The 54,887-nt window shown below is 73.1% G+C and carries 53 protein-coding genes and 5 tRNA genes (2 of these 58 only partly in view); 22 read left to right on the forward strand and 36 right to left on the reverse strand.

What is annotated here, in order from left to right; translation table 11 throughout:
• A protein-coding gene (locus AB0L33_RS22835) for a hypothetical protein (protein WP_365684195.1) crosses the window boundary here: on the reverse strand, window positions 1-246 show its 5' portion. 216 nt of this gene lie to the left of the window's left edge; only the first 246 of its 462 coding nucleotides appear in the window; its start codon is at window positions 244-246; its stop codon lies beyond the left edge, outside the window.
• A gap of 157 nt (window positions 247-403) precedes the next feature.
• Here AB0L33_RS22835 and AB0L33_RS22840 point away from each other — a divergent pair, with 157 nt between their 5' ends.
• Entirely contained in the window at window positions 404-919 is a 516-nt protein-coding gene (locus AB0L33_RS22840; protein ID WP_365684197.1) for a DsbA family protein, read from the forward strand.
• 14 nt (window positions 920-933) lie between these two features.
• Here the strand turns inward: AB0L33_RS22840 and AB0L33_RS22845 are convergent, their stop codons facing one another.
• The 3 genes from AB0L33_RS22845 to AB0L33_RS22855 form a co-directional block, all read right to left on the reverse strand.
• A complete protein-coding gene (locus AB0L33_RS22845) occupies window positions 934-1,770 on the reverse strand; it encodes a GNAT family N-acetyltransferase (protein WP_365684199.1) in 837 nt (278 codons plus the stop codon).
• Window positions 1,771-1,836: 66 nt separating this feature from the next.
• Window positions 1,837-2,658: an aminodeoxychorismate lyase gene (locus tag AB0L33_RS22850; protein WP_365684201.1), complete on the reverse strand. Its 822-nt coding sequence runs from the start codon at window positions 2,656-2,658 to the stop codon at window positions 1,837-1,839.
• Window positions 2,655-3,692 carry a chorismate-binding protein gene (locus AB0L33_RS22855; RefSeq protein ID WP_365684328.1) on the reverse strand — a complete coding sequence of 346 codons (1,038 nt, stop codon included), beginning with the start codon at window positions 3,690-3,692 and terminating at the stop codon, window positions 2,655-2,657. Before AB0L33_RS22855 ends, AB0L33_RS22850 begins: the two co-directional genes overlap by 4 nt.
• 163 nt (window positions 3,693-3,855) lie before the next feature.
• On the opposite strand from AB0L33_RS22855, the gene AB0L33_RS22860 reads away from it, so the two are divergent.
• The 5 genes from AB0L33_RS22860 to AB0L33_RS22880 all read left to right on the forward strand — a co-directional run bounded on the left by AB0L33_RS22860 (window position 3,856) and on the right by AB0L33_RS22880 (window position 4,316).
• Window positions 3,856-3,928: transfer RNA gene (locus tag AB0L33_RS22860), tRNA-Gly, on the forward strand.
• Between the two features lie 38 nt (window positions 3,929-3,966).
• Window positions 3,967-4,040, forward strand: a tRNA-Cys gene (locus AB0L33_RS22865).
• A 1-nt stretch (window position 4,041) separates the two neighbouring features.
• Window positions 4,042-4,113 (forward strand) — tRNA-Val (locus tag AB0L33_RS22870).
• A 37-nt stretch (window positions 4,114-4,150) separates the two neighbouring features.
• A tRNA-Val gene (locus AB0L33_RS22875) sits at window positions 4,151-4,222 on the forward strand.
• Window positions 4,223-4,244: 22 nt separating this feature from the next.
• Window positions 4,245-4,316 (forward strand) — tRNA-Val (locus AB0L33_RS22880).
• Between the two features lie 50 nt (window positions 4,317-4,366).
• On the opposite strand, the gene AB0L33_RS22885 is transcribed toward AB0L33_RS22880, so the two are convergent.
• The 4 genes from AB0L33_RS22885 to AB0L33_RS22900 all read right to left on the reverse strand — a co-directional run bounded on the left by AB0L33_RS22885 (window position 4,367) and on the right by AB0L33_RS22900 (window position 6,595).
• On the reverse strand, window positions 4,367-4,645 hold the full coding sequence (locus AB0L33_RS22885; protein ID WP_365684203.1) for a zf-TFIIB domain-containing protein: 279 nt from the start codon (window positions 4,643-4,645) through the stop codon (window positions 4,367-4,369).
• A gap of 68 nt (window positions 4,646-4,713) precedes the next feature.
• Window positions 4,714-5,673: an aminoglycoside phosphotransferase family protein gene (locus AB0L33_RS22890; RefSeq protein ID WP_365684205.1), complete on the reverse strand. Its 960-nt coding sequence runs from the start codon at window positions 5,671-5,673 to the stop codon at window positions 4,714-4,716.
• A gap of 283 nt (window positions 5,674-5,956) precedes the next feature.
• A complete protein-coding gene (locus AB0L33_RS22895) occupies window positions 5,957-6,148 on the reverse strand; it encodes a hypothetical protein (RefSeq protein ID WP_365684207.1) in 192 nt (63 codons plus the stop codon).
• 186 nt (window positions 6,149-6,334) lie between these two features.
• Entirely contained in the window at window positions 6,335-6,595 is a 261-nt protein-coding gene (locus tag AB0L33_RS22900) for a hypothetical protein (RefSeq protein WP_365684209.1), read from the reverse strand.
• Window positions 6,596-6,800: 205 nt separating this feature from the next.
• Between AB0L33_RS22900 and AB0L33_RS22905 the strand changes: the two genes are divergently transcribed.
• Complete coding sequence (locus AB0L33_RS22905) at window positions 6,801-8,099, forward strand: protein kinase (protein ID WP_365684211.1); 1,299 nt, start codon at window positions 6,801-6,803, stop codon at window positions 8,097-8,099.
• Here AB0L33_RS22905 and AB0L33_RS22910 read toward each other — a convergent pair whose 3' ends face one another.
• From AB0L33_RS22910 to AB0L33_RS22945, 8 genes are all read right to left on the reverse strand, one after another.
• Window positions 8,100-8,918 carry an RNA methyltransferase gene (locus AB0L33_RS22910; RefSeq protein WP_365684213.1) on the reverse strand — a complete coding sequence of 273 codons (819 nt, stop codon included), beginning with the start codon at window positions 8,916-8,918 and terminating at the stop codon, window positions 8,100-8,102. It lies immediately after the preceding gene.
• Window positions 8,911-10,146 (reverse strand): uroporphyrinogen-III C-methyltransferase, encoded by a 1,236-nt coding sequence (gene cobA / locus AB0L33_RS22915; protein WP_365684215.1) that lies wholly within the window; start codon window positions 10,144-10,146, stop codon window positions 8,911-8,913. The genes AB0L33_RS22910 and cobA overlap by 8 nt, the downstream gene beginning before the upstream one ends.
• Before the next feature lie 270 nt (window positions 10,147-10,416).
• On the reverse strand, window positions 10,417-13,821 hold the full coding sequence (gene cobT, locus AB0L33_RS22920; protein WP_365684217.1) for a nicotinate-nucleotide--dimethylbenzimidazole phosphoribosyltransferase: 3,405 nt from the start codon (window positions 13,819-13,821) through the stop codon (window positions 10,417-10,419).
• A gap of 331 nt (window positions 13,822-14,152) precedes the next feature.
• Window positions 14,153-15,391, reverse strand: a complete 1,239-nt coding sequence (gene cbiE, locus AB0L33_RS22925; protein ID WP_365684219.1) for a precorrin-6y C5,15-methyltransferase (decarboxylating) subunit CbiE — start codon at window positions 15,389-15,391, stop codon at window positions 14,153-14,155.
• 109 nt (window positions 15,392-15,500) lie between these two features.
• On the reverse strand, window positions 15,501-16,178 hold the full coding sequence (locus tag AB0L33_RS22930; RefSeq protein WP_073967835.1) for a GNAT family N-acetyltransferase: 678 nt from the start codon (window positions 16,176-16,178) through the stop codon (window positions 15,501-15,503).
• 101 nt (window positions 16,179-16,279) lie between these two features.
• The gene (locus tag AB0L33_RS22935; RefSeq protein ID WP_365684221.1) at window positions 16,280-17,134 is read right to left on the reverse strand and encodes a MetQ/NlpA family ABC transporter substrate-binding protein; all 855 of its coding nucleotides are present in this window, start codon (window positions 17,132-17,134) and stop codon (window positions 16,280-16,282) included.
• Between the two features lie 74 nt (window positions 17,135-17,208).
• On the reverse strand, window positions 17,209-17,877 hold the full coding sequence (locus AB0L33_RS22940; protein ID WP_360862422.1) for a methionine ABC transporter permease: 669 nt from the start codon (window positions 17,875-17,877) through the stop codon (window positions 17,209-17,211).
• Window positions 17,874-18,932: an ATP-binding cassette domain-containing protein gene (locus AB0L33_RS22945; protein WP_365684223.1), complete on the reverse strand. Its 1,059-nt coding sequence runs from the start codon at window positions 18,930-18,932 to the stop codon at window positions 17,874-17,876. The genes AB0L33_RS22940 and AB0L33_RS22945 overlap by 4 nt, the downstream gene beginning before the upstream one ends.
• A gap of 572 nt (window positions 18,933-19,504) precedes the next feature.
• Between AB0L33_RS22945 and AB0L33_RS22950 the strand changes: the two genes are divergently transcribed.
• The gene (locus AB0L33_RS22950) at window positions 19,505-19,864 is read left to right on the forward strand and encodes a hypothetical protein (RefSeq protein ID WP_018103833.1); all 360 of its coding nucleotides are present in this window, start codon (window positions 19,505-19,507) and stop codon (window positions 19,862-19,864) included.
• A 2-nt stretch (window positions 19,865-19,866) separates the two neighbouring features.
• Window positions 19,867-20,301: a hypothetical protein gene (locus AB0L33_RS22955; protein WP_018103832.1), complete on the forward strand. Its 435-nt coding sequence runs from the start codon at window positions 19,867-19,869 to the stop codon at window positions 20,299-20,301.
• A 30-nt stretch (window positions 20,302-20,331) separates the two neighbouring features.
• Here the strand turns inward: AB0L33_RS22955 and AB0L33_RS22960 are convergent, their stop codons facing one another.
• On the reverse strand, window positions 20,332-20,838 hold the full coding sequence (locus tag AB0L33_RS22960; protein ID WP_365684226.1) for a GNAT family N-acetyltransferase: 507 nt from the start codon (window positions 20,836-20,838) through the stop codon (window positions 20,332-20,334).
• A gap of 204 nt (window positions 20,839-21,042) precedes the next feature.
• Entirely contained in the window at window positions 21,043-22,209 is a 1,167-nt protein-coding gene (locus AB0L33_RS22965) for a glycerophosphodiester phosphodiesterase (RefSeq protein ID WP_365684228.1), read from the reverse strand.
• 234 nt (window positions 22,210-22,443) lie between these two features.
• On the opposite strand from AB0L33_RS22965, the gene AB0L33_RS22970 reads away from it, so the two are divergent.
• On the forward strand, window positions 22,444-23,115 hold the full coding sequence (locus tag AB0L33_RS22970) for a lysophospholipid acyltransferase family protein (RefSeq protein WP_365684230.1): 672 nt from the start codon (window positions 22,444-22,446) through the stop codon (window positions 23,113-23,115).
• 67 nt (window positions 23,116-23,182) lie between these two features.
• Here AB0L33_RS22970 and AB0L33_RS22975 read toward each other — a convergent pair whose 3' ends face one another.
• The 4 genes from AB0L33_RS22975 to argH all read right to left on the reverse strand — a co-directional run bounded on the left by AB0L33_RS22975 (window position 23,183) and on the right by argH (window position 27,808).
• Window positions 23,183-24,727: an MFS transporter gene (locus AB0L33_RS22975; RefSeq protein WP_365684232.1), complete on the reverse strand. Its 1,545-nt coding sequence runs from the start codon at window positions 24,725-24,727 to the stop codon at window positions 23,183-23,185.
• The gene (locus AB0L33_RS22980) at window positions 24,724-25,275 is read right to left on the reverse strand and encodes a helix-turn-helix domain-containing protein (protein ID WP_365684234.1); all 552 of its coding nucleotides are present in this window, start codon (window positions 25,273-25,275) and stop codon (window positions 24,724-24,726) included. The genes AB0L33_RS22975 and AB0L33_RS22980 overlap by 4 nt, the downstream gene beginning before the upstream one ends.
• 63 nt (window positions 25,276-25,338) lie before the next feature.
• On the reverse strand, window positions 25,339-26,310 hold the full coding sequence (locus AB0L33_RS22985) for an aldo/keto reductase (protein WP_365684236.1): 972 nt from the start codon (window positions 26,308-26,310) through the stop codon (window positions 25,339-25,341).
• A 64-nt stretch (window positions 26,311-26,374) separates the two neighbouring features.
• A complete protein-coding gene (argH, locus tag AB0L33_RS22990) occupies window positions 26,375-27,808 on the reverse strand; it encodes an argininosuccinate lyase (protein WP_365684237.1) in 1,434 nt (477 codons plus the stop codon).
• Between the two features lie 130 nt (window positions 27,809-27,938).
• Here argH and AB0L33_RS22995 point away from each other — a divergent pair, with 130 nt between their 5' ends.
• Both AB0L33_RS22995 and AB0L33_RS23000 read left to right on the forward strand, forming a co-directional pair.
• The gene (locus AB0L33_RS22995) at window positions 27,939-29,189 is read left to right on the forward strand and encodes a HEAT repeat domain-containing protein (RefSeq protein WP_365684239.1); all 1,251 of its coding nucleotides are present in this window, start codon (window positions 27,939-27,941) and stop codon (window positions 29,187-29,189) included.
• Between the two features lie 49 nt (window positions 29,190-29,238).
• A complete protein-coding gene (locus tag AB0L33_RS23000) occupies window positions 29,239-29,946 on the forward strand; it encodes a L,D-transpeptidase family protein (RefSeq protein ID WP_365684241.1) in 708 nt (235 codons plus the stop codon).
• On the opposite strand, the gene AB0L33_RS23005 is transcribed toward AB0L33_RS23000, so the two are convergent.
• Genes AB0L33_RS23005 through argC form a run of 5 tightly spaced genes read right to left on the reverse strand, consistent with a single transcriptional unit; the run spans window position 29,943 to window position 34,776 of the window.
• A complete protein-coding gene (locus AB0L33_RS23005) occupies window positions 29,943-30,479 on the reverse strand; it encodes an arginine repressor (protein WP_018103822.1) in 537 nt (178 codons plus the stop codon). The two genes, AB0L33_RS23000 and AB0L33_RS23005, sit on opposite strands and share 4 nt — an antisense overlap.
• Window positions 30,480-30,489: 10 nt before the next feature.
• Window positions 30,490-31,701, reverse strand: a complete 1,212-nt coding sequence (locus AB0L33_RS23010; RefSeq protein ID WP_365684243.1) for an acetylornithine transaminase — start codon at window positions 31,699-31,701, stop codon at window positions 30,490-30,492.
• A complete protein-coding gene (gene argB / locus AB0L33_RS23015) occupies window positions 31,698-32,600 on the reverse strand; it encodes an acetylglutamate kinase (protein WP_365684245.1) in 903 nt (300 codons plus the stop codon). The genes AB0L33_RS23010 and argB overlap by 4 nt, the downstream gene beginning before the upstream one ends.
• Entirely contained in the window at window positions 32,597-33,751 is a 1,155-nt protein-coding gene (gene argJ / locus AB0L33_RS23020; RefSeq protein ID WP_365684247.1) for a bifunctional glutamate N-acetyltransferase/amino-acid acetyltransferase ArgJ, read from the reverse strand. Before argJ ends, argB begins: the two co-directional genes overlap by 4 nt.
• Complete coding sequence (gene argC, locus AB0L33_RS23025) at window positions 33,748-34,776, reverse strand: N-acetyl-gamma-glutamyl-phosphate reductase (protein WP_365684249.1); 1,029 nt, start codon at window positions 34,774-34,776, stop codon at window positions 33,748-33,750. Before argC ends, argJ begins: the two co-directional genes overlap by 4 nt.
• Window positions 34,777-34,884: 108 nt before the next feature.
• Between argC and AB0L33_RS23030 the strand changes: the two genes are divergently transcribed.
• The 3 genes from AB0L33_RS23030 to AB0L33_RS23040 all read left to right on the forward strand — a co-directional run bounded on the left by AB0L33_RS23030 (window position 34,885) and on the right by AB0L33_RS23040 (window position 38,645).
• A complete protein-coding gene (locus AB0L33_RS23030) occupies window positions 34,885-35,856 on the forward strand; it encodes a helix-turn-helix domain-containing protein (protein WP_365684251.1) in 972 nt (323 codons plus the stop codon).
• A 139-nt stretch (window positions 35,857-35,995) separates the two neighbouring features.
• Complete coding sequence (gap, locus tag AB0L33_RS23035; RefSeq protein WP_365684253.1) at window positions 35,996-36,994, forward strand: type I glyceraldehyde-3-phosphate dehydrogenase; 999 nt, start codon at window positions 35,996-35,998, stop codon at window positions 36,992-36,994.
• A gap of 163 nt (window positions 36,995-37,157) precedes the next feature.
• Window positions 37,158-38,645, forward strand: coding sequence for an FG-GAP and VCBS repeat-containing protein (locus AB0L33_RS23040; protein ID WP_365684255.1), 1,488 nt, complete (start codon window positions 37,158-37,160; stop codon window positions 38,643-38,645).
• A 58-nt stretch (window positions 38,646-38,703) separates the two neighbouring features.
• Here the strand turns inward: AB0L33_RS23040 and AB0L33_RS23045 are convergent, their stop codons facing one another.
• Window positions 38,704-39,108, reverse strand: a complete 405-nt coding sequence (locus tag AB0L33_RS23045) for a DUF5997 family protein (protein ID WP_365684257.1) — start codon at window positions 39,106-39,108, stop codon at window positions 38,704-38,706.
• A gap of 58 nt (window positions 39,109-39,166) precedes the next feature.
• On the opposite strand from AB0L33_RS23045, the gene AB0L33_RS23050 reads away from it, so the two are divergent.
• From AB0L33_RS23050 to AB0L33_RS23065, 4 genes are all read left to right on the forward strand, one after another.
• Window positions 39,167-39,955, forward strand: a complete 789-nt coding sequence (locus AB0L33_RS23050) for a LysR family substrate-binding domain-containing protein (protein ID WP_365684259.1) — start codon at window positions 39,167-39,169, stop codon at window positions 39,953-39,955.
• Window positions 39,956-39,994: 39 nt separating this feature from the next.
• Entirely contained in the window at window positions 39,995-40,507 is a 513-nt protein-coding gene (locus tag AB0L33_RS23055) for a DinB family protein (protein ID WP_365684261.1), read from the forward strand.
• A 45-nt stretch (window positions 40,508-40,552) separates the two neighbouring features.
• A complete protein-coding gene (locus AB0L33_RS23060) occupies window positions 40,553-41,050 on the forward strand; it encodes a peptidylprolyl isomerase (RefSeq protein WP_365684262.1) in 498 nt (165 codons plus the stop codon).
• A 129-nt stretch (window positions 41,051-41,179) separates the two neighbouring features.
• Window positions 41,180-41,932 carry a Clp protease N-terminal domain-containing protein gene (locus AB0L33_RS23065; RefSeq protein ID WP_365684264.1) on the forward strand — a complete coding sequence of 251 codons (753 nt, stop codon included), beginning with the start codon at window positions 41,180-41,182 and terminating at the stop codon, window positions 41,930-41,932.
• 23 nt (window positions 41,933-41,955) lie between these two features.
• Here AB0L33_RS23065 and AB0L33_RS23070 read toward each other — a convergent pair whose 3' ends face one another.
• Window positions 41,956-42,519, reverse strand: coding sequence for a histidine phosphatase family protein (locus AB0L33_RS23070; RefSeq protein ID WP_365684266.1), 564 nt, complete (start codon window positions 42,517-42,519; stop codon window positions 41,956-41,958).
• Between the two features lie 54 nt (window positions 42,520-42,573).
• The gene (locus tag AB0L33_RS23075; protein ID WP_365684268.1) at window positions 42,574-44,055 is read right to left on the reverse strand and encodes a PLP-dependent aminotransferase family protein; all 1,482 of its coding nucleotides are present in this window, start codon (window positions 44,053-44,055) and stop codon (window positions 42,574-42,576) included.
• On the opposite strand from AB0L33_RS23075, the gene AB0L33_RS23080 reads away from it, so the two are divergent.
• Complete coding sequence (locus tag AB0L33_RS23080; RefSeq protein WP_365684270.1) at window positions 44,054-45,010, forward strand: DMT family transporter; 957 nt, start codon at window positions 44,054-44,056, stop codon at window positions 45,008-45,010. The genes AB0L33_RS23075 and AB0L33_RS23080 overlap by 2 nt on opposite strands.
• A gap of 227 nt (window positions 45,011-45,237) precedes the next feature.
• Window positions 45,238-45,453: a DUF1918 domain-containing protein gene (locus AB0L33_RS23085; RefSeq protein WP_365684272.1), complete on the forward strand. Its 216-nt coding sequence runs from the start codon at window positions 45,238-45,240 to the stop codon at window positions 45,451-45,453.
• Between the two features lie 22 nt (window positions 45,454-45,475).
• Here the strand turns inward: AB0L33_RS23085 and AB0L33_RS23090 are convergent, their stop codons facing one another.
• The gene (locus tag AB0L33_RS23090; protein ID WP_365684274.1) at window positions 45,476-46,726 is read right to left on the reverse strand and encodes a family 10 glycosylhydrolase; all 1,251 of its coding nucleotides are present in this window, start codon (window positions 46,724-46,726) and stop codon (window positions 45,476-45,478) included.
• A gap of 234 nt (window positions 46,727-46,960) precedes the next feature.
• Between AB0L33_RS23090 and AB0L33_RS23095 the strand changes: the two genes are divergently transcribed.
• Entirely contained in the window at window positions 46,961-47,821 is an 861-nt protein-coding gene (locus AB0L33_RS23095) for a 3-hydroxybutyryl-CoA dehydrogenase (protein WP_365684276.1), read from the forward strand.
• Window positions 47,822-47,877: 56 nt separating this feature from the next.
• On the opposite strand, the gene AB0L33_RS23100 is transcribed toward AB0L33_RS23095, so the two are convergent.
• The 5 genes from AB0L33_RS23100 to AB0L33_RS23120 all read right to left on the reverse strand — a co-directional run.
• Window positions 47,878-48,408, reverse strand: a complete 531-nt coding sequence (locus tag AB0L33_RS23100; protein ID WP_365684278.1) for an NUDIX hydrolase — start codon at window positions 48,406-48,408, stop codon at window positions 47,878-47,880.
• A 50-nt stretch (window positions 48,409-48,458) separates the two neighbouring features.
• Window positions 48,459-49,811 carry a transcriptional regulator gene (locus AB0L33_RS23105; protein WP_365684280.1) on the reverse strand — a complete coding sequence of 451 codons (1,353 nt, stop codon included), beginning with the start codon at window positions 49,809-49,811 and terminating at the stop codon, window positions 48,459-48,461.
• Between the two features lie 309 nt (window positions 49,812-50,120).
• On the reverse strand, window positions 50,121-52,631 hold the full coding sequence (pheT, locus tag AB0L33_RS23110; RefSeq protein ID WP_365684282.1) for a phenylalanine--tRNA ligase subunit beta: 2,511 nt from the start codon (window positions 52,629-52,631) through the stop codon (window positions 50,121-50,123).
• Window positions 52,631-53,758: a phenylalanine--tRNA ligase subunit alpha gene (pheS, locus tag AB0L33_RS23115; protein ID WP_143625555.1), complete on the reverse strand. Its 1,128-nt coding sequence runs from the start codon at window positions 53,756-53,758 to the stop codon at window positions 52,631-52,633. Before pheS ends, pheT begins: the two co-directional genes overlap by 1 nt.
• A 156-nt stretch (window positions 53,759-53,914) precedes the next feature.
• A protein-coding gene (locus tag AB0L33_RS23120; protein ID WP_365684284.1) for a PAS domain-containing sensor histidine kinase crosses the window boundary here: on the reverse strand, window positions 53,915-54,887 show its 3' portion. The gene runs 179 nt beyond the window's last position; 973 of the gene's 1,152 nt are visible here — the last part of the coding sequence; its start codon lies beyond the right edge, outside the window; it ends in the stop codon at window positions 53,915-53,917.

A 54,887-nucleotide genomic window follows, 5' to 3' on the forward strand; every position in this document is an offset into this window, starting at 1 on the left:
TTCGACCGCGCGCGTGACCATGAACAGCAGCCAGGCCACGCCCAGCAGGCCGAAGCCCAGCCAGACGCTCGGCTTGAAGGGGACGTCCGCCACCCACTTCACGACCCCCGTCAGCACCAGGCCGACCGGCACCAGCGAGTAGGCGGCGATCCTCGTCGCAGTGAGGAACCGCTTGCGGTACGCGGTGACGGCCGCGATGCCCAGGCCCGCCGCGGACACCGCGGAACAAATGGTCTCGGCAAGCATCGGTGCCTCCTGGCGCAGGGGGATACGTCCCTTCCATCCTGCACCGGCCACCGCACGGGCGGCCATGCCCCGGGTCCGTATCAGGGAGATCTCAGGGCCGGGCTCCTCCCCAGGTGCCGGGCGGCCGCCCTGCCGTGCACCCTGCGAGACTGGCCCCATGAGCGATTCCACCCCCGCCGCACCGGTCGTCCTCGACGTCTGGTGCGAGCTCCAGTGCCCCGACTGCCACCACGCCCTCGCCGATGTGCACGCCCTGCGGGCCCGGTACGGCGACCGGCTGGAGATCCGGCTGCGGCACTTCCCCCTGGAGAAGCACAAGCACGCCTACGCCGCCGCGCAGGCCGCCGAGGAGGCCGTGGCCCAGGGCAGCGGCTGGCCGTACGTCGAGGCGGTGCTCGCGCGCACCGGAGACCTCGGGGACCGGGGCGAGAAGCTGCTGGTCGAGGTCGCCGGGGAGCTGGGCCTGGACGCGGAGGAGTTCGACACCGCGCTCATCGACGGCCGGCACATGCTGATCGTGGACGCGGACCAGGCCGAGGGCAAGGCCATCGGCGTGACCGGCACGCCGACGTACGTGATCGCCGGGGAGCGCCTGGACGGGGGCAGGAGCCAGGACGGGTTGCGCGAGCGGATCGAGGAGATCGCCGACCGGCTCCTGGCCGGGCAGAGCTGAACGGTCGGGCGCCCCTACAGCGTTTTGACCAGGTTGTACTGGGTGGGCACGTAACCGAGCGATTCGTAGAGCCGCAGGGCCGGGGTGTTGGCCGTGACGACGTGCAGCCCGATCCGTGTCTCGCCCGCCGCCAGCGCGATCCGCTCGGCCTGGAGCATCAGGGCCCGCCCGTAACCGCGGCCACGGTACGCCTGTGCCACCTCCACGTCGAACACGTAGCCGATGCGCATGCCGGGGTGCATCTCGAACGGCGCCTCCCAGACGTGGCCGACCACCTCGCCCCCGTGGCGCAGGTGGTCCAGCCGCGCCCCCTCGGTGGCGAGGCCGTCCGGGAGGTGGCGGGCGTGGGAGGCGCGGGCCGCGGCCGGCGCCGCCTCGCGCGGGACGCCCCGGCTGACCAGGCTCTCCGTGTACGCGGCGATGGCCTCGCGCTCCCAGGCGGCGAACTCCTCGGGCGTCATCGGGTCCGCGGTGAGCCCGTCGGGAAGGGCCGGGGGCTCGTCGGGCAGCGTCTTGACCATGTTGCGGCTGCGCTCCGTGTAGCCGAGCGCGGCGGCCAGTCGCTGCCCCGCGGTGTCCCCGGCGGCCACCTCCGTACACACCTGGGAGCAGCCCCAGCCGCGCAGGATCTCCTCGGAGGCCAGCGCGGCGATGGTGCCCCGGCCGCGCCTGCGGACGGCCTCGTCGATCCGCAGGGCCCTGATCAGGCCCGTCGCGCCGCCCGCGCCCGGTTCCACGGCGAGCGCGACGGAGCCGACGGGGCGCCCGTTGTCGCACACGTCGTACGCGCGCCGCTGTGCGCCGTCGGCGCCTGACTGGATCGGCCCGGCCGGCCGCAGTGTCGTCGTCATCAGGTGGTTTCTATCCCCTGCGCGGCTGTCCGTCACCCGCATTTACGCGGCCGGGCCGGTGACCGGTCACGGGTCGAGGTCGTCGGCCGCGCGCTCCTCGAAGATCCGCATCGCCTTGGCGGTCACCGGTCCCGGTGTGCCCGGCAGCTCCCGGCCGTCGACCCGGTGGACGGCCTGCACGTCACGGAGGGTGGAGGTCAGGAAGACCTCGTCGGCCCGGTCCAGGACGTCGAACGGCAGGTCGGTCTCCTGCGCGCCGGTCCACTCCACGGTGAGCGCCCGGGTGATGCCGGCCAGGCAGCCGGAGGCGACGGGCGGGGTGTGGAGCTGCCCGTCCAGGACGACGAAGACATTGGACCCGGTGCCCTCGCAGAGCCGCCCGGCGGTGTTGGCGAACAGCGCCTCGGACGCGCCCCGCTCGTGGGCGCGGGCCAGGGCGACGACGTTCTCCGCGTACGAGGTGGTCTTGAGGCCGGTGAGCGCGCCCCGCTCGTTGCGGGTCCAGGGCACGGTGACGACGGCCGTGGTGTCGGGGCGGCGGCTCACCTCGCCGAGGGCGACGACGAGGCCGGGGCCCGCGTCACCCCGGTCGGAGCCGAGGGGCGAGATGCCGCCGGTGTACGTGATCCGCAGGCGGCCCAGTCCGACCGGGTTGGCCTCCACGACGGCGGCGCAGGCGCGGCGCACCTCGTCCAGGTCGGGGGCGGGGAGGCCGAGGCCCCGGGCGGAGCGGGTCAGGCGGTCGAGGTGGCGGGTGAGGGCGAAGGGGCGGCCGTGGGTGACCCGGAGCGTCTCGAAGACGCCGTCGCCGACGGTGAGCCCGTGGTCGAGCACGGACACCCGGGCGTCGTCGGCGGGGCGCAGCTCGCCGTTGACCCAGATCCTCATGGTGCGGTCCTTCCGGTTGCGTCGTATGCGCCCGACGCTACAGCGAGCAGCCTGGACGCCTTGAGTTCGGTCTCGTCCCATTCGCGTTCCGGATCGGAGCCCCAGGTGATGCCGGCCCCGGTGCCGAAGCGCAGCAGGGGTGCGGGCCCGGTGCGGTCGGTCCAGAAGGTCCTGATGCCGACGGCGAGCGAGGCGGTCCTCCGGTCGGCGTCCACCCAGCCGATGCCACCGCAGTACGGGCCGCGCGGGGCGGTCTCCAGTTCGCCGATGATCCGCAGCGCGCTGGACTTGGGGGCGCCGGTGACCGAGCCGGGCGGGAAGGCTGCGGCGAGGATCTCGGGCCAGCCGACGCCCTCGGCGAGGCGGCCGCGCACGGTGGAGACGAGGTGGACGAGGCCGGGGTGCTTCTCGACGGCGCAGAGGTCGGGGACGGTGACCGATCCGGTGGCGCAGACCCGGCCCAGGTCGTTGCGGACCAGATCCACGATCATCACGTTCTCGGCGTGGTCCTTCTCCAGCAGGTCGGCCTCGGTGCGGCCGGTGCCCTTGATGGGTCCGGACTCGATCGTGCGGCCGTCCCTGCGCAGGAAGAGCTCGGGCGACGCGGTGGCGATCTCGACGCCGTACGCGGGGAGCCGAATCGTTCCTGCGTACGGGGCGGGGTTGCCGCGCGCCAGCAGCGCCGTGAGGGCGTCCACGTCGGCCGGGCCCGGGCCGGGCAGGGGCGCGGTCAGCACGCGGCAGAGGTTGGCCTGGTAGACCTCGCCGGTCGCGATGTACGCCCGGATGCGCCGTACGCCTTCGGTGTACGCGGCCCGGTCGAGCGAGGAGGTCCAGTCCCCGGCGCCCGGGCCGCGCCAGGCGCCGGGGACCGGGGCGGGCACGGGCGCGGGGCGCACGGTGTCGAAGCGGGCGCAGGTCAGGGAGGATTCGAAGCCCGCGCAGACGGCCCAGAAGCCGGACGAGTCGAGGGCTGCGGGATCGCTGGTCACATCCCGCAGACCGGAGGCGACGAGGCCGCCGAAGCGGGCCATGGGAGCGAGGTCGTGCACGTTCGCGAGTGTAGGACGGCGCAGGTCGGCCCGCGCCGGGGCGAGTGCACCTCAGCACGCTGCACAAACGCGTTTTTGTACTGGCCCGGGAATCCGCTAGAGTTCAACACGTCGCCGGGACGCGCAAGCGGACCGGGAAAGACAAGCGGACGTAGCTCAGTTGGTAGAGCGCAACCTTGCCAAGGTTGAGGTCGCCAGTTCGAACCTGGTCGTCCGCTCGCAGAAGGCGGGGGATTCTTCCCGGACTCCCGCCCCTGGTGGAGTGGCCGAGAGGCGAGGCAACGGCCTGCAAAGCCGTCTACACGGGTTCAAATCCCGTCTCCACCTCCAAGGACGATTAGCTCAGCGGGAGAGCGCTTCCCTGACACGGAAGAGGTCACTGGTTCAATCCCAGTATCGTCCACTGGTCCGCAAGGATCACCGGTCCGCAAGGATCACCCGCGCGATTAGCTCAGCGGGAGAGCGCTTCCCTGACACGGAAGAGGTCACTGGTTCAATCCCAGTATCGCGCACGCAGTACACGCAGGTTCACCTGCGCGATTAGCTCAGCGGGAGAGCGCTTCCCTGACACGGAAGAGGTCACTGGTTCAATCCCAGTATCGCGCACTGTCACGAAGCCCCGGTCGTCTCGGCGACCGGGGCTTCGTCGTGCCCGGTCAGGAGGAGAAGAGCATCCGGCCGAAGCTCTTCTGCCGGTAGTGACCGTGGTGGCCGCCGTGGTGCGGGGCACCCCAGGCGGGCGCGGGGGCGGAGGGGTACGCCTGCGGCGGGGCGGCCGGCGGCGGGGCCTGCTGGGCCCACTGGGACTCGATGCGGGTCAGCGTCTCCAGCTCGCCGTAGTCCAGGAATATCCCCCGGCAGCCGCTGCACTGCTCGATCTGGATGCCGTTGCGGTTGTACGTGTGCATCTGCGCGTGGCACTTGGGACACTGCATGTTCGGGCTCACTCCTCGCCGTCGGTTCGCCGTCGCCGGAATGCGTGCCCGCCGACGGTCGGTCCACCCTACGACGTGGCTGCGGCCGCCAACTCGGGCGGGAGCGAGGCAATTCGGGCACAGGCGTCGATCATCACCTGTTCCACCTCATCCGGAGTCCTGCCCTCCGCAGCCGACTTGGCCCAGGCGAGGGCGGCGGTCTGTACGGTCAGCGCGCGGGCCGGCACGTCCAGGGCGGGCCAGGGGTCGCCGTCGGCGGGCACGGCGGGGCCGCCGCCCGCCCGGTAGGCGTCCAGGAAGCGGAGCCAGACGTCCGGCGGGAGCAGCCCGGCCGCGTACCAGGCGGCGGGGCGCGCGAGGTCCCAGGCGGGGTCGCCGAGGCCGGCGTCGTCCACGTCGATGAGCAGCCAGGCGCCGTGCGGGGCGGGGTGGCGTACGAGCTGGCCCAGGTGGAGGTCGCCGTGGCAGAGGTACGCCCCCCGGCCCGCCGGAGGCGGTGCCTCGCCCCGCGCCCAGCCGGGCAGCCCGGCCCAGGCGGCGAGCACGGGCCCGGTGGCCGGGTCGCCGGGGCGGGCGGTGCGCATCCGGGCGACGGCGAGCGCGGCTTTCACGGGCCCGCGCATGGCGGGGAGCGGCCGCCGGGCCCCGGTCCGGTGCAGCCGGGCCAGGAGCGCGCCGGCCTCCTCCCAGGGCGCCGCGTCCGGGTCGCCGGGGTCGACGGGCTCGCCGTGCGGCCAGAGGGTGACGGGGCGGCCGTGCAGCTCGGTGAGCCGGCCGCCGTGCGCCATGGGCAGGGGCGCCAGCAGGATGCCTTCCCGCCCCGCCTCGGCCGCCAGGCGCAGCCGCGCGGCCAGGGCCGCCGTGTCCGTGTCGGCGGCGTGCGCCTTGGCGACGACGGGGCCGCTGCGGACGACGATCCCGTCGTCGCGTTCGGCGAGCACGGACGGGCGCGGGCAGGAACAGTCACCGGGGGCGTGGACGGCCCCGTGGGCGAGGTCCCCCAGCGCGCGGACGAGTGCGGTGGTCACGGTCTCCCCCGGTGGCGCGGAACGGCTGGGGCGGTCGTGCCCCCGGCAGAGCGTACGCGGAGGGAGGGCGCCGGTGCCCGGTCGTGGCGGGCGACGGCTCCGTGGGTCGGGCGCACCCGTCGCGGGGCGTACGCGGGCGAAGGCAACCGGTCCCGGACAGCGCGATGTCCGGTCAGCTCCCCAGCTGACCGGACAAACGCTGCCGTCCGCCGCACCCCCGTCCCCACGGGGTTGTTGGCCGGATGTCCCGGTCCGGACCGCTCTTCCGGACCCGGGGCGCCGCTCAGCGCCCCAGCATCACGCCCACGGACGACGCCTGTGTGACCACTGCTTCCCAGCCGCCGAAGACGACGACGAGCAGGGCCGCCAGGGGAAGGACCATGGCCGTCGCCACCAGCGGGTGGCGTCGGCCGGACTCGGCGTACGAGCCGCGTGTCCGCGTGCGGACCACCGTCCGTGCCGCCGTGTCAGCCATGGTTCCTCTCCTGACCTGATGTGGGGCGGCGGGCGTTTGACCTCGGGGGACGAGTGCGACGCCCGCCGCTTGGACTCAACATTAGGGATCCGGGGGACGGGCGGCGTCATGCCCGCGTACCGAATCCCGGGCCTCCCGGAGGATGAGCCGTGCTCGCCCGGCGTACTCCCCTGGGTGGAGACCGGGCTACGCGGCGTTGGGGTCTTCCCGGAGGGGGTGTTCGGAGGTGTCCTCCCTGGGCACCGGCTGTTCGACCAGGGCGAGGACCCTGGTCGCCATGAAGCGGGCCGTGCGCACCACGGACCCGTTCCTGGTGACTTCACTCACTTCGACCACGCCCCGGCGGACGGCGGTCTCCACCCGGCGGCCTGCCCGGGAGGCCACCACCTCGTAGGTCCGGGTGCTGTCCCCGGCGTCCACCACTATCTCGACTCGATCGCCCTTCACTGACCCAATCCCCCTTCTGCGACGGACCTTTGAGATCTCGCACGGGCCGGGGAGCCTGGATCCGCGGCTCCCTGACCACTCCTCAAGTCTCCCACCCACCACTGACAATCGAATCTCCGTCGAGGGCGCGGCCTCTGAGCACCCCGGGCGGCGGGTACGTAAGCTGTGCCTCGTCAGGCGTACCAGGCAGCGGGGATGGGCAGACATGGCGATGATGCGGCTCCGGCGCGAGGACCCGCGTGTCGTCGGCTCGTTCAGGCTGCACCGGCGGCTCGGGGCCGGCGGCATGGGGGTCGTCTATCTGGGTTCGGACCGGCGGGGCCAGCGCGTCGCACTGAAGGTGATCCGCCCGGACCTGGCGGAGGATCAGGAGTTCCGTTCGCGGTTCGCGCGCGAGGTGTCCGCCGCCCGGCGGATCCGCGGCGGCTGCACGGCCCGGCTGGTCGCCGCCGACCTGGAGGCGGACCGCCCGTGGTTCGCCACGCAGTACGTTCCGGGGCCCTCGCTGCACGACAAGGTCGCCGAGGAGGGCCCGCTGTCGGCCGCCGAGGTGGCCTCGATCGGGGCGGCGCTCTCCGAGGGCCTGGTCGCGGTGCACGAGGCCGGGGTGGTGCACCGGGACCTGAAGCCGTCGAACATCCTCCTCTCCCCCAAGGGCCCCCGGATCATCGACTTCGGGATCGCCTGGGCCACCGGCGCTTCCACGCTGACGCACGTCGGTACGGCGGTGGGCTCGCCCGGTTTCCTCGCACCCGAGCAGGTGCGCGGCGCTGCGGTGACCCCGGCGACGGACGTGTTCTCGCTCGGGGCGACGCTGGCGTACGCGGCGATGGCCGACTCCCCCTTCGGGCACGGCAGTTCCGAGGTGATGCTGTATCGCGTGGTGCACGAGGAGCCCCAGCTCTTCGACGTGCACGACGCGCTGGCGCCTCTGGTGAGCGCCTGTCTGGCGAAAGACCCGGAGGAGCGGCCGAGCACGCTCCAGCTGTCGATGCGGCTCAAGGAGATCGCGGCGCGCGAGGCGCAGGGGCTGCACGAGAGCCGGCCGCCGGTCCAGCGTTCGGCCCAGGAGGCGGACCGCCCGACCGGCCGCCTGGACGGCCCGTACACCGAACAGCAGACGCGCCGGGCGGCCGGTCCGGCGCCGGGGTCGCGCCCGCAGAACCGGCCGTCGGCGGCGCGTTCCGCTCCCGCCCGCACGGGTGGCGGCGGCCGGCCGGTGCAGCAGCCGCCGCGCGGGACGGCGCGGCCGGCCCGGCGTCCGCAGGGCACCAACGGGACGAACGGCAGGCCGGGGACCCGTCCGGGGACCAGGACGACGTCCACGGGGCGGCGTCCGGCCAATCCGAAGCTGCTGCGGCAGCGGCTCGTCGTCTTCGTGGTGGTGACGCTGCTGGTGGCGCTGGGGATCGCGGCGGCGCAGGGCTGCCAGGGTCCGGCCCGGGGGCTGGGCGTGGACCTCGGACACGGCCGGAGCCAGGTCCAGGACCAGAGCCGGCCGTAGTCAGCTCTCGGGGCGGCCCGTGGCCACCGCGTAGAAGGCGACCGCGGCCGCCGCGCCGACGTTCAGCGAGTCCACGCCGTGGGCCATCGGGATGCGCACCCACCGGTCGGCGGCGGCCAGCGCCCGGGCGGAGAGGCCGTCGCCCTCGGCGCCGAGCATCAGGGCGACGCGGTCCATGCGGTGGGGTGCCGCCTCCTCGATGCTGACGGCCTGCTCGGCGGGCGTCAGCGCGAGCACCGTGAACCCGGCCCCGCGTACGGCCTCCAGGCCCTGCGGCCAGGTGTCGAGGCGCGCGTACGGCACGGAGAACACCGCGCCCATCGAGACCTTGACGGACCGCCGGTAGAGCGGGTCGGCGCAGTCCGGGGAGAGCAGGACGGCGTCCATCCCGAGGGCCGCGGCGCTGCGGAAGATCGCGCCGATGTTCGTATGGTCGTTGACGGCCTCCATGACGGCCACGCGGCGGGCCGTACGGAGGAGGTCACCGGCGGCCGGGAGGGGCTTGCGCCGCATGGAGGCGAGGGCGCCCCGGTGCACGTGGTAGCCGGTGACTCGCTCGGCGAGGTCCGGCGCGACCGTGTAGACGGGGGCGGTGCTCTCCTCGATGACGTCCCGCATCTGGTCGACCCACTTCGCCGAGAGCAGCATGGAGCGCATCTCGTACCCGGCCTCCAGGGCGCGCCGGATCACCTTCTCGCCCTCGGCGATGAACAGGCCCTCCGCGGGCTCCTTCCTGCGCCGGAGCTCGACGTCGGTGAGGCCGACGTAGTCGCCGAGGCGGGGGTCGTCGGGGGTGTCGATGGTGAGGGGTTCAGCCACGGTTGCCCACCTCGACCACGGCACCGATCACGATGACGGCGGGCGGGCGGACGTCCTCGGCGGCCACCCGCTCGGCCACCGTGGCGAGGGTCGCGTCGACGCGGCGCTGGGCGGCCGTGGTGCCTTCCTGGACGAGGGCGACCGGGGTCTCGGGCGAGCGGCCGTGCTCGACGAGCGTGCGGGCGATGGCGCCGATCTTGTCGACGGCCATCAGGAGCACCAGGGTGCCGCGCAGCCGGGCGAGGGCGGCCCAGTCGACCAGGGAGCGTTCGTCGTCGGGGGCGACGTGCCCGCTGACCACGGTGAACTCGTGGGCAACGCCCCGGTGGGTGACGGGGATGCCGGCCGCGCCGGGGACCGAGATGGAGCTGGAGATGCCGGGCACGACGGTGCACGGGATGCCCTCGGCGGCGAGCGCCTGGGCCTCCTCCATGCCCCGGCCGAAGACGAACGGGTCGCCGCCCTTGAGCCGGACGACGGCCTTGCCGGCCTTGGCGTGCTCGATCAGCGCGTTGTTGATGGCCTCCTGGGCCATGTAGCGGCCGTACGGGATCTTCGCGGCGTCAATCACCTCGACGTGCGGCGGGAGCTCGTCGAGCAGGTCGCGGGGGCCGAGGCGGTCGGCGATGACGACGTCCGCCTCGGCGAGCAGGCGGCGGCCCCGGACGGTGATGAGGTCCGGGTCGCCGGGGCCGCCGCCGACCAGCGCGACGCCCGCGGTGCGGGTGCGGTGGTGCGGTGCGGCGATGCTGCCGTCGCGCAGGCCCTCCACGATCGCGTCGCGGACCGCGGCGGAGTGGCGCGGGTCGCGGCCGTGGGCGCCGGCGGTGAGCACGGCGACGGTGACGCCCTCGCTGCGGCCGGTGGCGGGCGTCCAGGCGGTGGCCGCTTCGGCGTCGTCGCTGCGGACGCACCAGGTGCGGGTGCGTTCCGCCTCGGCGGACGCGGCCTCGTTGGCGGCGTCGTCGTCGGTCGCGATGAGCGCGTACCAGGTGTCGGTGAGGTCGCCTTCGGCGTACGTGCGGCGCTCCCAGCGGATCTCGCCGGCGTCCGCCATCGCCTCGACGGAGGGGGTGGCGGACGGCGACACGAGGACGATGTCGGCCCCGGCCGCGATGAGGGCGGGGAGGCGGCGCTGCGCCACCTGGCCGCCGCCGACGACGACTACGCGGCGCCCGTTGAGGCGCAGTCCGACGGGGTAGGCGGGGCGATCGGCGTGCTCGGCCATGGTGGTGCGGGCTCCTCGGGGCGGTGCGGAAGCGCGGGCCGCTGCGGCGATGGAGCGGCGTGGTGTGGTGGGTGGGGATCACGATACGGGGTGGGCGGGGGCGCCTGCGGCGGGCCTTGTCCCCTCCCCGCCCCTCCCCGAAACCGGAGCGCTGCCCCGGACCCCGCGCCTCAAACGCCGGCGAGGCTGGAAGTGGCCGCGCGGCCAGATCAAGCCCTCCGGCGATTGAGGAGCGGGGGTTCGGGGGCAGCGCCCCCGACAACGGTGCCGCTACTTCTCCGTCACGCCCGCCGAGTCGAACGTCGCCACCTCGTGCATCGCACGGGCCGCGCTCTGCACGATCGGCAGCGCCAGCAGCGCCCCCGTGCCCTCGCCGAGGCGGAGGTCCAGGTCGACCAGCGGGCGCAGGCCCAGCTTGTTGAGCGCGGCCACATGGCCCGGCTCCGCGCTGCGGTGGCCGGCGATGCACGCGGCCAGCGCCTCCGGGGCGATCGCGCGGGCCACCAGGGCCGCCGCGCCCGCGCTGACGCCGTCCAGGATCACCGGCGTACGCAGCGACGCGCCGCCCAGCAGGAAGCCGGCCATCGCCGCGTGCTCCAGGCCGCCGACGGCCGCCAGGACGCCGATCGGGTCCGCCGGGTCCGGCTGGTGGAGTTCGAGGGCGCGCCGCACCACGTCGATCTTGCGGGCGTGCATCTCGTCGTTGATGCCCGTGCCCCGGCCCGTGACCTCGGCCGGGTCCATCCCGGTGTACACGCAGATCAGCGCGGCCGACGCGGTCGTGTTCGCGATGCCCATCTCACCGGTCAGCAGGCCCTTGTTGCCCGCCGCCACCAGGTCCCGGGCGGTCTCGATGCCGACCTCGATCGCCGCGTGGACCTCCTCGCGGGTGAGCGCCGGTCCCGTGGTGAAGTCCGCCGTGCCGGCCCGTACCTTCCGGGGCAGCAAGCCCGGCATCGCGGGCAGTTCCGCGACCGCGCCCACGTCGACCACGCAGACCTCGGCGCCCACCTGCGACGCGAACGCGTTGCACACCGCGCCGCCGCCGAGCATGTTGGCGATCATCTGGCCGGTGACCTCCTGGGGCCACGCCGTGACGCCCTGGGCGTGCACGCCGTGGTCGCCCGCGAACACCGCGACGGCCGCCGGCTCCGGGATCGGCGGGGGGCACATCCGGGAGAGCCCGGCCAGCTGCGCGGAGATGATCTCCAGCATGCCGAGCGCACCGGCCGGCTTCGTCATCCGCTTCTGGCGCTCCCACGCCTCGCCGAGCGCCTTGGCGTCCAGCGGACGGATGTTGGAGATCGTCTCCTGGAGCAGGTCGTGCGGTGCCTCGCCGGGCAGGGCGCGGCGGCCGTAGGTCTCCTCGTGGACGACCCAGGACAGCGGGCGCCGCTTCGACCAGCCCGCCTGCATCAGCTCCGGGTCCTCGGGGAACTCGTCCACGTACCCCACGCAGAGGTACGCCACGATCTCCAGGTGCTCCGGAAGTCCCAGCGCGCGCACCATCTCGCGCTCGTCGAAGAAGCTCACCCAGCCGACGCCCAGACCCTCGGCGCGTGCTGCCAGCCACAGGTTCTCCACGGCGAGCGCCGACGAGTACGGGGCCATCTGCGGCTGTGTGTGCCGGCCGAGCGTGTGGCGGCCGCCCCGCGTCGGGTCGGCGGTCACGACGATGTTGACCGGGGTGTCGAGGATCGCCTCGATCTTCAGTTCCTTGAACTGCTTCGCCCGCGCCTTCGGCAGCGACTTCGCGTACGCCTCACGCTGCTGCTGCGCCAGCTCGTGCATCGAACGGCGCGTCTCGGCGGACCGGATGACGACGAAGTCCCACGGCTGCGAGTGGCCCACGCTGGGCGCCGTGTGCGCGGCCTCCAGGACGCGCAGCAGCACCTCGTGCGGGATGGGGTCGCTGCGGAAGCCGTTGCGGATGTCGCGGCGCTCGCGCATCACCCGGAGGACGGCCTCGCGCTCGGCGTCGTCATAGCCCGGCGCGGGCGGCGCGGTGGGCGCCGCGGGCGCCTGCTCCTGCTGTACGGACTCCGCCTCGTCGCTCAGGTCCGGGGTCTCGATGACCTCGGGGCCGGCCTCCGGCTCGGGGGCGGGTGCGGGGGCAGGGGCCTCGGGCTGTATCGACTGCCCGGCGACCGGAGCGGCCGCCTCCGGCTCGGGGGCCGGCACGGGCTCGGCCGCGGCCTCGGGCTGCGGCTCGGGGGCCGGTGCGGGTTCGGCCACCGCGACCGGCTCCGCTTCCGGGGCCGGTGCGGGCTGCGGCTCCGAGGCCGGGGCGGGCTCAGCCTCGGCGACAGGCTGGGGCTCGGCAGCCGGTGCGGGCTGGGGCTCGACGGCCGCCACGGGTTCAGTGACCGCGACGGGCTCAGGTCCGGGCTGCGGCTCCGGGGTCTGTGCGGGCTCCGCCACGGCGCCGGGTTCGGGCTCGGCGGGCGCCACGGGTTCGGCCACGGTCACCGGCTCGGGCTCGGCGGCCGCCACGGGTTCGGCCACGGCCCCGGTCACCGGCTCCGGCTCGGCAGGCGGTACGGGCTGCGGCTCTGCGGCCGGTACCGGCTCCGCCACGGCGGCAGGCTCCGGCTCGGCAGCCGCCACGGGCTCGGCCACGACGACAGGCTCGGGCTCGGCGACGGGCTCCGGCTCCGCCACGACGACAGGCTCGGGCTCGGCAGCCGGTACGGGCACCGCCACGGCGACGGGCTCCGGCTCGGCAACGGGTGCGGGCTCCGCCGCGGCCACCGGCTCCGCGGTCGGCGCGGCCTCCGCGACCGCTACCGGTGCGGCCTCCGCGACCGGCACCGGCTCGGGCTCAGCCACCGGCTGCTCGGCAACCGGCGCCGGGGCCTCCGGAGCGACCGCCTCCGCGACCTGCGGCTCGGGCGCCGGGGTCTCGGCCACCGGGGCCACGGGGGCGGCCTCCTCCGGTGCCGCCGCCTGGGCGGGCTCCGCGACGGGCTCGGGCTGCTCCGGGGCGACCGGGGTCACCGGGGCCCACTGCTGGGCCGTCTGCGGCGGGATCTCGCCGAGCTGGGGGCCCGGGAGGGGCTGGTCCGCCGGCTGCGGGTCGAAGTACTCGGGTTCGGCCGTGGCCGGGCCCGCGTGGCGGGCGGGAGGCGCACCGGCCGGGCCGCGGTCGGCGAGGGAGCGGACGACCCCGGCCCCCGACGTACCGCCGTAGGACGGCTCGGGCGAGGCCGGGCCCCGGTGCAGCGGGCGGCGCACGGGCGGCTGCGCGGCCGGGGCGGGGATGCGGACGGCGCCGAGGTCGACGGAGCCGGAGTCGCGGCCTCCGGACTCGTGCGCGCCGGGGCCTGTCTCGGGCAGCGGCGCGGCGGCGGTCTGGTGCATCGCGTACGCCGGGGCCTGCTCCTGGAGCTGGACGGGGCCCTGGGCGTGCGCGGGGTCGGCCGGCTGGGGGTGGAAGTGCGGCTGGTACGCGCCCTGCGCGGCGGGGTCCGCGTAGTGCTCCGCCGGCTGGGGCGCCGGCTGCGGTTCGCCCCAGGCGCCCTGGGCGCTCGGCATCAGGAGGAGGTCGTCGTCCTCGGGCGTGTGCGCGGAGGGTTCGAGGTAGGTGTAGGAGTCAGCCGCGGGAACGCCCGGCTGCTCCACCGTGCCCGCGTTCTCCGGCAGTCCCTCGCCCGGGATCCGGCCGGTGTCACTCATGCGTTCCCCTCGCCCATCGTCAGTGCTCCTTCGGCCCTTCGCCCGGGACGCCCGGACACGGCACGCGGTGCTCGTCCGGTGGAACGAGCGGGCGCGCCGCGCGGCACGAATCGGTCGCGGACATCCTGCATTCTCGCGGTCGTTCGCCGCCGCGGCAGCTCATTTCGCCACGGCCCGCTGTGGACTGCGCCACGTTGCGCGTCCCAGGGTGCTGCCGTACCACAGCGGGGACCAAAACGGCCCCCTTTTCCGGACATTGACGAACGAAGCGACGAACATCCGGGAGCGGTGCGACGATCGGCCAGCCTACCTCGCACCGCTTGCCGACGGGTCAGGGGGCAAGGTCCGAACGAAGTGCGGAAAGCAGAAAGACGACCGTGCGTTCGCGCTCCGACCAGGCGGTCGTGTCGAGTTCGACGGACTGGAGGAGCGAGCAGTCGACCGTGTAGCCGTTCCCGGCCAGGGCGGCACCCAGTGCCTCGGCCTCGTCGCGGGTGGAGGCGTGCGTGACGATGCGCTCCGGGCGGCGGGCCGCGACGGCGGTGGCGACGGGGACACCGCCGCCTCCGATGCGTACGACGTCGGGCTCGGGCAGCCGTTCCAGTACGTGCGGGGCGCGGCCCTCGACGACCTGGAGCTGGACGCCGAAGGCGCGGGCGGCGGCCGTGGTGCGGGCGCAGGCTTCGGGGTCGCTGTCCACGGCGAGAACCGCCGCGCCGAAGCGGGCCGCCTCGACGGCCAGCGCGCCGCCCCCGGAGCCGATGTCCCAGACGAGGTCGCCGGTGCGGGGGCCGAGGTGGGCGAGCTGGGCGGCGCGCAGGACGGGGCCCTCGCCCTCGCCGCTCTCTCCCGCCGGCCGGTCGCCGGGGTCCGGGTAGGCGCCGGCGGGCAGGGCCCATCCGCGTATGCCCTGCGGGTAGGCGGGGTGGCGGCCGGCGATCCAGGCGCCGTCGGCCCGCTGCTCGGGGCCGCCGCCGATGACGATGACGACGTTGGGGTCGCGCCAGACGTGGTCGGCGGCGGTCTCCGAGGTGACGACGGTGACCTGTTCGCGGTCGGTGCCCAGCTCCTCGCAGATGACGAACGTGCGGTGGACGCCTTCGAGGAGCAGGGCCAGTTCGGCGGGTCCGGCGCCGGGCGAGGTGAGGACGGCGACCTTGTGGTGGGCGCGGCAGACGTTCACGGCGCGGCGCAGGGTGCGCGGGTGGGCGACGACGGTCTGGGCGTCCTCCCAGGGCATCCCGGCGCGGGCGAAGGCGGTGGCGACGGACGAGACGGCCGGGACGACCTCGACCTCCAGGCCATGCTGCGGGGCGCGCAGGGTGCGGACGACGCCGAAGAAGCCGGGATCTCCGTCTGCGAGGACGACGGCGCTGCCCCGGTGGCCGGCGATGCGGCGGGCGGCGAGGTCGACGGAGCCGAGGCGGATGCGTTCGGCGCCGCCGGGGATCTCCGGCAGCGCGAGGTGGTGGGCGGCTCCGGCGACCAGGGTCGCGGCCGAGAGCGCTGCGGTGGCCGCTCTGGTCAGCGGCGAGCCGTCCCAGCCGATCACTGTGACCCGGTCGGCCATCTTGGTGTCATTCTCCTGGAGTCGTCGCAGGCGGGGCGGGGGTGCCCGGGGGCGGGCAGGGTGAGGTTACCCGGTCCCCGCCGAGCGGGCTCCGGGGCCCCGGCGCCGGTCAGTTCCAGTCGTTGTAGGTGCCGTAGCCGCCGGCGTCGGCGAGCTGTTCGGCGACGCCTTCGAGGTCTTCGGGGAGCAGGCCCCAGACGATGAGGTCGGTGCGGATGTCGGTCCATCCGCCGTCCTCCGTCTGGGAGCGCGCTATGCGGGCGTTGCGCAGGACGCCCTCGCTGATGCAGCCGAGTTTCTGGGCGACCTGCTGGGAGGCGGTGTTGTCGGCGGCGGTGCGCAGTTCGATGCGCTCGAAGCCCTGGTCGCGGAAGAGCCACTGGGCGACGGCGAGCACGGATTCGGTGGCGTAGCCCTCGCCGCGGGCCCAGGGGGCGGTGATGTACGCGGCCTCGGTGGACAGGGTGCGCCAGTCGGTGTTGCGCAGCCGTACGGAGCCGACGAGGCGCTGGGTGAGGAACTCGGTGACGGCCAGGGCGATCCCGTCGCCCTTGGTGCGGTGCGCGGGAGCGATTCTGCGCACCCAGCGTTCGGCGTCGACCTGGGTGTAGGGGTGGGGGGCGTCGGTCCAGGCGGTGACGAGTTCGTCGTTCATCATCTCGATGTACGCGGGGATGTCCGCCATGTCGAATGGGCGCAGCACCAACCGGTCCGTGCTGATGGAGATGTCCGGGAAGGTGGAAGTCATGCGCAGCTCCATGCCGAAGACCGTGTAAATGCACAGCATGCAGCATCGCGGGGCGGCCGCGCATGGCCGGGTCGGTACGGCGGAGCCCCGCACCCCCGGGCGGGGTGTGCGGGGCTCCTCGGGCAAGTGCCGTGTACGGGTCAGGACTTGGCGTCACCGAAGGCCGGGACGACCGAGCCCTGGTAGGTGTCCTCGATGAACTTCTTGACCTCGTCGGAGTGGAGGAGCTTCACGAGCTTCTGGACGCGGGGGTCCTTCTCGTCGCCCTTCTTGACGGCGACGATGTTGGCGTACGGGTTGCCGTCGGCCTTCTCCAGGACGAGGGCGTCCTTCGCGGGCTTGAGCTTGGCCTCGATGGCGTAGTTGCCGTTGATGACGGCGGCGTCCACGTCGTTGAGGGCGCGCGGGACCGTGGCGGCCTCCAGCTCCTTGAACTCCAGGCCCTTCTTGTCGGTGATGTCGCTCAGCTTGGCGCTGGTGCCGACGCCGTCCTTGAGGGTGATGAGGTCGTTCTCGGCGAGCAGCTGGAGCGCGCGGCCCTCGTTGGTGGTGTCGTTGGGGACGGCGATGGTCTGGCCGGCCTTGATGCCGTCGAGGCCCTTGACCTTCTTGGAGTAGAGGCCGAGGGGCTCGAGGTGGACGGTGCCGACGGAGACCAGGTGGGTGTTGTTCTTCTTGTTGAAGTCGTCCAGGTAGGGCTGGTGCTGGAAGAAGTTGGCGTCGACCTGGCCGGTCTCGGTGGCGGTGTTGGGCAGGACGTAGTCCGTGAACTCCTTGACCTCCAGCTTGAGGCCGGCCTTCTCCGCGAGGTTCTTCTTGACGAAGCCGAGGATGTCGGCGTGCGGCGTCGGCGACGCGGCGACGACGAGGGCCTTGGAGGTGTCGGTGCCGCCGCTCTTGGAGGACGGGTCGGAGTCCGTGCCGCAGGCGGTGAGGCCGAGGGCGAGGGCGGTGGTGGCCGCGGCCGCGGCGGTGATCTTGATGCTGGTACGCACGAAAAGTGCCTCTTTCAGGTGGTGATGGTGGTGCGCCCGGACAAGGAGTGCGGGCTTGGTGGGGAGGGGAAGTCTCAGGAGGTGCGGCCGCGGCGGGCCAGCAGGCGGACGGCGAGGTCGCCGATCAGCTGGACGAGGGTCACGATGACGATCAGCAGCGCGACCGTGATCAGCATGAACCGGTTGTCGAAGCGCTGGAACCCGTAGGTGACGGCCTTGGAGCCGAGCCCTTCGCCGCCGACCGCGCCGGCCATCGCGGAGTAGCCGATGAGCACGATGACGGTGGTGGTGATCCCGGAGACCAGGGACGGCAGGGCCTGCGGGAGCAGCACCTTGCGGACGATCGTCGGGATGGAGCCGCCCATCGACTGGACGGCCTCCACGAGCCCGTGGTCGACCTCGCGCACCGCCGTCTCGACCAGCCGGGCGAAGAACGGGATGGCGCCGACGGCGAGCGGGACGATCATCGCGGTGGGGCCGATGAAGGTGCCGACGACCCAGGTGGTGAAGGGGATCAGGGCGATCAGCAGGATGATGAACGGCAGCGAGCGGCCGATGTTCACGATCACGCCGACGACCTTGTTCACCGGGGTGTTCTGGAGCAGTCCGCCCTTGTCGGTGAGGACGAGCAGGACGCCGAGGGGCAGTCCGACCAGGACGGTGACGAGGGCGGACCACAGCACCATGTAGAGGGTGTCGACGGTGCCCTGCGTCAGCAGCGGCTGCATTTCGGACCAGGTCACTTCGCCACCTCCTTGGTGAGCGGTGCGGGTACGGAGACGGGTGCGGCGTCTGCGCCATCGACGAGCTCGGCCTGGAGGCCCTGTTCGCGCAGGAAGCCGATCGGCACGACGTTCTCCTCGAACCGGCCGGGCAGTTCGATGCGCATGCGGCCGATCTGCTTGCCGCCCACGGTGTCCATGGCGGCGCCCAGGATCGAGATGTCGATGTTGTACGTACGGGAGAGCTGCGAGATCACCGGGCGGGCGGCGGCCTCGCCGTGGAAGGTGACGTCCACGACGGTGCGGTCGGGCGCGGAGGCGGTGCCGCCGACGGGGAACAGTTCGTGGGCCAGCTCGGAGCCGGGGGTGGCGAGCAGTTCGCCGACGGTGCCGGATTCGATCACCCGGCCGCCCCGCATCAGCGCGGCGGAGTCGCAGATGGTCTTCACGACGTCCATCTCGTGCGTGATGAGCAGGACGGTGAGCCCGAGCTGCCGGTTGAGGTCGCGCAGGAGCTGGAGGATGGAGCGGGTGGTCTCGGGGTCCAGGGCGGAGGTCGCCTCGTCGGACAGGAGCACCTTGGGGTCGCCGGCGAGGGCGCGGGCGATGCCGACGCGCTGCTTCTGGCCGCCGGAGAGCTGGCCCGGGTAGGACTTGGCCTTGTCGGCGAGGCCGACCAGGTCGAGGAGTTCGAGGGCCTTGCGGGAGCGTTCGCGGCCGGTGACGCCGAGGATCTCCAGGGGGAGTTCGACGTTGCGCTGCACGGTGCGGGAGGCCAGCAGGTTGAAGTGCTGGAAGACCATGCCGATGCGGCTGCGTGCCTCGCGCAGCTCCTTGCCGGCCCGGCGGCCCCGGCCCGCGAGGGCGGTGAGGTCCTGGCCGGCCACGGTCACGGTGCCGGAGGTGGGGCGTTCCAGGAGGTTGACGCAGCGGATGAGCGATGACTTGCCGGCGCCGCTGCGGCCGATGACGCCGTACACCTCGCCCTCGCGTACGTGGAGGTCGACGCCGTCCAGGGCGGTGACCTCGCGGTCGCGCGAACGGTAGACCTTCGTGAGGCCCGTCGTGGTGATCACAGGGGTTTCCGTCACTGTCGAGTGCGCGGCGCGGTGTCCGCCGGGCACGGGGCATGCGTCCGGGGGTGATCCGGACGTTTTCGATCGGACGTTCCGAGCGGCTTCCCGGGGCGTCCGGGCGCGGCGGTCACCGCGGGCCGGGGCCCGTGCGGGCGGCCGGGAAGGGTCTCGCTTCGGGGCGCGAGGCTCGGTCGTGGGCCCTCAGAAGGCGCGCATTCGACACATACAACGAGCACCGGGCGTCGTGATCGCCTCGGTCGCAAGGGTGCGGCTGCTCGTCGTGGTCATGGGCACAAGTAAAACAGACGTGAGTTCGCCGCCGGACCGATTGTCCGGATAGCGGACAGGCGTGGATGGGGCGGCGCGACGGTCTCGTATCGGCCGACGCTTTCCAGCCACACCGCCCTGACCTGCAGCGATGCTCCTCTGGCGAGGCCGGCCATGCCGCTCCCCGGGCGCCCGGGGCCGGTGTGCCCTGTGGTCAAGGCCACGATCTCCCGGCGTCAGCGCCCTCGCCCCGGCGAACCGGGGGCGAGGACGGCGGGCGCGGCGCGCCGTAATACCCTCGGCTCATGCTCGACGCCCTGACGGTCGCGGTCGCCGTGGCCGCCCTCGCCCTCGCCGCCTGGTGCGGATACGCCGCCTACCGGGACCAGCCCACCAAGGACTGGCACTTCATCGGCATGGCCGTCGTCTCGCTGCTGGCCCTGGCGCAGCTGGTGACGGGAATCGTGCAGCTGGCCCGGGGCGAGCGGCCCGAGCAGGGCATGACCATCTTCATCGCGTACCTCGCCGGGGCGTTCCTCGCCGTACCGGCGGCGGGGTTCCTGTCGCTGAGCGAGCGGACCCGCTGGGGCTCGGTGACGGTGGCGGCGGGCGCGGTCGTCCTGGCCGTCCTCGAAGTACGGCTCTACGACATCTGGGGAAGCTGACCGTGACCGACACCGACACCACGCAGGCGACGGCCGGCGAGAAGCGGCCCTTCGACCTCGGCACCGGTCCCGGCCGCGTCCTCGTCTGGTTCTACGGCGTGTTCACCGTGGCGGCGGCGTCCCGTTCGATCGTCCAGATGATCCTGGACTTCGGCCGCGCGCCCCTCGCCTATGTGCTGTCGGCGGTCGCCGCGCTCGTCTACGGCTTCATCACGTACTCGCTGGTGCGCGGCGGGGAGCGGGCGCGCCGGACGGCGCTGGTGTGCTGCGCGGCCGAGCTGGCCGGGGTGCTGATCGTGGGGACGTGGACGCTGGTGGAGCCGTCTGCGTTCGCCGACGCGACCGTGTGGTCGTACTGCGGCCGGGACTACCTGTTCATTCCGGTGATCCTGCCGGTCACCGGAATGATGTGGCTGCGCCGCGCCCGGACCGCGTAACGGCGGGGGCGCGGCGCTCGTACCGTACGGCTAGGCGCTGGCCACGTACGCGGTGGGGGCCTGGGCCTCCTTCTCCAGCAGGATCATCATGACCCCGTCGTCGCCCTGGGCGTTGCCCACAGGGGCGTAGCCCGCGCGCCGGTAGAGCCTCAGGTTGCCCTCGCTGCGGTGGCCGGTGTGCAGCCGGAAGCGGGTGGCGGCGCGCTCGTCGGCGAGGCCGGACTCCGCCGCGCGCAGCAGCCGGGCGCCGAGGCCGTGGCCCCGCAGCCGGGGGTGGACGCAGAGCTTGCCGATCCGGCCGGTGCCGTCCTCGTCGGCCGAGCCCCGCACCGAGCCGACGACCTCGTCGCCGAGCCGTGCCACGTAGACCAGGTTCTCCGCGATCTCGGCGCGCACCGAGTCGAGGGTCTGGACGAGCGGGTCGATGCGGTAATTGCCGTACAGCTCCGCCTCGCTCTGGAAACAGAGGTACTGCAGCTTCAGAATCTCTTCGGCGTCCCGCACGTCCGCCGCCGAGATGGTCACGCTCATGCCCATGTGCGCATGCCTCCCGCTCACCTGATCCGCCGGTTGTCTTCCGCTCCTTTCCCACGAGTCAGGAGCGACAACCTCCGCCGCGAGCATTCTGCGCAGACATCCAAGGCATCGGGAACGGATGGGGCCCAAACTCCCCTGTGACATAGCCGACTCCCCTGCGATGTGACGGGAGCGGGGTGCTGACGGGGAGTCGGGCCCGGCGCGCTACTTCTTCGCGCTCCTCGCCGTGAAGTCCGCGGCCGCGAGCAGGGCGGTGTCCGGGTTGTCGGAGAAGATGCCGTCGATCCCGGTCGCGAAGTACGCCGCGAACGCGCCGAACGCGTCCCCGTACGCGTTCGGGTCGCTGCCGCGCCGGAAGTCGGCGGGCAGGAAGGTGTTCTCGTTGCGCATCGTGTACGGGTGGAGGACGAGGCCCTGCGCGTGGGCGTCGCGCACCAGGGTGGTGGGCTCGGTGAGCCGGCCGTCGGCGTCCTTGGGGATGATCAGGTCCAGGGTGGGGCCGATGCCCTGCGCGAAGGAGGCCATCCACTTCAGGCCCGCCGGCCGGACCAGGTCGTCCGTGGTGCGCGGGTCGCCGGACGCCTCGAAGTCCCAGGGCCGGGTGCCCGCGCCGGAGAGCAGGACGATGCGCGGGGTCGCGACGAGCCGGGCCAGGCGCTGGACGCTGCCGGGCTCGAAGGACTGGAGGATGACCGGGGACTGGGCGCGGTGGCGTCCGTAGCGGCGCAGCAGCTTGGCCAGCGGCTCCTCCAGGCCGAGCCCGAGGCCCCGGAAGTAGGTGGGGTGCTTGGTCTCGACGTACAGCCAGACGGGCTTTCCGCGGCGGCGGCCCTCGCGGTCGGCCCAGCGCAGGACCTCTTCGAAGGTGGGGACCTCCCAGCGGCCGTCGTACAGCGTGTTCTTCTGGCGGTTGGCCGGAATGCGCTCCTTGGCGCGGAGGGTCTTGAGCTCGGCGAGGGTGAAGTCCTCGGTGAACCAGCCGGTGAGGGAGACGCCGTCGACGGTCTTGGTGGTCCGGCGGTTCGCGAACTCGGGGTGCGCGGAGACGTCGGTGGTGGCGGTGATGTCGTTCTCGTGGCGGCAGACGAGGTGGCCGTCGCGGGTGGGGACGAGGTCCTGCTCGATGATGTGCGCGCCCATGTCCAGGGCGAGCTGGTAGGAGCCCAGCGTGTGTTCGGGGCGGTAGCCGCTGGTGCCCCGGTGGCCGATGACCGTGGGGACCGGCAGGTCGAGGCGGTGGCCCCCGTGTCCGCCGTTCCGGTCGGCCGCCTGCGCCGTTGTGGTGACGCCCAGGGCGGCGGTGCCGAGGACGGCTGCCCCCGCCCCGATGACGGTCCGGCGTCCCGGCGCGGCCTGCGCACGCTCTGTCATGAATGCTCCTCGCATGTGATGTACGGCACCTGTCGAGCGAGGATCGAGCGTAGGCAGGGGTACGGTCCTGGGGGCGGCACCTGGACGAACATGGCGCGAACACATGTCAACACGGCGTATCCGGTGTGTGAACCCGATGTGCGATCGGCCGGTACCCGCGAGTATGGTCCTCACCTGCATGGACCTTCACCATCCGTCGCCCCGGCCGGCCCGGCCACAACACCGGAGGAAGCGTTGTCCCGTCTCGCACTCATCAAGGCAGTGCTCGGACCGATCCTGCGCCTGATGTTCCGTCCCCGGATGGAGGGCATCGAGAACATTCCGGGCAGCGGGCCGGTGATCCTGGCGGGCAATCATCTGACGTTCATCGACTCGATGATCATGCCGATCTGCTGCGACCGTCCGGTGTTCTTCATCGGCAAGGACGAGTACGTGACGGGCAAGGGCGTCAAGGGCCGGCTGATGGCCTGGTTCTTCACGGGCGTCGGCATGATCCCGGTGGACCGGGACGGCGGGCGCGGGGGGGTCGCGGCGCTGATGACGGGGCGCCGGATCCTGGAGGAGGGCAAGGCGTTCGCCATCTACCCGGAGGGCACCCGCTCCCCCGACGGCCGGCTCTACCGGGGCCGTACGGGCATCGCGCGGCTGACGCTGATGACGGGCGCGCCGGTGGTGCCCTTCGCGATGATCGGCACGGACAAGCTCCAGCCGGGCGGCTCGGGTCTGCCCCGGCCCGGCAAGGTGACGGTGCGCTTCGGTGAACCGATGGAGTTCTCCCGCTACGAGGGCATGGACCGCGACCGCTACGTGCTGCGCGCGGTGACCGACTCCGTGATGGCCGAGGTGATGCGGCTGTCCGGCCAGGAGTACGTGGACATGTACGCGACGAAGGCGAAGGCCGCCTGATCCGGCGGAACGTACGAGAGGGCCCGCTTCCCCCGGTCCGGGGGGAGCGGGCCCTCTCGTACGCGTCCTACTCGTGCACGATGCCCTCCTCCAGTTCCTGACCGCGCAGCAGGAACCAGGCGACGGCCGCCGTCGCCACCAGGACGACGGCGCCGACGACCGAGGCGAGGTGCAGCCCGTCCACGAACGCGTCCTGGGCCGAGGAGACCAGTTCGTGGGCCTCGTGCGGCGGCAGCAGGTGCGAGGACTCCACGGCGCCGCCCAGCGATTCGTGCGCGGCGTCCGAGACGGCGGGCGGGGTGCCGGGCGGGGCCTGGAAGCTCTTGTAGGCGCCGGTCACGATGGAGCCGAGCAGTGCGATGCCGAGCGCCGCGCCCAGCTCGTACGCCGTCTCGGAGACCGCGGAGGCGGCGCCCGCGTGCTCCTTGGGGACGCTAGAGAGGATGACGTCGGACGTCACGGTGAAGGCGAAGCCCGCGCCCACGCCGACGATCAGGAGCAGCGCGCCGATGAGCGGGTAGGCCGTGTCCCGATGGACGGCGGCGACCGCGGCCAGCGCCAGGCCGATCGCGCCGAGCCCGCCGGACACCACCACCCGTACGGTGAGCCGCCGGGCGACCGTGCCCGCCAGCAAGCCCGCGGTGACGGCGCCGACGGCGGCGGGCAGTTCGGCGAGCCCGGCCTCCAGCGGTCCGCGACCCTGGACCAGCTGGAGGAACTGGGAGAGGAAGAAGACGATCCCGGACAGGCCGAGGATGGTCAGCAGGTCGGCGAGGACCGCGCCGGAGAAGCCCCGGTGGTGGAAGAGCCGCATGTCAAGGAGCGGGGCGGGGAGCCGGAACTGACGGCGTACGAACCAGATCAGCGCCAGCAGTCCGACGACGCCCACCACGGCGGGGGGCCAGCTCGTGCCGTGCGCGGCCATCTCCTTGATGGCGTAGACGACCCCGATCATGCCGACCAGCGAGAGGCCCACGCTCGGCAGGTCCCACGGCCCGGGTGCCGGGTTCTTCGACTCGGGGATCATCTTGATGCCGACCACCACGAGCACCGCCATGACGGGCAGGTTGATCAGGAAGACCGAGCCCCACCAGAAGTGTTCGAGGAGGAATCCCCCGACGACGGGCCCGACGGCGGCACCGGCCGAGGCCATCGCGCCCCAGATGCCGATGGCGAGGCTGCGCTCGCGGGGGTCGTGGAAGAGGTTGCGGATCAGGGCGAGGGTGGACGGCATCAGGGTGGCGCCGGCGACACCGAGCAGGGCCCGCGCCACGATCATCATCTCGGGCGTGTGCGCGTAGGCGTTGAGGACCGAGACCGCGCCGAAGGCGGTGGCACCGCACAGCAGCAGCTTCTTGCGGCCGATGCGGTCGCCGAGGCTGCCCATGGAGACCAGGAGCCCGGCGATGACGAAGGAGTAGACGTCGCCGATCCAGAGCAGCTGGGTGCCGGTCGGCTCCAGGTCCTCGCTGAGGAAGGGGGTCGCCAGGCCGAGCACGGTCGCGTCGACTGCCACCAGCAGCACGGCGAGGACGAGGACGGCCAGCGCGATCCACCGCCCGGGGCGGTACGGATCGACGGGGGGCTCCGGGTGCTCTTCCACGCTGCTCATTGCTCCACGCTCCGGCGTGCGCCGCCGAGCAGCAACTCGGCGATCATGTACGGAAAGTCCCGCGCGGCCACCCGGCCCGCCTGAACGGCCCACGCACCGCTGCCGATGAGCCCGTACAGCGCCTCGGTCAGCCAGGCCGGGGTCAGGTCGATGCGAAATTCGCCCCGCTCCTGGCCGCGCCGGAAGAAGGCGGCGACGCGGGCGTCCAGCCGGTCCCAGCCGGCGTTCTGGTCGCCGTCCTCCCAGAGCTGGTTCTCCGTCACGAGGAACGAGAGCAGTCCGGCGCTCGGCTCGACGGCACGCACGAACCGGCGCAGCGCCTCCTCGCTCGTGCCCTCGTCCATCGCGGCGGTGTCGAGCGCGGCCTCGAACTCCTGGATGCCCAGCTGCTCCAGTGCCCTGACCAGGGCGTCGCGCCCGGCGAAGTGCCGGTGCAGGGTGGCCCGTCCGATCCCGGCCGCCTTGGCGACCTCGTCCATGGTGGCGGTGGGTCTACGGGTCAGCAGGGCGGCGGCACTGCGCAGCACCTGCTCACGATCAAGAGTCATGGGACAACACTAACCCGAATGAGACATCAACGTCTCATTCGGGTTACCCGTGCCTGTTCCCGGTCAGCTCCAGGGCAGCGTGGCGCGGTGCCGCCAGTACGCCTCCGGCTCCTCGACCAGGGCCTCGAGCCTGGCCCGCCGTTCCTCGTCGAGGACCGGGACGGCCGCGTGCAGGTTGCCGGAGAGCTGGGCGACGGTGGCCGCGCCGGAGAGCACGACCCCGGCCCACGGCTGGTGGAGCACCAGGGCCAGGGCGACGGCGTCGCTCCCGACCCCTTCCTCGTCCGCGATCTCGCGCACGACGGCGGGTGCCTGGTCCCCGGCGAGCCGGCCGTTGGCCATGCCCTCCTTGACGATGACGGTGAGCCCGGCGGCGTGCGCCTCGACGAGGGCGGGCGCCGCAGAGGTCTCCAGGGCGTTGTAGGTGGCCTGGACCGTACGGAAGAGGGGGGCGCCGTCGACCGTGACCGCGAGGGCGGCGAGGATCGCCTCGGCCTGGGCGGGGCCGCTGGTGGAGATGCCGACGCTGACGCCCTGGGAGGCCAGTTCGGCGAGGCGGGCGTGCAGTTCCTTGTCGGCGAGCGCCGGGCTGTCCGGGGTCACCGAGTGGATCTGGTAGAGGTCGAGCCGGTCGCCGAGCAGGGCGGCGGTCTCGGCCCGCTGGCGTTCGAACGCGGCGAGGCCGTGGTCCTTGACCTCGTGCACGTCCGCGTCGAGACCCCAGTCGGCGGTGTAGGTGTAGCCCCATTTGCTGCCGACGACGACGTCTTCCGCCTCCGGGTGCGCGGCCAGCCAGCCGGCCAGGAACTCCTCTGCGCGCCCGTAGGAGCGGGCGGCGTCGAAGTAGCGGACGCCCTGCGCGTAGGCGGCGTCGAGGAGTTCGTGCGTACGGTCGCGCAGGGCGTCGGGCGAGCGGTCCTGGGGCAGGTCGCGGTCGCGGTGGAGGTTGATGTAGCCGGGCCGGCCGACGGCAGCCAGGCCGAGCCCGATGTGGGCGGTGGGGGTGGTCGCTTCGGACAGTCGGGCGAACGGCATCGCGGGCTCCTCGTCGTCGGGCAGGACGCGCCTACCCTCAACGTAGCCCGCGATGCGCTTTCGACTACCTGTGCGCGTCCGCCCAGGCGTGCTGCACGGCGAGGTCGGCCTTGACCTCGGCCAGCTGGGTGGCGACAGCCGAGGGGGCGGTGCCGCCGCGCCCGCTGCGGGAGGCGAGCGCTCCGGCCACGTTGAGGACGCTGCGGACCTCCGGGGTCAGGTGCTCGGAGATCTTCGCGAACTGCTCGTCCGTCAGCTCGTCCAGCTCGATGCCGTGGTGCTCGCACTCCTTGACGCACTCGCCGGCCACCTCGTGGGCGACACGGAACGGCACGCCCTTCTTGACCAGCCACTCCGCGATGTCGGTGGCGAGCGAGAAGCCGGCCGGGGCCAGCTCCTCCATGCGCTCCCGGTTCACGGTGAGCGTCGCCATCATGCCGGTGAAGGCGGGGAGCAGGACCTCCAGCTGGTCGCAGGAGTCGAAGACCGGCTCCTTGTCCTCCTGGAGGTCGCGGTTGTACGCGAGCGGCAGCGCCTTCAGCGTGGCCATCAGGCCCGTGAGGTTGCCGATGAGCCGCCCCGACTTGCCCCGGGCGAGCTCGGCGATGTCCGGGTTCTTCTTCTGCGGCATGATCGAGGAGCCGGTCGAGAAGGCGTCGTGCAGGGTGACGAAGGAGAACTCCTTCGTGTTCCAGATGATGATCTCCTCGGCGATCCGGGAGAGGTTGACGCCGATCATCGCGGTGACGAACGCGAACTCGGCGACGAAGTCCCGGGAGGCCGTGCCGTCGATCGAGTTGCCCACCGAGCCCCGCTCGAAGCCGAGGTCGGCCGCGACCGCCTCCGGGTCGAGTCCCAGCGAGGACCCGGCGAGCGCGCCGGAGCCGTACGGCGAGACGGCGGTCCGCTCGTCCCACTGCCGCAGCCGCTCGGCGTCCCGGGACAGGGACTGCGCATGGGCCAGGACGTGGTGGGCGAAGAGCACCGGCTGGGCGTGCTGGAGGTGCGTACGGCCGGGCATGGCGACGTCCGGGTGCGCCTCGGCGAGGCCGACCAGGGCGTCCTGGAGGTCGGCGACCAGGCCGCCGATGATCCGGGCGTGGTCGCGCAGGTACATCCGGAAGAGGGTGGCGATCTGGTCGTTGCGGGACCGGCCGGCGCGGAGCTTGCCGCCGAGGTCGGGACCCAACCGCTCCAGCAGGCCGCGCTCCAGAGCGGTGTGGACGTCCTCGTCGGCGATGGTGCCGGTGAAGGAGCCGTCGGCCACGTCCGCTTCGAGCTGGTCGAGCCCGGCGATCATCCGGTTCAGCTCGTCCTCGGTGAGCAGACCGGCCTTGTTGAGGACGCGGGCGTGGGCACGGGAGCCGGCGATGTCGTACGGCGCGAGGCGCCAGTCGAAGTGGACGGACGCGGACAGCCGGGCCAGCGCCTCGGCCGGTCCGTCGGCGAAGCGGGCGCCCCAGAGCCGTACGTCGCCGTTGCCGTTGCCGTTGCTCACTACGTGCTCCTCGGAAGTGCCACGATCACTGATAGGCATAACTATGCAGAGGTCTGCATGCTTTGTCAAAAGCGGGTGCCGGGGCGGCCCGGCCGCCGGTACGGTCGGCCTCCGGACACCTGGGGGGATCATGGACGACGCCTGGACGGCGGTGCGGCAGCTCGCCGGCGGCGCGCCGCTGCGCGAAGCGATCGGCGTGCGCGACTCGGCGGAGTGCTGGGTGGCGCTCGACCTGGCGGTGCGGTGGCTGCCGCCCGACGACCTCCCCGTGTACGCGCCGCCGGACGGGCGGTCGCTGCGCTGGGACTGGAACACACCGCTGCCCACCTTCCGGCGGGCCCGGGCGCGCGCGGCGGAAACGGAACCGGCGACCGCCATCGCCCTGTGCCACCCGGACGGCCGGGTCCGGGAGGCGGCGCTCGACCGGGTGTCCCGCTACCCGGACCTGCTGCCCCTCCTCGTCGTGCGGTGCGCGGACTGGGCGGCTCCGGTACGCGAGCGGGCCCGGGCCCTGCTCGCGTCGGTGGAGGGCGCCGCCCTCGTCCCGCAGGCGGAGCTGATCCTGCTCCTCGGCCGCCGCGAGCGGGGCGGGTACGCCGTGGAGCTGCTGGGCCGGGTCCTGCGCGAGGGCCCCGCCGAGGCCCTGGCCCCGCTGCTGGTGAGCACCGACCGGGCGACGCTCCGGCTCGGCCATCGCGTCGCCGCCGAGCGCGGACTGATGCCCCCGCTCCGGCTGGCCCGCATCGCCGCCTGCTCGGGGGACGTCGTCCTCCAGGACCTGTGCGCGGAGGCGGCGATCGCCGCGGTGCGGGAGCAGGGCCACGACGACGGTGTCCTCGGCGTCCTGCTGTCGGCCCGCCCGCCCCGCGTCCGGGCCGCCGGAGTGACCGCGCTGCGGCGCGCCGGGCGGTACGAGGAGGCGCGGGCGTACCTGGCCGACCGTTCGGGTGTGGTGCGGGCCTGCGCCCGGTACGTGGTGCGCCAGGGCGGGACCGATCCGCTGCCGCTGTACCGGGCGCTGTGCACCGGCGGATCCGTCCTGCCGGGTGCCGCCGCCGGGCTCGGCGAGTGCGGCGACCGGAAGGCGGACGCGGACGCGGACACGCTGTGGGCCCTGGTCCGCCACCCGGACCCGGCCGTGCGCGCCCAGGCGGTGACCGGGCTGCGGGCGCTGGACGCGGTGACGCGGGAGGGGCTGACGCCGTTGCTGGACGACCCGTCACCCGCCGTCGTCCGGGCGGCCACGGGGGCCCTGCTCCCGCACGCGGACGAGTTCCCGGTGGCGTGGCTGCGCGAGCGCGACGCCCCGGGGTCGCGCCGGGCGGTGCGGGTGGCGGCGCGGCGGCTGCTGTGGGCGGCGGGGCGGCCCCGCGTCGGCTGACGGGACGTTTCGGGGGCGGCCGGACGGTGAGCGGCCTAAAGTCCGTGGCATGCGAAGACTTGTGACAACCGCCGCCGTCCTGCTCGCCCTCGGCACCGTGGTCGGGGCCGGCCGGCCCCCGCTGGCCACCGCCCCGCTGCCGACCCGGCTGGCCGACACGGGCGGCGGCACGCAGCTGATCACCGCCATGGCGGACTCCACCTCGTCCACCTCCGGCACCCTCACCTGGTGGGACCTGCGGGACGGGAAGTGGGTCGCCGCCGGGACCGCCGCCGCCCGGTTCGGCTCCAAGGGGCTCACCGAGGGCAGCACCCGTCAGCAGAGCACGTACACGACGCCGACCGGTCTGTACGACCTGCCGTACGCGTTCGGGGTCAAGGCCGCTCCCGCCGGGACGCGCTACTCGTACCGGCAGGCCACCACCAAGTCCTGGTGGTGCGAGGACAACGAGGCCCGCGACTACAACCGCTGGGTCGAGCCGCTCCCCTCGGACTGCCGGGCCTCGGAGTCCGAGCAGATCACCGCGTACCCCACGCAGTACGCCCGGGCGCTCGTCATCGGCTTCAACTACGACCAGCCGGTGCGCGGCCGCGGCGCCGGGATCTTCCTGCACGTCAACGGGTCCGGCGCGACCGCCGGTTGCGTCTCCGTACCGGCGGACGCGATGGACCGCATCCTCGCCTGGGCCGACCCGGCCCGCAGCCCGCACATCGCGATCGGCACCGTCGCCGGCGCCACCGCGATCACCAACTACTAACGCTCGTTCTGCGCCAGCCGCAGCAGATGGTCGGCGAGCGCCTGCCCGCCGGCCGGATCGCGGCTGATCAGCATGAGCGTGTCGTCGCCCGCGATGGTGCCGAGGATGTCGTGCAGTTCGGCCTGGTCGATGGCCGAGGCGAGGAACTGCGCGGCGCCCGGCGGCGTACGCAGCACCACCAGGTTGGCCGAGGCCTCCGCCGAGATCAGCAGCTCGGCGGAGAGCCGGCGCATCCGCTCCTCCTTGGCGGAGCCGCCCAGCGGCGCCTGCGGGGTGCGGAAACCGCCCTCGCTCGGCACCGCGTAGATCAGCTCGCCGCCGGTGTTGCGGATCTTCACCGCGCCCAGCTCGTCCAGGTCCCGGGAGAGCGTCGCCTGAGTGACGCTCAGCCCGTCGTCGCTGAGGAGCTTGGCCAGCTGGCTCTGCGAGCGCACCGGCTGCCGGTTGAGGATGTCCACGATCCGGCGGTGGCGCGCCGTGCGGGTCTGCGGCACCGAAGGCCCGCCGAACTCGGATTCCTGCGCCTCGGTCATCGTCGTCGCCTCATTCTCCGGAGCGCTTCTCTCCGGATCGTCCGTCCCCGTATGCCGCGTCGAGGGCACCCGGCAGCGCCCGGAGGAACGCGTCCACCTCCGCGTCACCGATGGTCAGCGGCGGCATCAGCCGCAGGACGTCGGGCGCGGGCGCGTTCACCAGGAGGCCGGCACCCTGAGCCGCCTGTTGCGCCTGGGGCGCGAGGGGCTCGGTGAGCACGATACCCAGCAGCAGCCCGGAGCCGCGGACGTGGGATACCAGGGGGTGCCCCAGCCCTTCCACGCCCTCCCGGATGCGCTCGCCCAGCCGCTTCACCTGGTCGAGGGCTCCGTCGGCGGCGAGGGTGTCCAGGACCGCGAGGCCGGCGGCGCAGGCGACCGGGTTGCCGCCGAACGTCGTGCCGTGGTGGCCGGGGGCGAGCAGGTCGGCCGCCGCGCCGAAGGCGACCGTGGCGCCGATCGGGAGTCCGCCGCCGAGGCCCTTGGCGAGGGTGACGACGTCGGGCTCGACGCCCTGGTGGGCCTGGTGCTCGAACCACGTGCCGCACCGGCCGATGCCGGTCTGGACCTCGTCCAGGACGAGCAGGGTGCCGGTGGCCCGGGTGATCTCCCTGGCCGCCTCCAGATAGCCCCTGGGCGGGACGACGACGCCGTTCTCGCCCTGCATGGGCTCGATGATCACCAGCGCGGTGTCCGTGGTGACGGCGGATCGCAGCGCCTCCACGTCCCCGTACGGCACATGGGTGACGTCGCCGGGGAGCGGGGTGAACGCCTCGCGCTTCTTGGGCTGGCCGGTGAGCGCGAGGGCGCCCATGGTCCGGCCGTGGAAGCCGCCGTCGGTGGCGACCATGTGGGTGCGTCCGGTCAGCCGGCCGATCTTGAAGGCGGCCTCGTTGGCCTCGGCGCCCGAGTTGCAGAAGTAGACCCTGCCGGTGCGGCCGAAGAGCGAGAGGAGCCGTTCGGCGAGCGCGACGGGCGGCTCGGCGATGAACAGGTTGGACACGTGCCCGAGGGTCGAGATCTGGGCGGTGACCGCCTCCACGACGGCCGGGTGGGCGTGGCCCAGGGCGTTGACCGCGATGCCGCCGACAAAGTCGAGGTATTCGGTTCCGTCCGCGTCCCACACCCGCGCGCCCTCGCCGCGCACGAGGGACAGCTTCGGGGTGCCGTAGTTGTCCATCAGTGCGTGCTGCCAGCGCTGCGAAAGCTCGGCGTTGCTCATGACTCCCCCTGTGCGTCGGGCACGACCATCGTGCCGATTCCCTCGTCGGTGAAGATCTCCAGCAGGATCGAGTGCTGCACCCGGCCGTCGATGACGCGGGCGGTCTCCACCCCGTTCCGTACGGCGTGCAGGCAGCCCTGCATCTTGGGCACCATGCCGCTGGACAGGTCGGGCAGCAGCTTCTCCAGCTCGGTGGCGGTGAGCCGGCTGATCACGTCGTCGCTGTGGGGCCAGTCCTCGTACAGGCCCTCGACGTCGGTCAGGACCATCAGCGTCTCGGCGTTCAGCGCGGCGGCGAGTGCGGCGGCCGCGGTGTCGGCGTTGACGTTGTAGACGTGGTTGTCGTCGGCGGACCGGGCGATGGAGGAGATGACCGGGATGCGGCCGTCGTCCAGCAGGGCCTGGATGGCGCCGGTGTCGATGGCGGTGATCTCGCCGACCCGGCCGATGTCGACCGGTTCGCCGTCGATGGTCGGCCGGTGCTGTATGGCGGTGATGGTGTGGGCGTCCTCGCCGGTCATGCCGACGGCGAGCGGCCCGTGCTGGTTGAGCAGGCCGACCAGCTCGCGCTGGACCTGGCCCGCGAGCACCATGCGTACGACGTCCATCGCCTCGGGCGTGGTGACGCGCAGGCCCGCCTTGAACTCGCTGACCAGGCCCTGCTTGTCGAGCTGGGCGCTGATCTGGGGGCCGCCGCCGTGCACGACGACGGGCTTGAGTCCGGCGTGGCGCAGGAAGACGACGTCCTGGGCGAAGGCCGCCTTCAGCTCCTCGTCGATCATGGCGTTGCCGCCGAACTTGATGACGACGGTCCTGCCGTTGTGCCGGGTCAGCCAGGGCAGTGCCTCGATCAGGATCTGCGCCTTCGGGAGTGCGGTGTGCTTCCGCGCCGTCGTCATGAGCTGTACGCGCTGTTCTCGTGGACGTAGTCCGCGGTGAGGTCGTTGGCCCAGATGACGGCGGACTCGGCGCCCGCGGCGAGGTCGGCGGTGATCCGGACCTCCCGGAAGCGCATGTCCACCAGGTCGCGGTCCTCGCCGACCGAGCCGTTGCGGCAGACCCAGACGTCGTTGATGGCGACGTTGAGCGCGTCCGGCTCGAAGGCGGCCTTCGTGGTGCCGATGGCGGAGAGCACCCGGCCCCAGTTGGGGTCCTCGCCGTGGATGGCGCACTTGAGGAGGTTGTTGCGGGCGATGGAGCGGCCCACCTCGACGGCGTCGTCCTCGGTCGCGGCGTTGACGACCTCGATCCGGATGTCCTTGGAGGCGCCCTCGGCGTCCCCGATCAGCTGCCGGGCCAGGTCGTCGCAGACGGCCCGTACGGCTTCGGCGAACTCCTTCTGCTCCGGGGCGATCCCGCTGGCGCCGGAGGCCAGCAGCAGCACGGTGTCGTTGGTGGACATGCAGCCGTCGGAGTCGACCCGGTCGAAGGTGGTGCGGGTGGCGTCGCGCAGGGCGGCGTCGAGTCCGGCGGCGTCCACGTCGGCGTCGGTGGTGAGCACGACGAGCATGGTGGCCAGGCCCGGGGCGAGCATGCCGGCGCCCTTGGCCATGCCGCCGACGGTCCAGCCCTCGCCGCCCGCGACGGCGGTCTTGTGCACGGTGTCGGTGGTCTTGATGGCGATGGCGGCCTTCTCGCCGCCGTGCTCGCTGAGGGCGGCCGCGGCCTTCTCGATGCCGGGGAGCAGCTTGTCCATGGGGAGCAGGATGCCGATGAGCCCGGTGGAGGCGACGGCGATCTCGCCCGCGCTGTGGCCCTGCAGGACCTCGGCGGCCTTCTCGGCGGTGGCGTGGGTGTCCTGGAAGCCCTGCGGGCCCGTACAGGCGTTGGCGCCGCCGGAGTTGAGGACGACCGCGGAGACCTCGCCGCCCTTGAGGACCTGCTCCGACCAGAGGACGGGGGCGGCCTTGACGCGGTTGGAGGTGAAGACGCCCGCGGCGGCGCGGCGCGGACCGTTGTTGACCACGAGGGCCAGATCCGGGTTGCCGTTCTCCTTGATTCCGGCGGCGATGCCCGCCGCCGAGAATCCTTGTGCTGCCGTGACGCTCACGGTGCGACTCCGATCGTGGAAAGACCTGTGTCCTCGGCCAGGCCGAGGGCGATGTTCATGGACTGCAGGGCCCCGCCCGCGGTGCCCTTGGCGAGGTTGTCGATGGCGCTGATCACGATGATCCGCCCGGCCGCCTCGTCGTACGCGACCTGGATCTGCACGGCGTTGGAGCCGTACACGGCGGCGGTGGCGGGCCACTGCCCCTCGGGCAGCAGGTCCACGAACGGCTCGTCCGCGTACGCCTTCTCGTAGGCGGCGCGTACGCTCTCGGCGCTCGCCCCGGGCTTCGCCTTGGCGCTGCACGTGGCGAGGATGCCGCGGGGCATGGGCGCGAGGGTCGGCGTGAACGAGACGGTGACCGGCTCACCGGCGGCGGCGCTGAGGTTCTGGATCATCTCCGGCGTGTGGCGGTGGACGCCGCCGACGCCGTACGGCGACATGTTGCCCATCACCTCGGAGCCCAGCAGGTGCGGCTTGGCCGCCTTGCCCGCGCCGGAGGTCCCTGAAGCCGCGACGATCACGGCCTCGGGCTCGGCGAGCTGTGCCGCGTACGCCGGGTAGAGCGCGAGGGACACGGCGGTCGGATAGCACCCCGGCACCGCGATCCGCTTGGTGCCGGCGAGGGCGGCCCGGCCCCCGGGCAGCTCGGGCAGGCCGTAGGGCCAGGTCCCGGCGTGCGGCGATCCGTAGAATTTCTCCCAGTCGCCGGAGTCCCGGAGGCGGAAGTCGGCGCCCATGTCCACGACCAGGACGTCGTCGCCGAGCTGTTCGGCCACGGCCGCGGACTGGCCGTGCGGCAGGGCCAGGAAGACGACGTCGTGCCCGGCGAGCACGTCGGCGGTGGTGGGCTGGAGGATGCGGCCGGCCAGGGGGCGCAGGTGCGGTTGGAGCGCGCCGAGGGGCTGGCCCGCGTTGGAATTGGCGGTGAGTGCGCCGATCTCCACCTCGGGGTGGGCGAGCAGCAGACGGAGCAGTTCTCCGCCCGCGTAACCGCTCGCTCCTGCCACTGCTGCGCGTACCGCCATGGAAAGCCTCCTCATCGATGGCATGACTATACGCAGCGATGCACTTTTATGCAAAGACTCACGGGTGGCTCACCGCAGCGGGCGGCACGGGCACGTACGCTCGCGCCCATGCCCGCCCCGCCCTCCCCCGCGCCCCGTCTGCACCGCGTCGCCGTCCTCGTGCTCGACGGGGCGAAGCCGCTCGACGTGGGCATCCCGGCCCAGGTGTTCACGACCCGGGCGAGCATGCCGTACGAGGTACGGGTGTGCGGGGCGGCCCCGGGGCTGGTGACCGGAGGTGACGGGCTCGCCTACCACGTCACGCACGGGCTCTCCGCGCTGACCTGGGCGGACATCGTCTTCGTACCGGGATACCGGCAGCCGGACCGGGAGGATCCGCCCCGGGCCGTGATCGAGGCGCTGGTCGCCGCCCACGAGCGGGGGGCGCGGCTCGCCGCCATCTCGACCGGCGCTTTCGCGCTCGCCGCGACCGGGCTGCTCGACGGCCGCCGGGCCACCACGCACTGGCACTACACGCGGGCGCTCGCCGCGAAGTACCCGCGCGTCCGGGTGGACGAGAACGTACTGTTCGTGGACGAGGGCAGCGTCCTCACCTCGGCGGGCGCCGCGTCCGGGATCGACCTGTGCCTGCACGTCCTGCGCGGCGACCTGGGCATCGCCGCGTCCAACCACGCGGCGCGCCGGCTCGTCGCGGCTCCGTACCGCAGCGGCGGGCAGGCGCAGTACGTGCCGCGCAGCGTGCCCGAGCCGCTGGGCGAGCGGTTCGCGGCCACCCGTGAGTGGGCGCTGCACCGGCTCGGCGAACCCCTCACGCTCGACGCGCTGGCCCGGCACGCGGCGGTGTCGCCCCGCACGTTCTCGCGGCGGTTCGCCGAGGACACCGGGTACACCCCGATGCAATGGGTGATGCGCGCCCGCATCGACATGGCCCGCGAACTCCTCGAACGCTCGGAGCGGGCCGTCGAGCAGATCGCCGCCGATGTGGGGCTCGGGACCGGCGCGAATCTGCGGCTGCACTTCCAGCGCATCCTGGGCACCACGCCGAGCGAGTACCGGCGCACCTTCGCCCGGGGCGAGTAGGAGAGCCGCACGGGGCGTACAGGACATACCGCCGCACGGTGCGGCTGGCGAGATCCTTACGGACCGTGGCGATCACGCCGCTGTCCGGGGCGCGCGGCGAGCGCGATCGTGGAGGGCGAAGAGAGAAGGGACATCTCACGTGACTCGCATCGCCATCAACGGATTCGGCCGCATCGGACGCAACGTGCTGCGCGCGCTGCTCGAACGCGACAGCGACCTCGACCTGGTCGCCGTCAACGACCTCTCGGAGCCCGCCACCCTCGCCCGGCTGCTGGCGTTCGACACCACCGCGGGCCGGCTGGGCCGCCCCGTCACCGTGGAGGGGGACACCCTCGTCGTGGACGGCCGCCGCATCAAGGTGCTCGCCGAGCAGGAGCCCGCGCGGCTGCCCTGGGCGGAGCTGGGCGTCGACATCGCCGTGGAGGCCACCGGCCGCTTCACCTCGGCGAAGGCCGCCCGCGCCCACCTCGACGCCGGAGCGAAGCGGGTGCTGGTCGCCGCGCCCTCGGACGGGGCGGACGTGACGCTCGCGTACGGCGTCAACAGCGACGCGTACGACCCCGAGCTGCACACGATCGTGTCGAACGCCTCCTGCACCACCAACGCGCTCGCGCCGCTGGCCAAGGTCCTGGACGATCTCGCCGGCATCGAGCACGGCTTCATGACGACCGTGCACGCCTACACCCAGGAGCAGAACCTCCAGGACGGCCCGCACCGCGACGCCCGCCGCGCCCGCGCCGCCGGCGTCAACATCGTGCCGACCACGACCGGTGCCGCGAAGGCCATCGGGCTCGTGCTCCCCCGGCTCGACGGCAAGCTGTCGGGCGACTCCATCCGGGTGCCGGTCCCGGTCGGCTCCATCGTGGAGCTCAACACCACCGTGGCCCGGGACGTGACGCGCGATCAGGTGCTGGAGGCGTACCGCACGGCGGCCGAGGGCCCGCTGGCGGGCGTGCTCGAATACTCCGACGACCCGCTGGTCTCGGCCGACATCACCGGCAACCCGGCGTCCTCCATCTTCGACTCGGAGCTCACCCGGGTCGACGGACGCCACATCAAGGTGTCCGCCTGGTACGACAACGAGTGGGGCTTCTCCAACCGGGTGATCGACACGCTCACCCTGCTGGCCGGCCGCTAGGGCCCGTCCGGGGGCGGTCACCGGCCGCCCCCGACTGCCTTGCCCACGGGCCGAGTTCACCTTCCGTTCGCCGTGCAACCTTCTCCGCTTCGTACGTGTCTCCTATGCGAGCCCTCACACCTCGTACGCCATTGGCTCCACGTACGCGAGCAAGGAGAATTCTGTGGGCATTCGCACCATGCTGACCGTGGCCGTGTGTGCCGCCACGGCACTGACCGGCGGTGTGGCCGTCGCAGCGCCCGGGGGAACGGCCGAGGAGAAGGCGGCCACGACCACCGTCCGCGAGGACTTCAACGGGGACGGCTATCAGGACGTCGTCGTCGCCGCCTCCAACGCCGCGGTCGCCGGACAGCCCTACGCCGGATACATCACCGTGGCCTACGGCTCCGCCCAGGGCCTGAGCACCGCGCGCACCACGACCATCGACCAGAGCACGCCGGGCGTGCCGGGTGATCCCGGGGAGGGCCACAGCTTCGGCTTCCGGATGGTCCCCGCCGACCTGGACCACGACGGCCTGACGGACCTCGCGCTGTACACCAACGAGTCCGTGCCGGAGATGAGCAACTGGGGTTCCGTCATCGTTCTGTGGGGCCGCACCGGCGGCATCACGGGCCAGGGTGCTGTGCGCATCCCGGGCCCCGAGTCCGGCGACATGGGCAACAACCTCATCGCCGGCGACTTCAACGGCGACGGCAACGCGGACCTGATGATGGCGCACGGCTGGGGCGACGGGAGCCTCGAACAGCGAAGCGTGCTGTACGGGCCGTTCAGCCGGGCGGGCGAGTTCGCCCGCGAGCAGCGCATCACGATGTTCACCTCGGACAACGCCATGGACAACCCCGCCGTGGGCGACTTCAACGGCGACGGCATCGACGACCTGTGCACCTTCTACGCCTACGAGGAGCACAGCGAGGGCGGGAGCCTCTGGCTGGGCACCCCCCAGGGCCTGTCGACGACCTCCACGGATCTGCCCTCCGGCTCGTCCCCGACGGTCGGCGACTTCGACCACGACGGCAAGGACGACCTGGCCGTCCGCGTGGTGCCGAACGGCATCTACGAGGACTTCCCCACGGACCCGGGCACCGTCAAGATCTACTACGGTGCGGCGTCCGGTGTGATCACCACCCGGACCAAGGTGATCACCCAGGACACCGCGGGTGTGCCGGGTGTCAGCGAGAAGGGCGACCAGTTCGGTGCCCGGCTCGGCGCGGGCGACGTCAACGGCGACGGGTACGACGACCTCGCGGTGGGCGTGCCCTTCGAGGCGCTGGAGTCCAAGGCGGGCGCGGGCGCGGTGGTGCTGCTCAAGGGCGGGCCCGGCGGGCTGACCGGCACCGGCGCCAAGTCCTTCCACCAGGACACGACGGGCATGCCCGGGGTGGCGGAGGCGGGTGACCACTTCGGCGGTGCGGTGCGGCTGCTGGACGTCACCGGGGACGGCAAGGCGGAGCTGACGGCCGGCGCCCCCGACGAGGACCTGGAGGCGATCGCGGACGGCGGTGCGGTGTGGTCGCTGCGCGGCACCTCCACGGGGCTGACGACGACCGGCGCCCTCGCCTTCAACCCGGTCGACCTGGGCGTCCTCGCCAAGAAGGCGCGGTTCGGCTTGAACGTCTCCGGTGACAACGGACCGGGGCTCTACAGCTACTGAGCAACGCGAGGGGCCCCTTCCGCCGTCGCGGAAGGGGCCCCTCGTACGTGCTCGGGCGTCAGGCGCGCTCGTCGCGTGCCTTCGCCTCGCGCTCGGCGTTCCGCTCCTTGATGCGGATGTTCTCCTTGCGGACGTCCGCCTGGGTGGCGCGCTCCTTCTGCAGCCACTCGGGGTTGTCCTGCTTCAGGGCGTCGATCTGCTCGGTGGTCAGCGCTTCGGTGACCCCGCCGCGGGCCAGGCCCGAGATGGAGACGCCCAGCTTGGACGCGACGACCGGGCGGGGGTGCGGGCCGTTGTTCCGCAGGTCGCGCAGCCACTGGGGCGGATCGGCCTGGAGGGCCGCCAGCTCGGCGCGCGAGACGACACCCTCCTGGAATTCGGCGGGGGTGGCGTCGAGGTACACGCCCAGCTTCTTCGCCGCGGTCGCGGGCTTCATCGTCTGGGCGGTCTGGTGGGACTTCATGAGGTCAAGGGTATCCAGCGCGTGCGGCGCCTTCGACCACGGCCGGTAACCTGGCGGGGTGACAGGCCCCGAAGCAACCCCCTCGTTCCGGCTGGCGTACGTCCCCGGAGTGACCCCCGCCAAATGGGTGCGGATCTGGAACGAGCGCCTGCCGGACATCCCCCTGGTCCTCGTCCAGGTCCCCGCGCACGGCGCCCAGGAGCTGCTGCGGGCCGGTGACGCCGACGCGGCGTTCCTCCGGCTGCCGGTGGACGGCACGGATCTCAGCGCGATCCCGCTGTACACGGAGACCACGGTCGTCGTGGTCCCGAAGGACCACCTGATCGCGGCGGTGGACGAGCTGTCCGTCGCGGAGCTGGCCGACGAGATCGTGCTCCACCCGATGGACGACGCCCTGCCCTGGGAGCAGCTGCCCGGGCGCCCGGCGCTGGAGCGGCCGGCGAGCACGGGCGACGCGATCGAGCTGGTCGCGGCGGGCATCGGCGTCCTCGTGGTGCCCCAGTCGCTGGCCCGGCTGCACCACCGCAAGGACCTGACGTACCGGCCGCTGACGGACGCCCCGGAGTCCCGCGTCGCGCTGTCCTGGCCGCAGGAGAAGACCACCGACCAGGTGGAGGACTTCATCGGCATCGTCCGCGGTCGTACGGTGAACAGCTCGCGCGGCCGGGCGGGCGCGGCGGCCGCCGCCCAGCCGAAGGCGAAGGACAGGGCGAAGGACAAGTCGAAGCCGAAGCGGGCTTCCGGTACGGCGGCCGGCAAGGGGTCCCGGGGCGGCGCGGGGGGCTCCGGCTCCAAGGGCGCTCGCGGCGCCGCCGCCAAGCGCGGGAAGCCCCGCCGAAGGCCGTAACCCCTCCGTTGTCGGACCCGCCTGGCAGCATCGGGGAGCATGACGCACACCGAACGCCCTATGCCGCCCCTCGACGCCGACGAGCGCACCGGCCTGGAGAGCTGGCTCGACTTCTACCGGGCCACCGTGGCCCAGAAGTGCGAGGACCTCACCGACGAGCAGGCCCGCAGCGCCTCCGTACCGCCCTCGTCGCTGACGCCGATGGGGCTCGTCCAGCACCTCGCGGAGGTCGAGCGGAACTGGTTCCGGCGGATTCTGACCGGCGAGGACGTGCCACCGCTGTACGGCCCGCCGGCCGGTCCCGGGGACCGGAGCGGAGGGTTCGAGCTGCCCGCGGACGCCGCCTTCGCCGATGCCCTCGCGGTCTGGCGGGAGGAGGTCGCCGCGTCCCGCGCGGTCTGCGCCGAGCGCTCCCTGGAGGACTCCGCCCCCTTCATGGGCGGTGAGGTGAGGCTCCGCTGGATCTACCACCACATGATCGGCGAGTACGCCCGCCACAGCGGTCACGCCGATCTGCTCCGGGAGCGGATCGACGGGAGCACCGGTGTCTGACGGCCCGGGCGTCGCGGTCATTCGGGCGGATGTCAGGATGGTCGTATGACGAGCCAGGTTTTCTTCGACATCACCATCAACGACGAGCCCGCCGGGCGGATCGTCTTCAATCTGTTCGACGACATCGTTCCCAAGACCGCCGAGAACTTCCGCCAGCTGGCGACCGGCCAGAACGGCTTCGGTTACAAGGGCTCCTCCTTCCACCGGGTCATCCCGCAGTTCATGCTCCAGGGCGGCGACTTCACGCGCGGCGACGGCACCGGCGGCAAGAGCATCTACGGCAACAAGTTCGCCGACGAGAACTTCGAGCTGAAGCACACCAAGCCGGGCCTGCTCTCGATGGCCAACGCGGGCCCGAACTCGAACGGTTCGCAGTTCTTCATCACCACGATCGTGACGTCCTGGCTGGATGGCAAGCACGTCGTCTTCGGTGAGGTCGCCGACGAGGACAGCATGGTCCTGGTCAAGCGCATCGAGGGCCTCGGCTCGCAGAGCGGCCGCACCCAGGCGAAGATCACCATCGCGGACTCCGGCATCCTCTGATCCCGGTCCCCCGGCGCACCGAACGCGCCGCCCGGCATTTCGTGCCGGGCGGCGCGTTTCTGCATTCGGAAACACGTTCCATGTCAACCATCAGTTGACACTCGCGGACTGTCAACTTAAGGTTGACACATGACGAATCCCGTAGTTCCCTCGCAGCCCGTCCGCCTCGACGACCTGATCGCGGCCATCAAGAAGGTGCACTCCGATGCCCTGGACCAGCTTCAGGACGCCGTCATCGCCGCCGACCACCTCGGCGACGTCGCCGACCACCTGATCGGCCACTTCGTGGACCAGGCGCGCCGCTCCGGCGCCTCCTGGACCGACATCGGCAAGAGCATGGGCGTGACCCGGCAGGCCGCCCAGAAGCGCTTCGTCGCCAAGGACCCCGGCGAGGGCGCCGCCCTCGACCCGAACCAGGGCTTCGGCCGCTTCACGCAGCGCGCCAAGAACGTGGTGATGGCGGCCCAGAACGAGGCCCGCGCCGCGGGCAACGCCGAGATCGGCACCGAACACCTCGTCCTCGGCCTGCTCAGCGAGCCCGAAGCGCTCGCGGCCGCGTTCATCAAGGCCCAGGGCGTGGTCCTGGACACCGTCCGGCAGGCGGCCACCGAGGCGCTGCCCGCGGCCACCGAGGGCGAGCTCCCCGAGCTGATCCCGTACAACGGTGACGCGCGCAAGGCGCTGGAGCTCACCTTCCGCGAGGCCCTGCGGATGGGACACAACTACATCGGCACCGAGCACATCCTCCTCGCGCTGCTGGAGCACGAGGACGGCTCCGGCGTGCTCAGCGGCCTCGGCATCGACAAGGCGACCGCCGAGCGGGACATCGCCGAGGCGCTGGCGATCCTCTCGGCGGGCAAGCAGGAGCCCGGCCGGGCGTGAGCGATCCGGCCGCCCGTGGCCGCCTACTCCAGGCGCAGGCTCCAGCGGCGTGAGCGGCCGGTGAGCGTGACGGTGGAGAGCGGGCCGGCGTCGACGTTCCAGTACGTGGCCGGCGGGGCCTTCAGCGCGTAGACGAGGGCCGCCCGGACCACGGCGGGTTCGGCGACGGCGACGATCGCTCCCTCGCAGGCGGGGCGGGTGTCCAGCCAGCCGCCTATCCGCGAGATGAACGCGAGCAGCGGCTCTCCGCCGTGCGGCGCTGAGCGCGGGTCCGCCAGCCAGGCGTCCACGGCCGCCGGTTCCCTGGCGGTGACCTCGGCGAGCGTACGGCCCCGCCAGCGCCCCATGTCGCAGTCGCGCAGGGCGGGCTGCACCAGCGGGTGGAAGCCCAGCGCCTCGCCGGTCGCGCGGCTGCGCGGGGTCGGCGAGCAGTAGCGCAGCTCGGCGGAGCCCAGGGGCGCCAGGGCCGGGGCCGCGGAGCGCACCGCGTGCCACCCGGCCTCGTCGAGCGGCCGGTCGTCATCGAAGCGCTCGCCGAGCAGGGCGGAGCCGCGCGCCGCGGCGAGGAGCGTGACCCGAACACTCATGGCCGCGATCGTGGGGCTGATCGCGACGCGGGTCAAGGGGTCGTTCGCGCAGACCTACGGCCGAGTAGGCCCGGAAACGGGTCCGCGGGCGGCCGGGGTGCCTTCCCAGGCCGTACGCAGCCGGCGCACGCCCTCCGTGATCTCCGGCGGCCCGGCGACCGAGGCGAAGCTCAGGCGGATGTGCGGGGCCGGGGGTTCGGCGGAGAAGTACGGGCGCCCCGGAGCGACGGCCACGCCCGCGCGCAGGGCGGCCTGGACCATCGCGGACTCGTCCGCGCCCGCCTCGGAGCCGGGCAGGGTCAGCCAGAGGTAGCCGCCGCCGGACGGGATGTGCGGGAGGCCGAGGCCCGGCAGGGCCGTCCGCAGCGCCGCCGTCATCACCGTGCGGCGGGCGCCGAGCTCCGCGGCGACCGCGCGCAGGTGGCGGGCCCAGGCGGGCGAGCCGACGAGTTCGAGCGCGGCCTCCTGGAGCGGTCGGGGCACGAAGAAGCTGTCCACGATCTGGATGGACCGCAGCCGCTCCATCGCCGGGCCCCGGGCGGCCAGCGCACCCACCCGCAGGCTGGGCGAGGCCGCCTTGGTGAGCGAGCGGGTGTGCACGACGACGCCGTCCGGGTCGTCGGCGGCGAGCGGCCCCGGCAGCGGGCCCGCGTCGTCGTGCGCCAGGAGGCGGGCGAAGTCGTCCTCGATGACGAAGGCCCCCGCCTCCCGGGCGATCCGGACGACCTCGGGGCGCCGGGCCGGGGAGAGCACCGTGCCCGTCGGGTTCTGGAACAGGGGCTGGCAGACGAAGACGCGGGCTCCGGTCGCCCGGAAGGCGGCGGCGAGCAGGTCGGGCCGGACGCCCTCCGAGTCCACCGGGACCGGCACCGGCCGCAGCCCGCCCGCGCGGGCGGCCGCCAGCATGCCGGGGTACGTCGGCGACTCGACCAGCACCGGTGCGCCGGGCGGGGCGAGAGCCCGCAGCGCGGTGGCCAGGGCGCTCTGTCCGCCCGCGGTGATCAGCACGTCGGCCGCGCCGAGCGAGGGCCCGATGTCGCGGGCGAACCAGGCGCGCAGCTCGGTCAGCCCGTCGACCGGCGGACGGCTCCACGCGCCCGGACGGCGGCCGGCCCGGGCCAGGGCGGCGGCCAGGGCCCGTTCGGGCTGGAGCGAGGCGTGCAGATAGCCGCCGTTGAGCTCGATGACCCCGGTGGGCGGGGGGACCAGGCTGACCAGGAGGCCGGACGCGTCGACGCTGCGGGGGACGGCCTCCGGGGAGCCGTCGCCGCTGAGCGAGACCTCCTGCCAGGAGGTGTCACCGGCCGGGGGCGCCGGACGGGCGGCGGGCTCGGCCCGGTAGGCGCCGGAACCGGGGCGGGTCACGACGAGCCCTTCGGCGGCGAGCCGCGCGACGGCCCGCGACACGGTCACGGGGCTCGCCCGGAAGCGCTCGACCAGGGACCGGCTGGACGGCAGCTTCTCACCCGGGGAGTAGCGGTCGAGCTCGGACCGCAAGGCTGCGACCAGTTCCGCCACACTGCTACGCTCATGCATGAGAGCAGAGAGTAGCGCTACTACGCCCCAGACGATAGCGGTCGCCGCCTCCGACGGCCGCCCGCGCCCGCCCGTCCCGGCTTCCGCCCCGGCCCCTCGCGGCACCCTGCTCGCGCTGCTGGGCGTGGTGACGTTCTCGCTGACCTTCCCGTCCACCGTCTGGGGTCTGGAGAGCTTCGGCCCCTGGTCCCTCGTCGCGCTGCGCAGCGTGCTCGCGGCGGTGCTGTCCGGCGGCTTCCTGCTCGCGGCCCGGGTCCGGACACCGGCCCGGGAGCACTGGGCGGGGCTCGCCGTCGTGGCCGGCGGGGTGGTGGTCGGTTTCCCGCTGCTGACGACGCTGGCGCTGCGGACGTCCACCACCTCGCACGCCGCGGTGGTCGTGGGCCTGCTCCCGCTGACCACGGCGGTCTTCTCCTCGCTGCGTACCGGGACGCGCCCGCCCCGGGCCTTCTGGGCGGCGGCGGTGGCCGGGGCGGCCGTGGTGATCGCCTTCACCGCGGCGCAGAGCGGCGGGGCGCTGTCGGCCGGGGACCTCTTCCTGTTCGGCGCGCTGCTGGTGTGCGCGGCCGGGTACACGGAGGGCGGCCGGCTGGCGAAGGTGATGCCGGGCTGGCAGGTGACCGGCTGGGCGCTGGTCCTCACTCTGCCGCTCAGCCTCGCGGGCGCCGCCGTCGCGCTGGCGTACGAGCCGGTGCGGCTCGGGGTCCACGGCGTCGTCGGGCTGGTCTGGGTGGCGGCCGGCTCCACGTTCCTCGGGCTCTACGTCTGGTACCGGGGCATGGCGGAGATCGGGATCGCGCGGGCCAGCCAGCTCCAGCTCGCGCAGCCGCTGCTGACGCTGTTCTGGTCCTTCTTCCTGCTCGGCGAGGAGGTCGCGGCGGCGGCCCCGGTGGCGGCCGTCGCGGTCCTGGTCTGCATCGCGCTCACCCAGCGCGCGACGCGCACCCGGTCCTAGGTCCTGTCGTCACATTCCCGTCGTCCGCCCGGAGGGCGGGCTGGGCGGCGTCAGGTGCGTGCTCTCGCTGTGCCGGCCCCAGACCCCTGTACTGGACGTACCGGGGTCCGGGGCCGGTGCGGCGAGAGTGCGTGCATGGCGTCGCCCAGCAGACGGGAATGTGACGACAGGACCTAGACTGGTCAGCAGTACGGCACGGAACGCCACCCGCGAGGAGGTCACTCCCGATGGAGGCACACAAGGGCGACCGGCTGCTGACGCACGGCAGGACCGTGGGGCAGCAGGACCGCGTCGCGGAGATCGTGGAAGTGCTCGGAGAGCGGGGCACTCCCCCGTACCGCGTCCGCTTCGACGACGGACACGAGCATCTGCTCGCACCGGGCCCCGACACCGTCGTGCAGCACACGGGCTGCGCGTCGGGCCGGGACGCGGACATCACGTAGAACGGCGCGGTCCGCGCCCGGGTCAGCGCGGCGGCCTCGTGCGGGCCCGGTAGTGGTCGGCGACCACCCGGTCCATCGCGCCGATCCTGTCCGCCGCCACGCTCTTCGCCGAGAAGTACACGTGGCCGCGGACCTGGTCGTACCGGGCGGCGAGGTCGATGTGGCGGGACAGCTCCGCCGGGTCCTGCCAGGCGGCGGGCTGGGCCGGGTCGCCGCACTTGTACAGCGCCTCGCCGATGAACAGGTCGACGCCCGTCCCGCGTACCGTGTCCGACCACCACGCCACCAGCTCGGCGTAGTCGGCGGCGGCGTTGCCGATGTGCCAGTACAGCTGCGGGACGACGTAGTCCAGCCAGCCCTTCCTGATCCAGCCGCGGGTGTCCGCGTACAGGTCGTCGTAGGTCTGCACCCCCGCCCTCGTCCGGGAGCCCGCCGGGTCGGTGTCCGCGTTGCGCCAGACGCCGAAGGGGCTGATGCCGAAGCGGATGTCCGGCTTCAGCGCCTTGACGCGCTCGGACATCTCGCGCACCAGCCGGTCCGTGTTGTCGCGGCGCCAGGCCGCCCGGTCGGGAAATCCGGCGCCGTACTTCTCGTAGGCGGCGCCGTCCGCGAAGCTCTGACCGGTCACCGGGTACGGGTAGAAGTAGTCGTCCCAGTGCACGGCGTCGATGTCGTAGCGGCGGACCGCGTCCAGCATCGCGTCCTGGACGAAGGCGCGGACTTCGGGCAGGCCCGGGTTGTAGTAGAGCCTGCCGCCGTACGGGAGGACCCAGCCGGGATTGCGGCGCGCCGGGTGCGCGGCGGCGAGGCGGGACGGGTCGGTGTGGTTGGCGACCCGGTACGGGTTGAACCACGCGTGCAGCTCCAGGCCCCGGTCGTGCGCCTCCCGTACGGCCGTGCCCAGCGGGTCCCAGCCGGGATCCTTGCCCTGCGTCCCGGTCAGGCACTCGGCCCACGGCTCGTACGCGGAGGGCCACAGCGCGTCGGCGGTCGGCCGGACCTGGAGGATCACCGCGTTGAGCTTCCGCGCCACCGCCCGGTCGAGGAGGGCGGCCAGTTCGTCCCGCTGCGCGGCGGCGGACAGGCCCGGCTTCGACGGCCAGTCCGTGTTGGCGACGGACGCCACCCATACGCCGCGCAGCTCCCGCCGCACCACGTCGCGCCCGGCGGCCGGACCCGGCAGGGGCCGCGCCCGCCCGGGCCCGGCCACCGCGTCACCGGCCACCGCAGCCGCTCCCACCGCCCCGGCGACCACCCCGGCCGCACCCGTCACGAACCCTCTCCGGTCCATACCTCGCATCGCGTCGCACCCGCTCTCTCTCCGTACACGTCGAGCCCTGCCGTATCCCTGCATTCCGGGCACAGGGGATGTCCAGAGCCGAGCATGCACGCCCCGGCCTGCTATCCCTGGTAAGGCGCGGAGTAACGTCGGGGAGTCGTGGTGGAGCCCGGAACCAGACGGAAGCCGCCGAACGGGAACAGCGAAAGGCACGAGGTGACGGACTCTATGGCCGACATTGCACGCGTCGGAGTGGTGGGCTGCGGCCAGATGGGCGCGGGCATCGCGGAGGTGTGCGCTCGCAGCGGCCTCGACGTCAAGGTGGCCGAGACGACCGGCGAGGCGCTGGAGATCGGCCGGACCCGGCTCCACAACTCCCTGTCGAAGGCCGCCGAGCGCGGCAAGATCACGGCGGAGGAGCGCGACGAGACCCTGGGCCGGCTCAGCTTCACCACCGACCTCGGTGAGTTCGCCGACCGCGACCTCGTCATCGAGGCCGTCGTGGAGAACGAGCAGGTCAAGACCGAGATCTTCCAGGTGCTCGACCAGGTGGTGACCCGCCCGGAGGCGATCCTGGCCTCCAACACCTCCTCGATCCCGCTGGTGAAGCTGGCCGTCGCGACCTCCCGCCCGGACCAGGTCATCGGCATCCACTTCTTCAATCCGGCGCCGGTGCAGAAGCTCGTGGAGCTGATCCCCGCCCTGACCACGTCGGACGAGACGATCAAGCGCTCCGAGGCGGTGGTCCAGGACATACTGGGCAAGCACCCGATCCGCGCCCAGGACCGCTCCGGCTTCGTCGTCAACGCCCTGCTGATCCCGTACCTCCTCTCGGCGATCCGGATGTTCGAGTCGGGCATCGCCAGCCGCGAGGACATCGACAACGGCATGGAGATGGGCTGCGCCCACCCGATGGGCCCGCTCAAGCTCGCGGACCTCATCGGCCTGGACACCGTCGCCTCGGTCGCCGACTCGATGTACGCCGAGTACAAGGAGCCGCTGTACGCCGCTCCCCCGCTCCTCCAGCGCATGGTCGACGCGGGCCGCCTGGGCCGGAAGTCGGGGTCGGGGTTCTACCCGTACGCGTGACGGACCGGGGCCGCGCGTGCGGGGGCCGCGGTGCCCCCGCACGCCCGGCCACCGGCTCACCCCAGCCGTAAGTGGTGCAGCATCATCAGCGCCGCCGCCATGCCCGCCGCCGGGACCTCGCCGTGGGCTATCAGGTCGGGGACCAGCTTCAGGGGGACCCACTCGCGGCGTGAGGACTCGAAGGCGTCGTGCGGTTCGCCCGTCCAGTGCGCCTCCTCGCCCCAGAAGAAGTGGTGCCGGGCGTCGGTGAGGCCGTTGGATGGTTCCGCGGTCAGGAGGGGATGGAGGGGGCCGGGGCGCCAGCCGGTCTCCTCCTCCATTTCCCGGGCGGCCGCGTCCGGCAGGGACTCGCCGTCCTCCACGACGCCCGCCGCCAGTTCCCAGCCCCAGCTGTCGGTGATGAAGCGGTGCCGCCACAGCAGCAGCACCTCGTTCGCCGCGTTGACGACGGTGGCCGCCGCCACCGGGCGCAGCCGGATCACGAAGTGGTCGAGCCGGCCGCCGTCGGGGAGCTCGACATCGGCCAGGTTGACCCGGAACCAAGGGTTCTCGTACACGAGTTGTTCGTTCAGGTTCGCCCACTGCACGGTTCTGCCACCTTTCGATCGCTGGTGGCGGTATCGCAACAGACTTCGGCTCACAGCGGTACGCGCAGCGCCCCCTCCACGCGTTCGGCGGCCCGTTCCGCGTCGGCGCTCCCGCTGGCGGCCAGGTCCGCCCGGACCGCCCGCAGCCGGTCGCGCAGCCGCTGCGACTCCATGCCCCGGGCCAGGTCCGCCATCTCGACCGCCGTGGCCGCCGCCCGGTCCGCCTCGCCCCGGCGCAGCTCGACCGTGGTGAGCATCGCCAGGCGGTGGACCCGGCCCCGGTCGTGCGCGGGCGTCCGGACCGCCGCGATCGCGTGCTCCCGGGCCGCCGGCAGGTCCCCGAGGCCCAGCAGCGCCTCCGCCACCTGGACATCGACCAGCCCCGGCTGCACATAGCCGGTCTCGTCCGGTTCCCGGCCCGGCCGGATGCGGGCGGCCTCGGACTCGGCGCGGCGGATGCGGGCCAGCGCGCTGCTCCGGTCCCCGAGCCGGGCGTACGCCTTGGCCTGCATCGCGTGCAGGTCGGCGGCGAGCGCGGGCGTGATCTCGCGCCCGGCCGCGCGCAGGGCCGCCTCCGCGAAGGCCACCGACTGGCGGAACTCGGCGAGGAACAACGACTGGTTGACCAGCAGGGCGATCACATATCCGCCGAGCGCCCGGTCCCCGCTCGCCTTGGCCAGCCGCAGCGCCTGGTGGAAGTAGCGCTGGGCCAGGCCGTGCGCGTCGGAGTCGTAGGCGCAGATGCCCGCGACGGCCACCAGCGCGCCCGTCGCACGGTGCAGCCGGCGGCCCGTCGCGTCGTCGTAGCCGCCGCGCAGCAGCGGTGCGGCCCCGGTGTTGAGGAAGCCGACGACGCGCGCCCGCGTCGCGATCCCGCCCGCCTTCCGGTACATCAGTTCGTAGTGGTCACGGGCGGCCCGCAGGGTTGCCAGGTCGGCCGCGCCCACCCTGGACGGCCCGGTCCGCGACACGTCGGCGTCCTCCGGCGGGTTCTCCCACTCCCACACGGGCATCACGGCACCGGTCCCGGTGGCGGCCGGGGCGGCGACGACGTGCGGGCGCTGCTGGGCGTCGCAGCGCCACACGGCGGTGGCCCGTTCCACGAAGCCGGTGAGCGAGGAGCCCTGGACGGGCGAGCGGCCTCCGTCGGGGGCCGCCATGCCGATGTCGTCCAGCGACACGGCCCGGTGCAGGCGCTTTCCCAGCACCTCGCAGATCAGGTCGGGCACCTGGCCGCGCGGGCGCTGGCCCTTCAGCCAGCGGGCGACGGCGGTGTGTTCGTACCGCAGTCCGAGGCCGCGCGCACGGCCGGCCCGGTTCACATGGGCGGCCAGTCCCGCCCGGGAGACGCCGGCCTCCTCGATCAGGGCCTCCAGCGCGGTGTTGGGCTCCCTTGGCCCCATGTCCCCCTCCGGTGGTTCGGCACGCCAGGACGTGTCGCCCCAGTGGAGCACGATTCACACGGGGTGTGAACGGAATGCCCGAACCGTCCCGCCGCGCACGCTGCCGCACCGGGCCCGGGATCGCTTGAATGATTCCCCTCGCAGGGCGCGGACGGGCCGTCTGCTCCCCCTCGTACAGCAGGGCGGCCCGCATCCGCGCAGTCCACTCCGCCGGCCTGCCCGACACTCCACGGCGGGGACGGACGGCGAGCACACAGGAGGGGCGCGTCCGGTGGCCGGACGCGCCCCTCCTTCGTGCAGCGGGTGGTCCTACGCTCCGCGCAGCACCGCGCCCGTGCGTTCGGCGGCCAGGGCCACCGCCGCGTCGCGCGCCGCGCTCGCCTCGTCGACCGTCAGGGTGCGGTCGGCGGCCCGGAAGCGCAGCGCGTACGCCAGGGACTTGCTGCCCTCGCCGATCTGCTCGCCCGTGAACACGTCGAACAGGCGCAGCGACTCCAGGAGTTCGCCCGCGCCCTCGCGGAGCGCGCGCTCCACGTCGGCGGCGGGCACGTCCTGGCCGACGACCAGCGCGACGTCCTGGGTCGCCACCGGGAAGGTGGAGATCCGCGGGGCCCGCAGGACGCCGTCGACGGCCTGCTCCAGGATGTCGAGGTCGACCTCCATGGCGCAGGTGCGCTCGGGCAGGTGGAGCTCCTTGATGACCCGCGGGTGCAGCTCGCCCGCGTGGCCGAACAGGATCTCCTCGCCGGCCGCGGTCACGTACAGCGCGGCGCAGCGGCCCGGGTGCCAGGGGGCGTGCCGGTCGGCGCGGACGGTGACCTCGACCCCGGCCTCGCGGGCGATGGTGCGCGCGGCCTCGACGGAGTCCGCCCAGTCGGCCGGTCGGCCCTTGCCCCACCAGCCGGCCTGCTCGCGGGCGCCCGCGAGGACGACGGCGGCGCGGCGCGGCTGGTGCGGGAGCGCGGCGTCGAGCGACGCGATGTCCTGGTCGGAGGGGCGCCGGTCCACGGGCAGCCGGACGGGCTTCGTCTCGTCGCCGGTCGGCCTGAAGACGAGGCCGGTCTCGAAGAGCGCGAGGTCGTGGCTGCCGCGTCCGTCGTTGCGCCGCAGTGCGCCGAGGAGGCCCGGCAGCAGCGTGGTGCGCAGCGACGGCTCCTCGTCGGAGAGCGGGTTGACGAGCTTGACGGTGCGGCGGCGGGCGTCGTCCGCCTCCAGGCCGAGCTGGTCGAGGACCGCCTCGCCGATGAACGGGTAGTTCAGCGCCTCGACGTAGCCCGCGCCCGCGAGGGCCCGGCCGACGCGGCGGTGCAGCCGCTGGCGGTCGGTGAGGCCGCGGCCGGAGGGCGGCGTCGGGAGCGTGGAGGGCAGGTTCTCGTAGCCCTCCAGCCGGATGACCTCTTCGGCCAGGTCGTTCGGCTCGGTGAGGTCGGGGCGCCAGGACGGCGTGGTGACCAGGAGCTCGTCCTGCCCGTAGACGTCGCAGCCGACCTCCTGGAGGCGGCGGACGACGGTCTCGCGGCCGTAGGCGACACCGGCGACCTTGTCGGGGTGGTCGGCCGGCATGGTGATGGTGCGGGGCGCGGACGGGGCGGTGACCTCGGTGACGCCCGCCTCGGCGGTGCCGCCGGCCAGGAGGACCAGCAGGTCGACGGTGCGCTGCGCGGCAGCGGCGGCGGCCTGCGGGTCGACGCCGCGCTCGAAGCGCTTGGACGCCTCGGAGGGCAGCTTGTGGCGGCGCGCGGTGCGGGCGATCGAGATCGCGTCGAAGTGCGCGGCCTCGATGACGACCTCGGCGGTGTGCGCGCCCTCGGCGGCGTCGGCGATCTCCGTGTCGGCGCCGCCCATGACGCCCGCGAGGCCGATGGGGCCGCGGTTGTCGGTGATGACGAGGTCGCCGGAGTCCAGGACGCGGACCGCGCCGTCGAGCGTGGTGAGCTTCTCGCCCTGCTCGGCGCGGCGGACGCCGATCGGTCCGTCGATGCGGGTCCGGTCGTAGGCGTGCAGCGGCTGGCCGAGTTCGAGCATCACGTAGTTGGTGATGTCGACGGCGAGCGAGATCGGCCGCATGCCCGCCTTCTGCAGCCGGCGCTGCATCCAGATCGGGGTGCGGGCCTCCGGCTGGAGTCCGGTGACGGTGCGCGCGGTGAAGCGGGAGCAGCCGACCGGGTCGGAGACCTTGACCGGGTAGCCGTACGCGTTGGGCGCGGGCACGTCCAGGAGTGCCGGGTCGCGCAGCGGCAGGCCGTAGGCGATGGCGGTCTCGCGGGCGACGCCGCGCATGGACAGGCAGTAGCCGCGGTCGGGCGTGACGGCGATGTCCAGGACCTCGTCGCGGAGCTCCAGGAGCTCGATCGCGTCGGTGCCCACCTCGTACTCGGGCGGGAGCACGATGATGCCGTGGGTGCCGTCGTCGCCCATGCCGAGTTCGTCGGCGGAGCAGATCATGCCGTGCGAGGTCTTGCCGTACGTCTTGCGGGCGGCGATCGCGAAGTCGCCGGGGAGCACGGCGCCGGGCAGGACCACGACGACCTTGTCGCCCACGACGAAGTTACGGGCGCCGCAGACGATCTCCTGCGGCTCACCGGTGCCGTTGGCCGTGCCGACGTCGACCGTGCAGAAGCGGATCGGCTTCTTGAAGCCCTCCAGCTCCTCGATGGTCAGCACCTGTCCGACCACCAGCGGGCCGGTGAGGCCGGCGCCGGTCTGCTCGACCGTCTCGACCTCCAGGCCGACGGCGACCAGCTTGGCCTGCACGTCACGGCCGGTCTCGGTGGCCGGCAGGTCGACGTATTCCCGCAGCCAGGAAAGCGGGACGCGCATCAGATCTCCATCCCGAAGGGCCGGGTGAACCGGACGTCACCTTCGACCATGTCTCGCATGTCTTCGACGTTGTGGCGGAACATCAGCATCCGTTCGATGCCGAACCCGAAGGCGAATCCGCTGTACTTCTGGGGGTCGACGCCGCAGGCCGTGAGCACCTTGGGGTTGACCATGCCGCAGCCGCCGAGCTCGATCCAGCCCTCGCTGCCGCAGGTGCGGCAGGGGCGGTCCGGGTTGCCGACGGAGGCGCCGCGGCAGACGTAGCAGACCATGTCCATCTCGGCGGACGGCTCGGTGAACGGGAAGAAGTTCGGCCGCAGCCGGGTCTTCATGTCCGGGCCGAAGAGCGCCTGGACCATGTGGTCGAGGGTGCCCTTCAGGTCGGCCATGGTCAGGCCCTCGTCCACGGCGAGCAGCTCGATCTGGTGGAAGACCGGGGTGTGCGTGGCGTCGAGCTCGTCGGTGCGGTAGACGCGGCCGGGGCAGACGACGTAGACCGGCGGCTCGCGGTCGAGCAGGGTGCGGGCCTGGACCGGGGAGGTGTGCGTACGCAGGACGACGCCGGACTCGTCGTTCTTGGCGCCGTCGGGGCCCTGGACGAAGAAGGTGTCCTGCATCTGCCGGGCCGGGTGGTCGGGCACGAAGTTGAGGGCGTCGAAGTTGAACCACTCGGCCTCGGCCTCGGGGCCCTCGGCGATCTCGTAGCCCATGGCCACGAAGACGTCGGCGACGCGCTCCATGAAGGTCGTCAGCGGGTGGCGGGCGCCGGCCGGGGTGCGGTCGTAGGGCAGGGTGACGTCCACCGCTTCCTCGACCAGGACGCGGGCGTCGCGCTCGGCCTCCAGCTCCGCCTGGCGGGCCGCGAGGGCGCGGCCCACGGCGGCACGGGCCTGGCCGACGCGCTTGCCGGCCTCGGCCTTGGCCTGCGGGGGCAATGCGCCGATCTCGCGGTTGGCGAGCGACAGGGGCGAGGTGCCACCGGTGTGCGCCGTCTTCGCCTGGGCGAGCGCTTCGAGGTCACCCGCGGCGGCGAAGGCGGCGAGCGCCTCGTCCCGGATGCGCTCGATCTCTTCCGGTTTCAGTGCCTCGACCTCGACTGGGTCGTACGACTTGTTCGGTGCCGACATCTCTTCCCGTACTTCCGATTGGCTGAGTGCTGCGCTTACCGGGGGATACTCCCGGACCCCCGTGACCTCGCTCGAAGACCGGAGGACGCAAAGGTGCCAAGGGTCGAGTCTAAGGGTCGCGGGGCGGGTGGGGCGCCCGTGGGCCGCTCGGGGGCCTCAGCTGAGACAGGCCGGCGTGCTCACGGGCAGCATAAATCGGAACTCCGCGCCGCCTCCGGGGCCGCGGCCGACCGTGATGGTGCCGCCGTGGGCCTCGACGATGCCCTTGACGATGTAGAGGCCCAGGCCCGTGCCACCGCGCTTGCTGCCCCGCCAGAAGCGGGTGAAGACGCGGCTCATCGACTCCTCGGGGATGCCGGGACCTTCGTCGCTCACGGTGACGGCCGCTCCCCTCTCGTCGCTCTTCGCCGGTGCGGGTGCCACGTCGATGGTGACAGTTCCCTCACCGTGCCGCACCGCGTTTTCCAGCAGGTTGCCGAGCACCTGGTCGACCTTGTCCGGGTCGGCCCACACCGCGGGCAGCGGCTGCAGGGTGCGGACGAGGAAGCGGCCGGGGTCCTGGCCCGCCGCGGTGTGGGCCTGGACGTGGCGCTCGACGGCGGCGGACAGGTCGACGGGCTGGCGGCGCAGCTCCAGGCGGCCGGAGTCGATCCGGGAGATGTCCAGGAGCTCGGTGATCAGGCGGGTGACCCGGTTGGCGTCCGCGTACACCGTCTCCAGCATCAGGCGCTTCTGGTCGTCGGTGAACCGCTCCCACTTGGCCAGGAGCGTCGCCGTGAAGCCCTTGACCGAGGTCAGCGGCGAGCGCAGTTCGTGGGCGACGGTCGCGATGAGCTCGGCGTTGCTGCGCTCGGTGCGGCGGCGGGCCTCCGTGCCGCGCAGGCTGACGACCAGGCGGCGAAGCGGTCCGGTGGGGGTCTCGCGCACATAGCGGGCGGAGACCAGGACCTCGCGCCCGCCGGGCAGCAGGAGGTTGCGCTCGGGCTGGCCGGTCCGGGTGGCGAGGCCGCCGTAGGGGTCGGTCAGCTCCCACCAGCGTCGGCCCTTGAGGTCCTCCAGCGGCAGCACCTGCTCCACCGGGCGGCCGAGGGCGGCGGCCTCCGGCACGTCGGTGATGCGGACGGCGGCG

Origin of the sequence: Streptomyces sp. NPDC052299 (assembly GCF_040679335.1) — a bacterium.
Lineage (GTDB): Bacteria > Actinomycetota > Actinomycetes > Streptomycetales > Streptomycetaceae > Streptomyces.

Excerpts from the sequence above, each read along its gene's own strand:
- AB0L33_RS22895 (WP_365684207.1), bottom strand. The coding sequence starts at position 6,148 with ATGGCTGACACGGCGGCACGGACGGTGGTCCGCACGCGGACACGCGGC.
- AB0L33_RS22995 (WP_365684239.1), top strand. The coding sequence starts at position 27,939 with ATGGACGACGCCTGGACGGCGGTGCGGCAGCTCGCCGGCGGCGCGCCG.
- AB0L33_RS23030 (WP_365684251.1), top strand. The coding sequence starts at position 34,885 with ATGCCCGCCCCGCCCTCCCCCGCGCCCCGTCTGCACCGCGTCGCCGTC.
- AB0L33_RS23060 (WP_365684262.1), top strand. The coding sequence starts at position 40,553 with ATGACGAGCCAGGTTTTCTTCGACATCACCATCAACGACGAGCCCGCC.
- AB0L33_RS22840 (WP_365684197.1), top strand. The coding sequence starts at position 404 with ATGAGCGATTCCACCCCCGCCGCACCGGTCGTCCTCGACGTCTGGTGC.
- AB0L33_RS22985 (WP_365684236.1), bottom strand. The coding sequence starts at position 26,310 with ATGCCGTTCGCCCGACTGTCCGAAGCGACCACCCCCACCGCCCACATC.
- AB0L33_RS22975 (WP_365684232.1), bottom strand. The coding sequence starts at position 24,727 with ATGAGCAGCGTGGAAGAGCACCCGGAGCCCCCCGTCGATCCGTACCGC.
- AB0L33_RS23105 (WP_365684280.1), bottom strand. The coding sequence starts at position 49,811 with ATGGGGCCAAGGGAGCCCAACACCGCGCTGGAGGCCCTGATCGAGGAG.
- AB0L33_RS23045 (WP_365684257.1), bottom strand. The coding sequence starts at position 39,108 with ATGAAGTCCCACCAGACCGCCCAGACGATGAAGCCCGCGACCGCGGCG.
- AB0L33_RS22850 (WP_365684201.1), bottom strand. The coding sequence starts at position 2,658 with ATGAGGATCTGGGTCAACGGCGAGCTGCGCCCCGCCGACGACGCCCGG.
- AB0L33_RS22960 (WP_365684226.1), bottom strand. The coding sequence starts at position 20,838 with ATGGGCATGAGCGTGACCATCTCGGCGGCGGACGTGCGGGACGCCGAA.
- AB0L33_RS23075 (WP_365684268.1), bottom strand. The coding sequence starts at position 44,055 with ATGCATGAGCGTAGCAGTGTGGCGGAACTGGTCGCAGCCTTGCGGTCC.
- AB0L33_RS23005 (WP_018103822.1), bottom strand. The coding sequence starts at position 30,479 with ATGACCGAGGCGCAGGAATCCGAGTTCGGCGGGCCTTCGGTGCCGCAG.
- AB0L33_RS23000 (WP_365684241.1), top strand. The coding sequence starts at position 29,239 with ATGCGAAGACTTGTGACAACCGCCGCCGTCCTGCTCGCCCTCGGCACC.
- AB0L33_RS22855 (WP_365684328.1), bottom strand. The coding sequence starts at position 3,692 with ATGGCCCGCTTCGGCGGCCTCGTCGCCTCCGGTCTGCGGGATGTGACC.
- AB0L33_RS23085 (WP_365684272.1), top strand. The coding sequence starts at position 45,238 with ATGGAGGCACACAAGGGCGACCGGCTGCTGACGCACGGCAGGACCGTG.
- AB0L33_RS23080 (WP_365684270.1), top strand. The coding sequence starts at position 44,054 with ATGAGAGCAGAGAGTAGCGCTACTACGCCCCAGACGATAGCGGTCGCC.
- AB0L33_RS22950 (WP_018103833.1), top strand. The coding sequence starts at position 19,505 with ATGCTCGACGCCCTGACGGTCGCGGTCGCCGTGGCCGCCCTCGCCCTC.
- AB0L33_RS22980 (WP_365684234.1), bottom strand. The coding sequence starts at position 25,275 with ATGACTCTTGATCGTGAGCAGGTGCTGCGCAGTGCCGCCGCCCTGCTG.
- cobT (WP_365684217.1), bottom strand. The coding sequence starts at position 13,821 with ATGAGTGACACCGGCCGGATCCCGGGCGAGGGACTGCCGGAGAACGCG.
- AB0L33_RS22845 (WP_365684199.1), bottom strand. The coding sequence starts at position 1,770 with ATGACGACGACACTGCGGCCGGCCGGGCCGATCCAGTCAGGCGCCGAC.
- AB0L33_RS22930 (WP_073967835.1), bottom strand. The coding sequence starts at position 16,178 with ATGCTGTGCATTTACACGGTCTTCGGCATGGAGCTGCGCATGACTTCC.
- AB0L33_RS23095 (WP_365684276.1), top strand. The coding sequence starts at position 46,961 with ATGGCCGACATTGCACGCGTCGGAGTGGTGGGCTGCGGCCAGATGGGC.
- AB0L33_RS22965 (WP_365684228.1), bottom strand. The coding sequence starts at position 22,209 with ATGACAGAGCGTGCGCAGGCCGCGCCGGGACGCCGGACCGTCATCGGG.
- AB0L33_RS23055 (WP_365684261.1), top strand. The coding sequence starts at position 39,995 with ATGACGCACACCGAACGCCCTATGCCGCCCCTCGACGCCGACGAGCGC.
- argB (WP_365684245.1), bottom strand. The coding sequence starts at position 32,600 with ATGACGACGGCGCGGAAGCACACCGCACTCCCGAAGGCGCAGATCCTG.
- AB0L33_RS23070 (WP_365684266.1), bottom strand. The coding sequence starts at position 42,519 with ATGAGTGTTCGGGTCACGCTCCTCGCCGCGGCGCGCGGCTCCGCCCTG.
- cbiE (WP_365684219.1), bottom strand. The coding sequence starts at position 15,391 with ATGGCCGACCGGGTCACAGTGATCGGCTGGGACGGCTCGCCGCTGACC.
- argC (WP_365684249.1), bottom strand. The coding sequence starts at position 34,776 with ATGGCGGTACGCGCAGCAGTGGCAGGAGCGAGCGGTTACGCGGGCGGA.
- AB0L33_RS23065 (WP_365684264.1), top strand. The coding sequence starts at position 41,180 with ATGACGAATCCCGTAGTTCCCTCGCAGCCCGTCCGCCTCGACGACCTG.
- AB0L33_RS23010 (WP_365684243.1), bottom strand. The coding sequence starts at position 31,701 with ATGAGCAACGCCGAGCTTTCGCAGCGCTGGCAGCACGCACTGATGGAC.
- AB0L33_RS22905 (WP_365684211.1), top strand. The coding sequence starts at position 6,801 with ATGGCGATGATGCGGCTCCGGCGCGAGGACCCGCGTGTCGTCGGCTCG.
- AB0L33_RS22885 (WP_365684203.1), bottom strand. The coding sequence starts at position 4,645 with ATGCAGTGTCCCAAGTGCCACGCGCAGATGCACACGTACAACCGCAAC.
- pheS (WP_143625555.1), bottom strand. The coding sequence starts at position 53,758 with ATGTCGGCACCGAACAAGTCGTACGACCCAGTCGAGGTCGAGGCACTG.
- cobA (WP_365684215.1), bottom strand. The coding sequence starts at position 10,146 with ATGGCCGAGCACGCCGATCGCCCCGCCTACCCCGTCGGACTGCGCCTC.
- pheT (WP_365684282.1), bottom strand. The coding sequence starts at position 52,631 with ATGCGCGTCCCGCTTTCCTGGCTGCGGGAATACGTCGACCTGCCGGCC.